Annotated in this window: 53 protein-coding genes (2 of these 53 cut by a window edge); 31 read left to right on the forward strand and 22 right to left on the reverse strand. The window is 60.0% G+C overall.

The window, feature by feature from the left end; genetic code table 11:
• From pqqF to GHN92_RS11130, 7 genes are all read left to right on the forward strand, one after another.
• A protein-coding gene (gene pqqF, locus GHN92_RS11100; RefSeq protein WP_153380153.1) for a pyrroloquinoline quinone biosynthesis protein PqqF crosses the window boundary here: on the forward strand, positions 1-362 show its final stretch. Its footprint begins 2077 nt before the window's first position; the window shows 362 of its 2439 coding nt (coding positions 2078-2439); its start codon lies beyond the left edge, outside the window; its stop codon occupies positions 360-362.
• Positions 363-514: 152 nt separating this feature from the next.
• Positions 515-589, forward strand: coding sequence for a pyrroloquinoline quinone precursor peptide PqqA (gene pqqA / locus GHN92_RS11105; RefSeq protein ID WP_003444522.1), 75 nt, complete (start codon positions 515-517; stop codon positions 587-589).
• 82 nt (positions 590-671) lie between these two features.
• Positions 672-1583 carry a pyrroloquinoline quinone biosynthesis protein PqqB gene (gene pqqB / locus GHN92_RS11110; protein WP_048361138.1) on the forward strand — a complete coding sequence of 304 codons (912 nt, stop codon included), beginning with the start codon at positions 672-674 and terminating at the stop codon, positions 1581-1583.
• Positions 1584-1661: 78 nt separating this feature from the next.
• A complete protein-coding gene (pqqC, locus tag GHN92_RS11115; RefSeq protein WP_016782463.1) occupies positions 1662-2414 on the forward strand; it encodes a pyrroloquinoline-quinone synthase PqqC in 753 nt (250 codons plus the stop codon).
• Entirely contained in the window at positions 2411-2686 is a 276-nt protein-coding gene (pqqD, locus tag GHN92_RS11120) for a pyrroloquinoline quinone biosynthesis peptide chaperone PqqD (protein ID WP_094999919.1), read from the forward strand. Before pqqC ends, pqqD begins: the two co-directional genes overlap by 4 nt.
• Positions 2679-3824, forward strand: coding sequence for a pyrroloquinoline quinone biosynthesis protein PqqE (pqqE, locus tag GHN92_RS11125; protein ID WP_153327691.1), 1146 nt, complete (start codon positions 2679-2681; stop codon positions 3822-3824). The genes pqqD and pqqE overlap by 8 nt, the downstream gene beginning before the upstream one ends.
• Positions 3790-5622 (forward strand): S9 family peptidase, encoded by a 1833-nt coding sequence (locus tag GHN92_RS11130; protein WP_153380155.1) that lies wholly within the window; start codon positions 3790-3792, stop codon positions 5620-5622. The genes pqqE and GHN92_RS11130 overlap by 35 nt, the downstream gene beginning before the upstream one ends.
• 17 nt (positions 5623-5639) lie before the next feature.
• Here the strand turns inward: GHN92_RS11130 and GHN92_RS11135 are convergent, their stop codons facing one another.
• Together GHN92_RS11135 and GHN92_RS11140 are read right to left on the reverse strand one after the other, a co-directional pair.
• Complete coding sequence (locus GHN92_RS11135; RefSeq protein WP_004419451.1) at positions 5640-5798, reverse strand: YqaE/Pmp3 family membrane protein; 159 nt, start codon at positions 5796-5798, stop codon at positions 5640-5642.
• Between the two features lie 185 nt (positions 5799-5983).
• Positions 5984-7267: an aspartate aminotransferase family protein gene (locus GHN92_RS11140; RefSeq protein ID WP_095020444.1), complete on the reverse strand. Its 1284-nt coding sequence runs from the start codon at positions 7265-7267 to the stop codon at positions 5984-5986.
• Positions 7268-7484: 217 nt separating this feature from the next.
• On the opposite strand from GHN92_RS11140, the gene GHN92_RS11145 reads away from it, so the two are divergent.
• Entirely contained in the window at positions 7485-8384 is a 900-nt protein-coding gene (locus tag GHN92_RS11145; protein ID WP_094999915.1) for a LysR family transcriptional regulator, read from the forward strand.
• A 260-nt stretch (positions 8385-8644) separates the two neighbouring features.
• On the opposite strand, the gene GHN92_RS11150 is transcribed toward GHN92_RS11145, so the two are convergent.
• From GHN92_RS11150 to bioB, 7 genes are all read right to left on the reverse strand, one after another.
• Positions 8645-10423: an acyl-CoA dehydrogenase C-terminal domain-containing protein gene (locus tag GHN92_RS11150; protein ID WP_094999914.1), complete on the reverse strand. Its 1779-nt coding sequence runs from the start codon at positions 10421-10423 to the stop codon at positions 8645-8647.
• 253 nt (positions 10424-10676) lie between these two features.
• Positions 10677-12482 (reverse strand): phenylacyl-CoA dehydrogenase, encoded by a 1806-nt coding sequence (locus GHN92_RS11155; protein ID WP_094999913.1) that lies wholly within the window; start codon positions 12480-12482, stop codon positions 10677-10679.
• Between the two features lie 265 nt (positions 12483-12747).
• Complete coding sequence (bioD, locus tag GHN92_RS11160; RefSeq protein ID WP_094999912.1) at positions 12748-13428, reverse strand: dethiobiotin synthase; 681 nt, start codon at positions 13426-13428, stop codon at positions 12748-12750.
• Positions 13425-14237, reverse strand: coding sequence for a malonyl-ACP O-methyltransferase BioC (gene bioC / locus GHN92_RS11165; RefSeq protein WP_095023265.1), 813 nt, complete (start codon positions 14235-14237; stop codon positions 13425-13427). The genes bioD and bioC overlap by 4 nt, the downstream gene beginning before the upstream one ends.
• Positions 14230-14961 carry an alpha/beta fold hydrolase gene (locus GHN92_RS11170; protein WP_094999910.1) on the reverse strand — a complete coding sequence of 244 codons (732 nt, stop codon included), beginning with the start codon at positions 14959-14961 and terminating at the stop codon, positions 14230-14232. Before GHN92_RS11170 ends, bioC begins: the two co-directional genes overlap by 8 nt.
• Complete coding sequence (gene bioF / locus GHN92_RS11175) at positions 14954-16126, reverse strand: 8-amino-7-oxononanoate synthase (RefSeq protein ID WP_153380157.1); 1173 nt, start codon at positions 16124-16126, stop codon at positions 14954-14956. The genes GHN92_RS11170 and bioF overlap by 8 nt, the downstream gene beginning before the upstream one ends.
• 134 nt (positions 16127-16260) lie before the next feature.
• Entirely contained in the window at positions 16261-17316 is a 1056-nt protein-coding gene (bioB, locus tag GHN92_RS11180; protein ID WP_153380159.1) for a biotin synthase BioB, read from the reverse strand.
• Positions 17317-17402: 86 nt separating this feature from the next.
• Between bioB and GHN92_RS11185 the strand changes: the two genes are divergently transcribed.
• From GHN92_RS11185 to rarD, 5 genes are all read left to right on the forward strand, one after another.
• A complete protein-coding gene (locus tag GHN92_RS11185) occupies positions 17403-18143 on the forward strand; it encodes a ComF family protein (RefSeq protein ID WP_130872142.1) in 741 nt (246 codons plus the stop codon).
• 57 nt (positions 18144-18200) lie between these two features.
• Positions 18201-18965, forward strand: coding sequence for a TOBE domain-containing protein (locus tag GHN92_RS11190; protein ID WP_153380161.1), 765 nt, complete (start codon positions 18201-18203; stop codon positions 18963-18965).
• Positions 18966-19146: 181 nt separating this feature from the next.
• Complete coding sequence (locus tag GHN92_RS11195) at positions 19147-21048, forward strand: PhoX family phosphatase (RefSeq protein WP_153380163.1); 1902 nt, start codon at positions 19147-19149, stop codon at positions 21046-21048.
• Positions 21049-21226: 178 nt separating this feature from the next.
• Positions 21227-22201, forward strand: coding sequence for a serine/threonine protein kinase (locus GHN92_RS11200; RefSeq protein ID WP_094999904.1), 975 nt, complete (start codon positions 21227-21229; stop codon positions 22199-22201).
• A 236-nt stretch (positions 22202-22437) separates the two neighbouring features.
• Positions 22438-23325: an EamA family transporter RarD gene (gene rarD, locus GHN92_RS11205; RefSeq protein ID WP_094999903.1), complete on the forward strand. Its 888-nt coding sequence runs from the start codon at positions 22438-22440 to the stop codon at positions 23323-23325.
• A gap of 10 nt (positions 23326-23335) precedes the next feature.
• Here rarD and GHN92_RS11210 read toward each other — a convergent pair whose 3' ends face one another.
• On the reverse strand, positions 23336-23854 hold the full coding sequence (locus tag GHN92_RS11210) for a glycine cleavage system protein R (protein ID WP_153380165.1): 519 nt from the start codon (positions 23852-23854) through the stop codon (positions 23336-23338).
• 428 nt (positions 23855-24282) lie between these two features.
• Between GHN92_RS11210 and GHN92_RS11215 the strand changes: the two genes are divergently transcribed.
• The gene (locus GHN92_RS11215) at positions 24283-26460 is read left to right on the forward strand and encodes a malate synthase G (protein ID WP_153380167.1); all 2178 of its coding nucleotides are present in this window, start codon (positions 24283-24285) and stop codon (positions 26458-26460) included.
• A 64-nt stretch (positions 26461-26524) separates the two neighbouring features.
• Here GHN92_RS11215 and GHN92_RS11220 read toward each other — a convergent pair whose 3' ends face one another.
• On the reverse strand, positions 26525-26965 hold the full coding sequence (locus tag GHN92_RS11220) for a response regulator (RefSeq protein WP_094999901.1): 441 nt from the start codon (positions 26963-26965) through the stop codon (positions 26525-26527).
• Between the two features lie 294 nt (positions 26966-27259).
• On the opposite strand from GHN92_RS11220, the gene GHN92_RS11225 reads away from it, so the two are divergent.
• The 7 genes from GHN92_RS11225 to GHN92_RS23850 all read left to right on the forward strand — a co-directional run bounded on the left by GHN92_RS11225 (position 27260) and on the right by GHN92_RS23850 (position 35551).
• Positions 27260-29194, forward strand: coding sequence for a putative nucleotidyltransferase substrate binding domain-containing protein (locus tag GHN92_RS11225; protein ID WP_094999900.1), 1935 nt, complete (start codon positions 27260-27262; stop codon positions 29192-29194).
• Positions 29191-29901 carry a PolC-type DNA polymerase III gene (locus GHN92_RS11230; RefSeq protein WP_094999899.1) on the forward strand — a complete coding sequence of 237 codons (711 nt, stop codon included), beginning with the start codon at positions 29191-29193 and terminating at the stop codon, positions 29899-29901. The genes GHN92_RS11225 and GHN92_RS11230 overlap by 4 nt, the downstream gene beginning before the upstream one ends.
• Positions 29902-30100: 199 nt before the next feature.
• On the forward strand, positions 30101-30625 hold the full coding sequence (locus GHN92_RS11235) for an RNA polymerase sigma factor (protein WP_165446525.1): 525 nt from the start codon (positions 30101-30103) through the stop codon (positions 30623-30625).
• Positions 30622-31599 carry a FecR domain-containing protein gene (locus tag GHN92_RS11240; RefSeq protein ID WP_153380169.1) on the forward strand — a complete coding sequence of 326 codons (978 nt, stop codon included), beginning with the start codon at positions 30622-30624 and terminating at the stop codon, positions 31597-31599. Before GHN92_RS11235 ends, GHN92_RS11240 begins: the two co-directional genes overlap by 4 nt.
• Positions 31600-31689: 90 nt before the next feature.
• Positions 31690-34125 carry a TonB-dependent siderophore receptor gene (locus tag GHN92_RS11245; RefSeq protein ID WP_153380171.1) on the forward strand — a complete coding sequence of 812 codons (2436 nt, stop codon included), beginning with the start codon at positions 31690-31692 and terminating at the stop codon, positions 34123-34125.
• A gap of 140 nt (positions 34126-34265) precedes the next feature.
• Complete coding sequence (locus GHN92_RS11250) at positions 34266-35378, forward strand: PepSY domain-containing protein (protein WP_150628466.1); 1113 nt, start codon at positions 34266-34268, stop codon at positions 35376-35378.
• Positions 35375-35551: a hypothetical protein gene (locus GHN92_RS23850; protein WP_178102620.1), complete on the forward strand. Its 177-nt coding sequence runs from the start codon at positions 35375-35377 to the stop codon at positions 35549-35551. The genes GHN92_RS11250 and GHN92_RS23850 overlap by 4 nt, the downstream gene beginning before the upstream one ends.
• Before the next feature lie 99 nt (positions 35552-35650).
• Here the strand turns inward: GHN92_RS23850 and fba are convergent, their stop codons facing one another.
• The 5 genes from fba to tkt form a co-directional block, all read right to left on the reverse strand.
• The gene (fba, locus tag GHN92_RS11255) at positions 35651-36715 is read right to left on the reverse strand and encodes a class II fructose-bisphosphate aldolase (protein ID WP_004419605.1); all 1065 of its coding nucleotides are present in this window, start codon (positions 36713-36715) and stop codon (positions 35651-35653) included.
• Between the two features lie 174 nt (positions 36716-36889).
• Positions 36890-37108 (reverse strand): hypothetical protein, encoded by a 219-nt coding sequence (locus GHN92_RS11260; protein ID WP_094999894.1) that lies wholly within the window; start codon positions 37106-37108, stop codon positions 36890-36892.
• A 32-nt stretch (positions 37109-37140) separates the two neighbouring features.
• Complete coding sequence (locus tag GHN92_RS11265; protein WP_094999893.1) at positions 37141-38304, reverse strand: phosphoglycerate kinase; 1164 nt, start codon at positions 38302-38304, stop codon at positions 37141-37143.
• 26 nt (positions 38305-38330) lie between these two features.
• Positions 38331-39386, reverse strand: coding sequence for an erythrose-4-phosphate dehydrogenase (epd, locus tag GHN92_RS11270; RefSeq protein WP_095019480.1), 1056 nt, complete (start codon positions 39384-39386; stop codon positions 38331-38333).
• A gap of 126 nt (positions 39387-39512) precedes the next feature.
• The gene (gene tkt, locus GHN92_RS11275; protein WP_094999891.1) at positions 39513-41510 is read right to left on the reverse strand and encodes a transketolase; all 1998 of its coding nucleotides are present in this window, start codon (positions 41508-41510) and stop codon (positions 39513-39515) included.
• Positions 41511-41770: 260 nt separating this feature from the next.
• On the opposite strand from tkt, the gene GHN92_RS11280 reads away from it, so the two are divergent.
• The 3 genes from GHN92_RS11280 (at position 41771) to GHN92_RS11290 (ending at position 44559) form a co-directional block, all read left to right on the forward strand.
• On the forward strand, positions 41771-42766 hold the full coding sequence (locus tag GHN92_RS11280) for a metalloregulator ArsR/SmtB family transcription factor (protein ID WP_094999890.1): 996 nt from the start codon (positions 41771-41773) through the stop codon (positions 42764-42766).
• A gap of 19 nt (positions 42767-42785) precedes the next feature.
• Positions 42786-43976 carry a methionine adenosyltransferase gene (metK, locus tag GHN92_RS11285; RefSeq protein ID WP_094999889.1) on the forward strand — a complete coding sequence of 397 codons (1191 nt, stop codon included), beginning with the start codon at positions 42786-42788 and terminating at the stop codon, positions 43974-43976.
• A 187-nt stretch (positions 43977-44163) separates the two neighbouring features.
• The gene (locus GHN92_RS11290; RefSeq protein ID WP_094999888.1) at positions 44164-44559 is read left to right on the forward strand and encodes a DUF1090 domain-containing protein; all 396 of its coding nucleotides are present in this window, start codon (positions 44164-44166) and stop codon (positions 44557-44559) included.
• Between the two features lie 137 nt (positions 44560-44696).
• Here GHN92_RS11290 and GHN92_RS11295 read toward each other — a convergent pair whose 3' ends face one another.
• Positions 44697-45146 carry a cytochrome c gene (locus GHN92_RS11295; protein WP_094999887.1) on the reverse strand — a complete coding sequence of 150 codons (450 nt, stop codon included), beginning with the start codon at positions 45144-45146 and terminating at the stop codon, positions 44697-44699.
• Between the two features lie 128 nt (positions 45147-45274).
• On the opposite strand from GHN92_RS11295, the gene GHN92_RS11300 reads away from it, so the two are divergent.
• Positions 45275-46429: a murein transglycosylase A gene (locus tag GHN92_RS11300; RefSeq protein ID WP_153380173.1), complete on the forward strand. Its 1155-nt coding sequence runs from the start codon at positions 45275-45277 to the stop codon at positions 46427-46429.
• Positions 46430-46564: 135 nt separating this feature from the next.
• On the opposite strand, the gene GHN92_RS11305 is transcribed toward GHN92_RS11300, so the two are convergent.
• Complete coding sequence (locus GHN92_RS11305) at positions 46565-46951, reverse strand: MAPEG family protein (RefSeq protein WP_095019477.1); 387 nt, start codon at positions 46949-46951, stop codon at positions 46565-46567.
• A gap of 13 nt (positions 46952-46964) precedes the next feature.
• Complete coding sequence (locus tag GHN92_RS11310; protein ID WP_094999884.1) at positions 46965-47798, reverse strand: DMT family transporter; 834 nt, start codon at positions 47796-47798, stop codon at positions 46965-46967.
• Positions 47799-47997: 199 nt separating this feature from the next.
• Here GHN92_RS11310 and GHN92_RS11315 point away from each other — a divergent pair, with 199 nt between their 5' ends.
• The 3 genes from GHN92_RS11315 to GHN92_RS11325 all read left to right on the forward strand — a co-directional run bounded on the left by GHN92_RS11315 (position 47998) and on the right by GHN92_RS11325 (position 51818).
• Positions 47998-49257: a sodium:proton antiporter gene (locus GHN92_RS11315; RefSeq protein WP_083369739.1), complete on the forward strand. Its 1260-nt coding sequence runs from the start codon at positions 47998-48000 to the stop codon at positions 49255-49257.
• Between the two features lie 198 nt (positions 49258-49455).
• Positions 49456-49830, forward strand: a complete 375-nt coding sequence (locus tag GHN92_RS11320; protein ID WP_094999883.1) for a hypothetical protein — start codon at positions 49456-49458, stop codon at positions 49828-49830.
• Positions 49827-51818: a pyrroloquinoline quinone-dependent dehydrogenase gene (locus GHN92_RS11325; protein ID WP_153380175.1), complete on the forward strand. Its 1992-nt coding sequence runs from the start codon at positions 49827-49829 to the stop codon at positions 51816-51818. The genes GHN92_RS11320 and GHN92_RS11325 overlap by 4 nt, the downstream gene beginning before the upstream one ends.
• A 112-nt stretch (positions 51819-51930) precedes the next feature.
• Here the strand turns inward: GHN92_RS11325 and GHN92_RS11330 are convergent, their stop codons facing one another.
• The gene (locus tag GHN92_RS11330) at positions 51931-52839 is read right to left on the reverse strand and encodes a LysR family transcriptional regulator (RefSeq protein ID WP_094999881.1); all 909 of its coding nucleotides are present in this window, start codon (positions 52837-52839) and stop codon (positions 51931-51933) included.
• Positions 52840-52946: 107 nt separating this feature from the next.
• Here GHN92_RS11330 and GHN92_RS11335 point away from each other — a divergent pair, with 107 nt between their 5' ends.
• Genes GHN92_RS11335 through GHN92_RS11345 form a run of 3 tightly spaced genes read left to right on the forward strand, consistent with a single transcriptional unit; the run spans position 52947 to position 55485 of the window.
• Positions 52947-54179: a D-amino acid dehydrogenase gene (locus tag GHN92_RS11335; protein WP_094999880.1), complete on the forward strand. Its 1233-nt coding sequence runs from the start codon at positions 52947-52949 to the stop codon at positions 54177-54179.
• 30 nt (positions 54180-54209) lie between these two features.
• A complete protein-coding gene (locus GHN92_RS11340; protein WP_094999879.1) occupies positions 54210-54560 on the forward strand; it encodes a RidA family protein in 351 nt (116 codons plus the stop codon).
• A 22-nt stretch (positions 54561-54582) separates the two neighbouring features.
• Complete coding sequence (locus tag GHN92_RS11345; RefSeq protein WP_150628471.1) at positions 54583-55485, forward strand: transporter substrate-binding domain-containing protein; 903 nt, start codon at positions 54583-54585, stop codon at positions 55483-55485.
• A gap of 575 nt (positions 55486-56060) precedes the next feature.
• Here the strand turns inward: GHN92_RS11345 and GHN92_RS11350 are convergent.
• Both GHN92_RS11350 and GHN92_RS11355 read right to left on the reverse strand, forming a co-directional pair.
• Positions 56061-56780: a 16S rRNA (uracil(1498)-N(3))-methyltransferase gene (locus tag GHN92_RS11350; protein WP_153380177.1), complete on the reverse strand. Its 720-nt coding sequence runs from the start codon at positions 56778-56780 to the stop codon at positions 56061-56063.
• A gap of 73 nt (positions 56781-56853) precedes the next feature.
• Positions 56854-57671 carry the 3' portion of an adenosylmethionine--8-amino-7-oxononanoate transaminase gene (locus GHN92_RS11355; RefSeq protein ID WP_095020460.1) on the reverse strand. The gene runs 589 nt beyond the window's last position, so the window shows 818 of its 1407 coding nt (coding positions 590-1407); its start codon lies off the right edge, out of view; its stop codon occupies positions 56854-56856.

Here is a 57671-nt window from a genome sequence, read left to right on the forward strand (position 1 = left end):
TTGGTGTGCAATCGCCCCACGCGAGCACGGCACAAATCTTTGAGCACATCCGTAACTTCCTCGTAGATTTGCCAAATCTGGTCTCGGCACTGGATGAAACATCTTTCACCCAGGCCCGCGCCGCCCTGGCACAGCAATTCTCAAGTGAGGCCCTGGGCGTGTCACAGGCCAGCGAATTGCTATGGCAAAGCAAGCTGGCAGGCCACCCGTCGGATTACCTGGCAGCCCTCTACACTGCGCTTATGGCGCTGGATCAAAACACTACACTCAAGGCTGCACTGCAAACCACACAACCTGACAGCCGCTGGTTATGTGTGGCTACCGGTCCTGTAACTGAAACGTTTTATCCAGGAAGAAGCTGATAATTACCAACCCTGCAAAGGGCTTTCTTCGACATTGGGCGTTCAAAAAGCGTCAAATTTAGTAACATAGCCACCTAAGCTTTTGAACATCTCCTTCGGGAGCTGGACTAATCAAGAGACACTACTCACCCACCCGCTGAAGGAGTCATGTTATGGCTTGGACTAAACCTGCTTACACCGACCTGCGTATTGGCTTTGAAGTCACCATGTACTTCGCTAGCCGTTGATCTGCTTCTTCACTGAGCAGAGCAACCCAACGCCTCGGTTCGCCGGGGCGTTTTTATTTCCAGATTTGCAAGAGAACACGCCATGTTTGTCCAGATTCTAGGTTCCGCCGCTGGCGGTGGTTTCCCGCAGTGGAACTGCAACTGCGTCAACTGCGCGGGTTTTCGTGATGGTTCGTTAAACGCCAAGGCACGTACCCAATCGTCGATTGCGATCTCCGACGACGGCGTGAACTGGGTACTGTGCAACACCTCGCCCGACATTCGCGCGCAACTCCAGGACTTCGCCCCGATGCAACCGGGCCGTGCCCTGCGTGATACCGGGATCAGCGCCATCATTCTGATGGACAGCCAGATCGACCACACCACCGGCCTGCTGAGCCTGCGCGAAGGCTGCCCCCACGAAGTCTGGTGCACTGACATGGTCCACGAAGACCTGAGCACCGGTTTCCCGCTGTTCACCATGCTCAAGCACTGGAATGGTGGCCTGAACTGGAACCGCATCGAGCTGGAAGGTTCGTTCACCATCCCGGCCTGCCCCAACCTGCGTTTCAGCCCGCTGCCCCTGCGCAGTGCCGCGCCGCCGTATTCGCCGCATCGCTTCGACCCGCACCCGGGCGACAATATCGGCCTGATCGTTGAAGACCTGCGCACCGGCGGTAAATTGTTCTATGCCCCAGGCCTGGGCAAGGTTGACGCGCCGTTGCTGGAAATCATGGCGGGCAGTGACTGCCTGCTGGTGGATGGCACCATGTGGGACGACGACGAAATGCAGCGCCGCGGCGTAGGCACCCGTACCGGCCGGGAAATGGGCCATCTGGCGCAAAACGGCCCCGGTGGCATGCTCGAAGTGCTTGAGCAACTGCCCGAGCAGCGCAAAGTGCTTATCCACATCAACAACACCAACCCGATTCTCGACGAAGACTCCGCCGAGCGTGCCGAACTGGTACGCCGGGGGGTTGAAGTGGCCTTTGATGGCATGAGCATCGAATTGTAAAAGCTGAATCTGTAGCAGCTGCCGAACGCAGCCTTCGGCAGCTGCTACAAAGGCATCACATTTTTTTGGAGGCACCAGATGACCCAAGCCCCACTCTCTACCGCCGAATTCGAGGCCGCCCTGCGGGCCAAAGGCGCGTATTACCACATCTACCACCCCTATCAGGTGGCAATGTACGAAGGCCGCGCGACTCGCGAGCAGATCCAGGGCTGGGTCGCCAACCGTTACTACTACCAGGTCAATATCCCGCTTAAGGATGCCGCGATCCTGGCCAACTGCCCTGACCGTGAAGTGCGCCGCGAGTGGATTCAACGCATGATCGACCACGACGGCGCGCCCGGTGAAGACGGCGGCATCGAAGCCTGGCTGCGCCTCGGTCAAGCGGTTGGCCTGGACCCGGATCAACTGCGCTCTCAAGAGCTGGTCCTGCCCGGCGTTCGTTTTGCCGTGGATGCCTACGTCAACTTCGCCCGCCGCGCTACATGGGAAGAAGCCGCCAGCAGCTCGCTGACCGAAATGTTTGCGCCGCAAATCCATCAGTCGCGCCTGGACAGCTGGCCCCAGCATTACCCGTGGATCGACCCCGCCGGCTACGAATACTTCCGCACCCGGTTGGGCCAGGCCCGACGCGACGTGGAGCACGGGCTGGCAATCACCCTGCAGCACTACACTACTTATGAAGGCCAGCAGCGCATGCTGGAAATCCTGCAGTTCAAACTCGATATCCTGTGGAGCATGCTCGATGCCATGACCATGGCCTACGAGCTGGACCGCCCGCCCTATCACAGCGTGACCAGCCAACGTGTCTGGCACAAAGGAATCACCCTATGAGCTTCGATCGCAGCAAAATCCCGACCTGGCGCACCGGCTATCGTTACCAGTACGAGCCCGCGCAAAAAGGCCATGTGTTGCTGTACCCCGAAGGCATGATCAAGCTCAATGACAGCGCGGCCCTGATCGGCGGCCTGATCGACGGCCAGCGCGACGTCGCGGCCATTATTGGCGAACTGGACAAACAGTTCCCCGGCGTACCCGAGCTCGGCGCAGATATCGAGCAATTTATGGAGGTCGCTCGTGCAGAGCACTGGATCGAACTTGCCTGACAGCCGTATCCCGCCCAAGCCTGAAGTCGGCCTGCCGCTGTGGCTGCTGGCCGAATTGACCTACCGCTGCCCGCTGCAGTGTCCGTATTGCTCCAACCCGCTGGACTTCGCCCAGCAGGGCAAAGAACTGAGCACCGAGCAGTGGATCAAGGTGTTTCGCGAGGCGCGGGAGATGGGTGCAGCGCAACTGGGGTTCTCCGGTGGCGAGCCACTGGTGCGCCAGGATCTGGCCGAGTTGATTGGCGAAGCGCGCAAGCTGGGTTTCTATACCAACTTGATCACCTCGGGCATCGGCCTGACCGAGCAAAAGATCAGCGACTTCAAAAAAGCCGGGCTGGACCATATCCAGATCAGCTTCCAGGCCAGCGACGAGCAGGTCAACAACCTGCTGGCCGGCTCGAAAAAAGCCTTCGCGCAAAAGCTCGAAATGGCCAGGGCCGTCAAGGCCCACGGCTACCCGATGGTGCTGAACTTCGTCACCCATCGGCACAACATCGACAAAATCGACCGCATCATCGAGCTGTGCATCGCCCTTGAAGCCGACTTTGTTGAGCTGGCCACCTGTCAGTTCTACGGCTGGGCCCAGCTCAACCGTGTCGGCCTGCTGCCGACCAAGGAGCAACTGGTACGGGCTGAGCGCATCACCAACGAATACCGGGCCAAACTGGAAGCAGAGGGTCACCCCTGCAAGCTGATCTTCGTGACGCCGGACTATTACGAAGAACGCCCAAAAGCCTGCATGAACGGCTGGGGCAGCATCTTTTTGACCGTCACACCTGACGGCACGGCCCTGCCGTGTCATGGTGCCCGACAAATGCCGGTCGAGTTCCCCAATGTGCGTGACCACAGCATGCAGCACATCTGGTACGACTCGTTTGGCTTCAACCGTTTTCGTGGTTATGACTGGATGCCCGAGCCCTGCCGCTCGTGCGACGAGAAAGAAAAGGACTTCGGCGGCTGCCGTTGCCAGGCCTTTATGCTCACCGGGGACGCCAGCAATGCGGACCCGGTGTGCAGCAAATCGCCCCAACACAACCTGATTCTCAAGGCGCGCGAAGAAGCCGAGCACGCCACCCAGACCATCGAACAATTGGCCTTCCGAAATGAACGAAACTCACGTCTTATCGCCAAAAGCTGAGCCCTTCAGCGCCGCACTCGCCGTAGCCGCCGGGGTTGATTTCGCAGAATTGCGAGTCGGCCCTCAAGGCCTGTTCTGGAACGAATATCGTCCACAGGATGCGGCCTCGCGCATCTGGCACTGGCGCGATGGCCAGGCCCACTGCCTGACGCCCGCCGGTTTCAGCGCACGCAGCCGGGTCTATGAGTACGGCGGTGGCGGGTTTTGCCTGAGCGATAACGCCGTGGTGTTCGTCAACGAAACCGATCAGCAGCTGTATCTGCAACCTCTGGAAGGTAGCGCCCCGCAGGCACTGACCCAGAGTGAATGCCGCTACGGCGGCGTGCAGTTTGCCGGCGGGCAGGTGCTGGCAGTCGAAGAAACCGGCGACCAACACCGACTGGTAAGCATCGACCTGGACACCCTTGAACGTCAGATCCTGGCTGAAGGTGCCGACTTCTACGGCGCACCGGCGCTGAGCCCTGACGGCCAGCGCCTGGCCTGGGTCGAATGGAGCCGCCCACACCAACCGTGGACCTCTACCCGTCTGATGCTGGCCGAAGGCCAAACCGCCGGGCGCTGGAACACCGCGCAGTGCCTGGCCGGTGATCTTGATGAGGAATCGCTGCAACAGCCGCGTTTCGACGAACATAACCGGCTCCATTGCCTGACCGACCGCGCAGGTTTCTGGCAGCCCTGGGCCGAGTCTGGCGAAGGCCTGGTACCCGCGCCCAGCGCGCGCGCCGATCACGCCCCGGCCCCTTGGCAACTGGGCACCAGCACCTTTGTGCCACTGGGAGAGCAGGCCTATCTGGCCAGTTGGACCGAGGACGGCTTCGGGCGACTGGGCATCCGCACAGCTGACGGCAACCTCGAAGACTTCACCGGTGACTACAGCCATTTTCGCAGCCTGGCATTGGATGAGGCATTTATCTACTGCATCGCAGCATCGCCGATACGCCCTTCAGCCGTGATCCGTATCTGCCGTGCCGAGCATAAGGTCGAGGTACTGGCAGGTGGCATTGCACCGCTGCCCCCCGAACGTATCAGCCGCCCGAGAACTCTGCGTTATCCCTCTGGAACGGGCCATGCCCACGGTTTTTTCTACCCGGCTATGAACGGCGAAAAAAAACCGCCCCTGCTGGTATTTATCCACGGCGGTCCGACTTCGGCCTGTTACCCGATGCTCGACCCGCGCATTCAATACTGGACCCAGCGCGGCTTTGCCGTGGCTGACCTCAACTATCGCGGCAGCACCGGCTATGGCCGTGAGTATCGTCAAGCCTTGCATTTGAATTGGGGCGTGGTGGATGTCGAAGATGCCTGCGCGGTGGTCAGTTATCTCACCGAACAAGATCTGATTGCTCCCCGCCGTGCGTTTATTCGTGGCGGCAGCGCGGGGGGTTACACCACCTTGTGCGCGCTGGCATTCCATAAAGTGTTCCGGGCGGGTGCCAGCCTGTACGGGGTCAGCGACCCAATTGCGCTGACGCGGTCCACCCACAAGTTTGAAGGTGACTACCTTGACTGGCTGATTGGCGATCCGGAGCGCGACGCTGAACGCTATGCAGCGCGCACTCCGTTGCTGTACGCCAACCAGATCAGCGTGCCGGTTATTTTCTTCCAGGGTGAGCTGGACGCTGTAGTGGTGCCGCAACAAACCCGCGACATGCTCCAGGCCCTGCAATACAACGGCATCCCGGCCCGGGCCCATTACTACCCGGACGAACGCCACGGCTTTCGCAAGGCCAGTAACCAGGCCCATGCACTGGAACAGGAATGGTTGTTTTATAGCCAGGTGATGCAGGCCGATACATAACTGTAGTCGCTGCCTGGTTACCGCTTGGCGATAATCCACACCGCATGGACGATGCCCGGGATATAGCCGCACAGGGTCAGCAGAATATTCAGCCAGAAGGCACCGGCAAAACCCACCTGCATAAACACACCCAGCGGTGGAAGCAGAATGGCAAAGATGATTTTAATAAGATCCATATGCGCAGCTCCCTGATAGTGGCGGGCCAGAAATGGCCCTGCTTCTAATCGACTCCAGGCGCAAGCCAAAGGTTCAGACTGAACTTATCCACAGACAAAAAAAACGCCCCGTACCGAAGAAATCAGGCACGGGGCGATGCGTTATACCGCGAGACGGTTCTTTAAATTCTGTGTAACGGCTGCAATCAGACGGCAACCCCGCGACGGCACTGCAATTGCGCCGTTCGAACCCGGGAAAACGCCCGGGCCAGACGCAGCAGCATTTCATCGATATTGCCCTTGCTCACACACAGGGCCGGGGTAAAACGCAGGCAGTCGGGCTGCGGGGCGCTGATCAGCAAGCCCTCATACAACGCCGCCTTAACCACAGCGTCTGCCGAGTTATCCGACAAGGTCAGACCCCAAAGCAGACCCTGGCCGCGTAATTCGCCCTGTGCATAACTATTTGCCAACCTGCCCAGCCCCTCGCGCAGGTGTTGCCCCGCGTCGCGAACCTGCTGCAGAAAGCCCTTGTCCAGCACGGTATCCAGCACCGCCAACCCCGCTGCGCTCATCAAGGCATTGCCATGATGGGTACCGCCCAGCTCGCCGGGCTCCAGGCAACAGGCCTTGCCCCGAGCCAGCAATGCGGCCACTGGTACACCGCCGCCCAGGCCCTTGCCTAACGTAATGATGTCGGCGCGAATGCCGTAATTCTGTTCTGCCAACAAGGTGCCGCAACGCCCCACGCCGGTCTGCACTTCATCCAGGATCAGCAAAATGCCCAGCTCGCGACACAAGCGCTCAACACCCTTGAGGTAGTGCTCAGTCGCAGGAATCACCCCGGCTTCGCTTTGTACCGGCTCCAGCATGATGGCCACGGTCTGCGCATCGACTGCCGCATGCAGCGCCGGCAAATCGTTGAACGGCACATTGATAAAACCCGGCAACTGCGGCTCGAAGCGGTTATCCACAGAAGCGCCGCCCGAAGCCGACATCGCGCCGAAGCTGCGACCGTGGCAGCTGCGGCTGGCCGTGATGATCCGATGGGCGCCACCGCGATGCAGCTGGCCCCATTTACGCGCCAGCTTGATCGCACCTTCATTGGCCTCAGCGCCGGTGTTGAGCAAATGCACCTGATCACTACCGGTGCTTTCACACAAGCGCTGCGCCAGGTTCAACATCCCGCGGTTTAAAAAACCTGCACCCGGGTTTAGCAACGATTGCGCCTGCTCGGTCATTGCCTTGACCAGCACCGCCGGGCTGTGGCCCAGGCTGTTGGCCGCACTGCCCTGGGTAAAATCCAGATACGCACGGCTGTCGCTGTCCCACATCCATGAGCCCTGGCCGCGCACAAACACTTGGGCTTCACGCTCAACGCAGGGCATCAGGCAGTCTCGGGACGGGTGGTTGCCAGCTTTGGATGGCGCAGAGTGGGCGGCCATTTCTTCGAGGCTGGGGGAATGGCGACGCAGGTTAAACAGGTTCATGCACGCGGACCTTGTGACCATAAACAGATTCGATTTGCAACCGCCGACGCTTCATGGGAAAGGTAAACCTCTGCTCGGGTTTATTGTCCTGCCTATGTAAAACGCCGTTGCCTATCAGCATCTCTGGCTCGATGAGCCTTGTGGAATGGGCGTAGACTAGGCGCCGGCAGGCCGTTGAGCCATTTCGTTTTTTAAGCATTTTCGATAAGTATTACTTATGGATTTCAAGCAACTGCGTTATTTCGTCGCGGTCTATGAAGAAGGCCATGTGGGCCGTGCCGCCGAGCGGCTTTGCATCTCGCAGCCAGCCCTCTCCCAGCAGATCCGTCAGCTCGAACACAACCTTGATGTGAGCCTGTTCGAGCGCAGCAGCAAGCGCCTGCTGCCTACTTTGGCAGCACACACGCTGTACAACCACGCGCTGCCCTTGCTCGACGGATTGCAGCGGGCCAAAGAGGCTCTGCACAACTTTCAGGGCCAGGCCCTGCGCACCATTGCCATCGGTGTATTGCAAACTGTGCATACCAGCCTGGTGCCGCAGATGCTGGAGCGTGTACGTCAGGCCCAACCCCATTTGGTGGTACAGATCTACGAGCTCACGGGCATAGAGATCGAACGGCGCCTGCTGAATGGTTCACTCGACATTGGCATCAGTTACCTGCCGCCACGCCAGCCTGGGCTGCACGCCATGATGCTTTACGAAGACGAACTGCAACTGGTGATACCGGCGGATCATCCGTTGCGCGAATTCAAGAAAGTGTCCTTGAGCCAGGCGGCAGAGCTGCCGATGTTGCTGCTGGGGGAGGAGTTTCAGGTGCGCCAGATCTGGCAAGCCCAGCTTGCCAATCTGGGTCGTCGCCCGCAGGTGCAGGCCGAACTCAACACCATGGCGGGGATTCTCGATAGCCTGCCCCATAGCAAGCTGGCCACAGTCTTGCCGGGGCGCTCGCGCCATCAGCACGATGACAAGGCGCTGCTGTGGAAGCCGCTGAGCGAGCCACGGGTGCCGCTGCAAGTCGGGCTGGTGTGTCGCGATGTGCAACGCCAGCAAGCCACTTTGGGACTGTTGCGCACGTTGCTTGAAGATGTGATGCAGGGCGATGAAGGGGCTTTGTAGCTGACCACCTTGTGGGAGCTGGGAAATCGAGAAAAATCTGACGCACAAAAAAGAAAACCCCGCCGAGGCGGGGTTTTGCAGACTGTTTCCCTGACATCCTTTTCACTCCGCCATCCTGGCAGAATCCTACGTGTCCGTGTTGTTGCTTTGAGCTTCCTGCTCTACGTCCATGGAAAGTAGATTACCCCTGGATCCAATCTGCCGATATGGGAGATTGTCAGCATGTAATGTAAGCAAATGCTTACAAAACACTAAACAGGTTAAAAGTGTGCTTCGTCCAGCAGGTAAAGCGACTCGCTACCCGCCTTGACCGACGCGCTCAGCGAGTGGATACGCGGCAGCAAACGGGCGAAATAGAAGCGTGCCGTGCCCAGCTTGCTGGCATAGAAGGCTTCATCGGCCTCTTTACCCAACGCGGCCCTGGCCATCAACGCCCACATGTACGCATACGTTGTGTAACCAAAAACCTGCAGGTACTCAACGGAGGCTGCGCCGATCTCGTTCGGGTTGTTTTGCGAACGGTCCAGTACCCAGGCTGTCAACTGGTCAAGTGTGTCCAAAGCCGCCGCCAGTGGCTGGGTAAACTCGTTCAGGTCGCTGTTGGCGGTGGCGATGAACTGACGGATTTCATCAGCAAACTGGCGGTAGTAAGCCCCGTGGTTGCCAACGATCTTGCGCCCCACCAGATCCAGCGCCTGGATACCGTTGGTGCCTTCGTAGATTTGCGTGATGCGCACATCACGCACCAGCTGCTCCTGGCCCCACTCGCGAATATAGCCGTGGCCGCCGAACACCTGTTGGCCATGCACGGTGGTTTCCAGGCCCAGATCAGTCAGGAAGGCCTTGGCCACCGGGGTCAGCAAGGCCACCAGGCCATCGGCGCGCTCACGGGCTGCCGGGTCTTCACTGAACTTGGCGATATCCAGCTGGTTGGCAACATAAGTAGAGAAGGCCCGACCGCCTTCGTTCGAGGCCTTCATGGTCAGCAGCATGCGTCGGACGTCGGCGTGAACGATGATCGGGTCCGCCACTTTATCCTTGGCCACTGCGCCTGTTGCAGCGCGCCCCTGCAAGCGATCGCGGGCATATTCCACGGCGTTCTGATACGAACGCTCACCCGAAGCCAGGCCCTGGATGCCAACCCCCAGACGCTCATAGTTCATCATGGTGAACATGGCGGCCAAGCCACGGTTGGGCTCTCCCACCAGGTAGCCGACAGCTTCATCGAAGTTCATCACACAGGTGGCCGAAGCCTGAATACCCATCTTGTGCTCGATAGAGCCGCAGGTCACCGGGTTGCGCTCACCCAGGCTGCCATCAGCATTGACCATGAACTTGGGCACCAGAAACAGCGAGATGCCTTTAGGCCCCGCAGGCGCGTCCGGCAATTTGGCCAGTACCAGATGGATAATGTTTTCAGTCAGGTCGTGCTCACCACCGGTGATGAAAATCTTGGTGCCGCTGACTTTGTAGGAACCATCCACCTGAGGCTCGGCTTTTGTCCGAATAATCCCCAGATCAGTACCCGCATGGGGCTCGGTCAAGCACATGGAACCCGCCCACACACCCGAGTACATATTCGGCAAATAGGTCGTTTTCAATGCTTCGCTGGCGTGCGCGTTGATCGACACACAGGCGCCGGCGGTCAACATCGGGTACAGGCCGAACGACAGGCTGGAGGAGTTGATCATCTCTTCGACCTGGGCCGATACAGCCTTGGGCATGCCCATGCCGCCGAACTGCGGGTCGCCGCCCACACCCACCCAACCGCCTTCGGCGTAGGTGCGATAGGCATCGACAAAACCGGCCGGGGTGGTCACTGCACCATTGTCCCAGTGGCAGCCTTCCTCATCACCACTGCGGCTCAGCGGCGCGATGCTTTTCGCGGTGACCTTACCCGCTTCTTCGAGAATGGCTTCAACCGTTTCAGCATCTACGGTCTCTGCCAACGCAGGCAATTGCGCCCAGAGCTTGGCGACCTCAAAGACTTCATTGAGGACGAAGCGCATATCGCGCAGGGGCGCTTTGTAGTCAGCCATGGCAAACCTCGTAATCTGTAAACGGCGATTATTAATGTAGGACCCAGTCTAGCTTAACGACGATAGCGATACATAGGGTCATGCTGTGACTAATATATATGTTTTGGTCGAGAGCATATCTGATGTGGGAGCGAGCCTGCTCGCGAGGGCTTTCGCGAGCAGGCTCGCTCCCACAGAAAGTTAAGGCGCACCAAAACTAAAAAAGCCGCCTCCCCAAAAGGAGAAGCGGCTTTGCAAGATGACCCGCCGAGGCTTAGTAGCCCAGGTCGAAGTCTTCTTCTTTCATGTCCATCAGGTTGGCAGCGCCCGACAGCATGGTGGCAACGTGCGCGCGGGTGCGCGGCAGGATGCGCTGGAAGTAGAAGCGGGCCGTTTGCAGCTTGGCTTTGTAGAACGCTTCTTCGGACGTGCCGGCCGCCAGCTTTTCAGCCGCCAGGCGCGCCATGTCAGCCCAGAAGTAGGCCAGGCAGGCATAACCGGAATACATCAGGTAGTCGACCGAGGCCGCACCCACTTCTTCACGGTCTTTCATCGCGGCCATACCGACCTTCATGGTCAGCTCGCCCCATTCCTTGTTCAGCGCAGCCAGTGGCGTGACGAACTCGTTGAGTACGTCGTTGCCTTCGTTGCTCTGGCAGAACTTGTGCACGATCTTGGTGAAGCCCTTGAGCGCCTCGCCCTGGGTCATCAGCACTTTACGGCCCAGCAGGTCGAGTGCCTGGATGCCGGTGGTGCCTTCGTACAGCATCGAAATGCGGCTGTCGCGAACGTTCTGCTCCATGCCCCACTCGGCGATAAAGCCGTGGCCGCCGTAGATTTGCACGCCGTGGTTGGCGGACTCAAAACCGACTTCAGTCATAAAGGCTTTGGCGATCGGTGTCATGAAGGCCAGCAGTGCGTCTGCTTTCTTCTTCTCTTCTTCATCAACGCCGTATTTGACGATGTCGACTTGCTTGGCGGTGAAGTACACCATCGCACGGTTGCCTTCGGCGAATGCCTTGGTGGTCAACAGCATGCGACGTACGTCCGGGTGAACGATGATCGGGTCAGCCGCCTTTTCAGGCGCCTTCGGGCCGGTCAACGAACGCATCTGCAGACGGTCACGAGCGTATTTCAGGCCGCCCTGGAAGGCGATTTCAGCGTGGGACAGGCCTTGCAGCGCGGTGCCCAGACGTGCGGTGTTCATAAAGGTGAACATGCAGTTCAGGCCTTTGTTCGGCGGGCCGATCAGGTAGCCGGTGGCGCCGTCGAAGTTCATCACGCAGGTGGCGTTACCGTGAATGCCCATTTTGTGCTCAAGCGAGCCACAGGACACGGCGTTGCGCTCACCGATGCTGCCATCGGCGTTGGCGTTGAACTTGGGCACGATAAACAGCGAAATGCCTTTGGTGCCAGCCGGTGCATCCGGCAGGCGAGCCAGTACGATGTGCACGATGTTATCGGCCATATCGTGTTCACCGGCCGAGATAAAGATCTTGGTGCCGGAAATCTTGTAGGAACCGTCAGCCTGAGGTTCAGCCTTGGTGCGCAGCAGGCCCAGGTCAGTACCGCAGTGCGATTCGGTCAGGCACATGGTGCCGGTCCATTCGCCGGTCACCAGCTTGGTCAGGTAGGTCTCTTGCTGCTCGGGGGTGCCGTGCTCGGAGATGGTGTTCATCGCACCATGGGACAGGCCAGGGTACATGCCCCACGACCAGTTGGCTGCACCGACCATTTCGCTCACGGCCAGGCCCAGCGATTCCGGCAGGCCTTGACCACCGTGCTCTACGTCGTGAGCCAGGCTCGGCCAGCCGCCTTCAACGAATTGTTTGTAGGCTTCTTTGAAGCCTGTAGGGGTTTTAACCCCGGTTTCGCTCCAGGTGCAGCCTTCGATGTCACCCACGCGGTTCAGAGGTGCCAGCACCTGCTCACAAAACTTGGCGCCTTCTTCAAGAATGGCGTCAACCATATCTGGAGTGGCGTCCTGGCAAGCCGGCAGGCTCTGATAGTGCGCTTCGTAACCGAGCAGTTCGTCACGAACGAAGCGAATATCACGCAAGGGGGCCTTGTAGTCAGGCATAGCGATAAACCTCTGCTGATGAAACCGGGGATGAACAACCGCGTGGATTTGTTATGGCGGTCAAACAGGTGTTTGAAACATACGTTTACGCCTATTTATTGTCAAGCAGCGCGAAGCCGCCGTTCGTCTTGGGTCGGATTTGTCTGATCAAGGGAGGGGATATTTTTGGGGTGGGCTTGCTCGCAATACAGCCGGTTCGGACAGTCAGGCAGACCGAGGCGAGGCCATCGCGAGCAAGCCCGCTCCCACAGATTCAAGCGGTGTATCAGTCCAGCAAATCCAGTTGCAGGTATTCAGCCACGGACTGCGCCGACGCTGATTTGAGTTTAGGCACACGCCCAAGGCAAGGCGCGGGCAATCGCTCCGCCAGGGTTGCGAGGTTTTCTTCCAGGCGTGAGGTTTTCGGGCCAATGATATTGGCGACCCAGCCAGCCAGCTGCAGGCCATCACGGGCAATCGCCTCGGCGGTCAACAGTGCATGGCTGATACAGCCCAGACGCACGCCCACCACCAGGATTACCGGCAGGTCCAGCGCCTGTGCCAACTCCGACAAACTGTCCTGACCGGACAACGGCACGCGCCAGCCGCCGGCGCCTTCAATCAGGGTGAAGTCGGCCTTTTGACCCAGAATGTGCTGCATCGGCTCCAGCAGCGAGCGCACCGTCAGTACCACCCCGGCTTCACGCGCCGCGATATGCGGGGCGATGGCCGGCTCGAACGCCACCGGGTTGACCTCGTCATAACTCAACTTGATCGAGCTCTCGGCCATCAATGCCAGTGCGTCAGCATTGCGCAATCCCTGGGGAGTGACTTCACAACCCGAGGCAACCGGCTTGCCCGCGGCCGTACTCAGCCCGGCCGTGCGCGCGGCATACAGAAAACCTGCCGCCACCGTGGTTTTGCCTACATCTGTGTCCGTACCGGTGATGAAGTACGCTGGGCTCATCGCGCTTTCTCCAGAATGCCGTAGACCACCTGATAAGTCGCCGGTAACCCCAGCGGCTGACGAAACTGCTCGTAGGCGCCAACCAGCCCCTGAACCCGCGCCCTGCCGGTCAGCCCCTCAGGACGTCCCGGGTTGAGATTATGTGCACCGAGCGCTTTTAGCTCATGGGTCAGCTGGCGTACTTGCGGGTAGTGCAGCACATGCGGCTGATTCTGCAAGCCGAGCACCTGCAGACCGCTGTCGGCGCAAAGCTGCTGATAGGCCGTGAACTCACGAAAACGATTGACGTGAGCCTGGCCGTCGACGGCCCGCCAGCTATCACGCAGCTCATTCAAGGTGCCCACGCACAAACTGGTGAAGGCCAGGACCCCACCGGGTTTGAGCACACGCTGCGCCTCATTCAGCACCGCGCGAAAATCAGCACACCATTGCAGCGCCAGGCTGGAGAAAATCAGATCACAACTGTTTGCTTGCAGCGGCAGGTTTTCGGCATCGCCAGCGATAAAATGCTGTGCCCCGCCCAAAGGCCGGGCATACGCCAGCATGCCTTGGGCGATATCCAGTGCCACCCCCTGACTATGGGTAAAGCGCTGACCCAGCACGCGGCTGAAATAACCTGTGCCACTGCCCAGATCCAGCCAGCGCTGCGGGCTCAAATCCTGCGGTAAACGGGCCATCAGCTCATGGCCAACGTCACGCTGCAATTGGGCGACGCTGTCGTAACTGGCGGCCGCACGGGAAAACGAGACAGCCACTTGACGCTTGTTCGGCAAGCTGGCCGCAAGCATCGCAATACTCAAATCATTCATCGCCCGACTCGTGTAAAAAAGCCTGAATCGCCGCCGCCAGTTCGTGCGGGGCTTCCAGTAAAAATGCATGACAGGCCTGTTCAATCAGACCCACTTCGACATCGGGTAACAGCGCCAGCACATCACTTGCCGCCTGCTCCGGAACCAGCGCATCAAGCCCCGCGAACAGGTGCAATTGCGGCCCGTTGAAACGCTGCAAGGCTGCCCGCGTATCCAGCCTGCCGAGCAATTCAAGGCCGGCCGACAAGGCATCGGGCTGAGCATTGGGTGCGCCGGCCAGCAGCAGGCTGGCAAGCGCCCGCGGCTCATCCGAGCCCTGGCTACACAGCAGGCAAAAACGTTTGAGCGTGGTATTCGGCGCATCACCAAAACCGCTCAGGAACGGCTCGAACGTGGAGACAGGCATGGCGCCTGGCCAATCCGCGCGACTGACAAAGCTCGGGTTGCTGGCCAAGGTAACCAGCCCGCAGCAGCGATCGCCGCGACGCGCAGCCAGCTCGCTGGCAAGCATCCCGCCCAGCGACCATCCACCCAGCCAGACGTTGTCGGGCAGGGTCGCGTCGAGTTCATCGAGCCAGTCGTCAAGAGCGGTGGACAGCAGCACCGGTAGCGGTTCGATTTCGACCCGCAAGTGCTCGTCCAGCCCGCGCAAGGCCTCGGCCAGAGGCTCCAGAGGTGAAACCCCCAGGCCCCAGCCCGGCAGCAAAATCAAACGATCACGCATGAGCAGGCTCCAACGTACGCCAACAGTCGTCGAGTGCCGTTAACAATAGCTGTACCTGTGCTTCTGTGTGGGCGGCCGACAGTGTCACGCGCAAACGGGCGCTGCCTGCGGGGACAGTGGGCGGGCGGATTGCAGTCACCAGCAAGCCGCGCTCGCGCAGCCTCTGCGACAGGCGAATGGCTTGGCCACTGTCACCGATCATGATCGGCTGGATCGGCGAAAAGCTGTCCATCAACTGCAGGCCAATTTGCTCGGCACCAAGGCGAAACTGAGCAATCAACTTGTTCAGATGCTCACGGCGCCAATGCTCGGTGCGCAGTAGCTCAAGGCTTTTGAGCGTCGCACAGGCCAGCGCCGGAGGCTGGCTGGTGGTGTAGATGTAAGGTCGGGCGAACTGGATCAGGCTTTCGATCAGTTCTTCGCTGCCCGCGACAAATGCACCGCTGGTGCCAAATGCCTTGCCCAGCGTTCCGACCAGTACCGGCACATCGTCAGCACTCAGGCCAAAATGTTCGGCAATCCCGCCGCCATTGGCGCCCAACGGACCAAAACCGTGGGCATCGTCTACCATCAACCAGGCACCCTTGGCCCTGGTTTCACGGGCCAGAGCGGGGAGGTCGGCCAGATCGCCGTCCATGCTGAATACGCCATCGGTGACCACCAGCGTACTGCCGCTGGCTTTTTCCAGACGCTTGGCAAGGCTACTTGCATCGTTATGCAGGTAGCGGTTGAAGCGCGCCCCGCTCAACAAACCGGCATCCAGCAGGGAGGCATGGTTGAGGCGGTCTTCCAGCACCGTATCGCCTTGCCCGACCAACGCGGTGACGGCTCCCATGTTGGCCATGTATCCGTTACTGAACAGCAGCGCACGCGGGCGACCGGTGAACTCGGCCAGAGCCTCCTCCAGTGCGTGGTGCGGGGTGCTGTGACCGATGACCAGATGCGACGCACCGCCGCCTACGCCCCAGCGCGATGCTCCCGCTTGCCAGGCTTCAATCACTTGCGGGTGACTGGCCAGGCCCAGGTAGTCGTTATTGCAGAAGGCGAGCAGAGGCTTGCCATCGACCACCACCTGCGGCCCTTGCGGGCTTTCTAGCAGCGGGCGCTGGCGATACAGGTTATCGGCGCGGCGTGCGGCCAGCCGGGAGCGTAGATCGAATGACATGCTGACTATAATCCCTTGTAGCCGCTGGCGCAGGCTGCGATGGGCAGCGAAGCGGCCCCGGCTTCGGTATTGAAAGCGAAGGTCCTGCGGACCTTATCGCAGCCTGCGGCAACGACTACAGGCCTGCACGGTGGTTAAACCACAGCGTTATAGAACTGCTCGCTGGACTTCTGATCCCTAAGCGCGTGCTCTATCGCCGCCTGATGCACCTCGTCAGCGTGATCTTTACCCTCCTCCGGCAGAATGCCCAAACGGCTGAACAGCCGCATGTCCTTGTCTGCCTGCGGATTGGCCGTGGTCAGCAGTTTGTCGCCGTAAAAGATAGAGTTGGCCCCGGCAAAGAACGCCAGCGCCTGCATTTGTTCGTTCATTGCCTCACGACCTGCCGACAGGCGTACATGGCTCAGAGGCATCATGATTCGCGCTACTGCCAGCATGCGGATGAAATCAAAGGGGTCGATGTCTTCGGCGTTCTCCATCGGCGTGCCGGCCACTTTCACCAGCATGTTGATGGGCACCGATTCCGGGTGCTCAGGCAGATTGGCCAGCTGGATCAGCAGGTTGGCGCGGTCGTCCAGCGACTCGCCCATGCCCAGGATGCCGCCGGAGCAGATTTTCATCCCGCTGTCGCGCACGTAACTCAGGGTTTGCAGGCGTTCGCTGTAGGTCCGCATGGTGATGATGCTGGTGTAGAACTCGGGCGAGGTGTCGAGGTTGTGGTTGTAGTAGTCAAGACCGGCATGGGCCAGTGCAGCGGTCTGCTCCTGATCAAGCTTGCCCAGGGTCATGCAGGTTTCCAGGCCCATGGCCTTCACCCCTTTGACCATTTCCAGCACGTAGGGCATGTCTTTGGCCGAAGGGTGCTTCCAGGCTGCGCCCATGCAAAAACGGGTGGCACCGATGTCCTTGGCCCGCTGTGCTTCTTCAAGCACCTTCTGCACCTGCATCAGCTTCTCTTTGGCCAGGCCGGTGTTGTAGTGGCCCGACTGCGGACAATATTTGCAATCTTCCGGGCAGGCCCCGGTCTTGATCGATAACAGCGTCGAAACTTGAACCCGGTTGGCATTGAAATGCTTGCGGTGAACGGTCTGCGCCTCGAAAAGCAGGTCGTTGAAAGGCTGGGTGAACATCGCCCGGACTTCGGCTAATGACCAATCATGTCGCAAGTTGGCAAGGCTGCTGGCGCTCATCGGCGTTTCTCTTGTTTATGCTTTGACTAGAACCCGAGGCAAAAACCCAGGCACGGCACGGATATCGGCATGTTTAAGGATGTGACATGAACTGTCAACCACTATGGATTCGATTGGTTTACAATTGGTTAATAAACAACCAGTCCTGTTTGTTGTGTGACGAGCGCGCCCGTACAGAGCAGGCCCTGTGCGTCGCCTGCGAACTGGAGCTGCCCTGGCTGGGTGACCGCTGCCAGCGCTGCGCTTTGCCGCTGCCCATGGCGGGGCTGGTTTGCGGCCATTGCATCAGACAGCCACCCGCCTTCGAACGTGTTCATGCACCTTGGGTGTATGGCTTTCCGATCGACAGCCTGATCGTGCGCTTCAAGCACCACAGCAAATGGCCCTACGGCCGCCTTTTGGCCGAAATTCTTGGGCAATCACTGCTTGATAGCTTCAACATGGGTGAACCTCGACCTGACGCCCTGCTGCCGGTACCCCTGTCCACCAAACGCTTGCGTGAGCGTGGCTATAACCAGGCCGGGATGCTGGGGGATTGGCTCGGCAAGCAGTTGTGCATCCCCTGCCAGCCGCACTGGCTGCTGCGTTCGCGGAACACCGCTGCGCAACAGGATCTGGACGCCAAAACCCGCAAACGCAACCTGCGCCACGCATTCAGCCTCGCGCCAGGGGTGCAGGTGAATGGCTTGCATCTGGCCCTGATCGATGACGTGCTGACCACCGGCGCCACGGCAGAAAGCCTGGCGCGCCTGTTGCTCAAGGGTGGGGCGCGGCGGGTCGATGTGTATTGCCTGGCGCGCACGCCAAAACCTGATGGGCTTGCTTGACGTCTCCCCGTGGAGCAGGCACTTTTCGGGCACTCCCCGTCTTGCGAACCTGCCTTCATGCACCTGCCTGCCCTGCTTGCCCAGCATATTGTCCACCGCCCGCAACGTATTGCCCTGTTGCAACACATCGCCGAGCAGGGCTCGATCACGGCTGCCGCCAAAAGTGCGGGCATCAGCTACAAGGCTGCGTGGGATGCCATCGATGAGCTGAACAACCTGGCGCAAACCCCCTTGGTGCAGCGCAGCATTGGCGGCAAGGGCGGAGGCGGCGCCCGGTTGTCCGTGGCCGGTGAGCGGGTGCTGCGCCTTTATCAGCGCTTGCAGGCATTACAGGCTCAGGTGCTGGACGCCGCCGAAGACGCCCGGGATCTCGACCTGCTCGGCCGCCTGATGTTGCGTACCAGCGCCCGTAACCAGTTGCACGGTACCGTGATTGCCATCCACAGGCATGGTCACAACGATCTGATTGACCTTGAGTTGCCCGGTGGCCTGACCTTGCAGGCGCAAATCACCCACGACAGCACCCAGCACCTGGAACTGGCGATCAATAGCCCGGCGGTGGCACTGATTAAAGCGGGCTGGCTGCAGTTGATCGACGTCGCACAAGTGCCCAGCCCCGAACACAATCACCTGCACGGGCAGATCCAACAGATTCTGCACCTCGCCGACGGCCCCAGTGAAGTGCGTATCAGCCTGCCTGGCGGCCAGACGCTGTGTGCGCTGACCGAACCGCAACACCTTGAAACACTTGGACTGACCGTGGGCAGTACGGCACAGGTGCAGTTTGCGCCGACGCTGGTGTTGCTGGGCACAGCGGTCTAAACCGCTGCCCTCACCCCACCCCTCTCCAGGAGGGAGAGGGAGCTGACCGCATGCGCCTTCACCCCCCCTAAACCAGTCCCCTCTCCCTATGGGTGAGGGACTTTTCAAACAAAAACTGAAACATCCCTGTCATACCCGCTGCTTATGGTGTCTGCCAAAACCGTTGCCAGACGAGCCAGCCATGAGCCTATTAGAAGAAAACCAATCCACCGACCTTGAGCAGATCATCGGCCTGAGCCGTCGGGGCTTTATCAGTGCGGGCGCCTTGTGTGGTGCGGCGATGTTCCTCGGCGGCGGCCTGCTTGGTCGCAGCGCCCTGGCGGCCGGGATCAGCGCCGCCAACAGCAACCTGCTGGGGTTCGACAGCATCAACGCAGCCACCACCGACACCATCAGCCTGCCGCCCGGCTACCGTTCCTCGGTGCTCATCAGCTGGGGTCAGCCGCTGCAGGCCAAAGGCCCGGCGTTTGACCCTTCCGGTAAAGGCACCGCCAGCGAGCAGGAAGTGCAATTTGGCGACAACAATGACGGCATGAGCCTGTTCGCCTTCCCCGATGACCCGAACCGGGCCCTCATGGCGATCAACAACGAATACACCAACTACCGCTACCTCTACCCTCACGGTGGCTCGCCCACTTCCCTTGAAGAAGTGCGCAAGGCCCTGGCCAGTGAAGGCGTGTCGGTGATCGAAATCCAGCGCAAGGGCGACAGCTGGCAGTTTGTTCAGGGCTCACCCTTTAACCGGCGCATCCACGGCAACACGCCGATCCGCCTCAGCGGTCCCGCGGCGGGCCACGAACTGCTGCGCACCCGGGCCGATGCCACCGGCAGCCGTGCCCTGGGCACGTTCCAGAACTGCGCCAACGGCAAAACCCCGTGGGGCACTTATCTGACGTGCGAAGAAAACTTCACTGATTGTTTCGGCAGCTCTGATGCCAAGCAAACCTTCGACACCGCGCAAAAGCGCTATGGTGCCGTGGCGGCCAGCAAGGATATCAACTGGCACCAACACGACCCGCGCTTCGACCTGGCACTCAACCCCAACGAACTCAACCGTCACGGCTGGGTAGTGGAAATCGACCCGTTCGACCCGCTTTCAACACCGGTCAAACGCACCGCCCTGGGCCGTTTCAAACACGAAAACGCCGCCCTGGCCGAAACCGGCGACGGTCGTGCCGTGGTCTATATGGGCGACGATGAACGCGGCGAGTTCATCTACAAATTTATCAGCCGCGACAAGATCGACCACCAGAACCCCAAGGCCAATCGCGACCTGCTCGACCACGGCACGCTTTATGTGGCGCGCTTTGACAATGGCGACAGCAACCCTGATCGCCCCAAGGGCCAGGGCCAGTGGCTTGAACTGAGTCACGGCAAAAACGGCATTGATGCCGACCATGGTTTCGCCAGCCAGGCCGATACCCTGATCCATGCCCGCCTGGCAGGCAGCACAGTCGGCGCCACGCGCATGGACCGCCCGGAATGGATAGTGGTCAGCCCCAAAGACGGCCAGGTTTATTGCACCCTGACCAACAACGTCAAACGTGGCGAGGATGGACAACCGGCTGGCGGACCCAACCCGCGTGAGAAAAACGTCTACGGACAAATCCTGCGCTGGAACGCCCATAAGGGTGATCACGGCTCGGACACCTTTGACTGGGACCTGTTCGTGGTGGCCGGCAACCCGGCAGTGCACGGCAAAACGGCCAAAGGTGGCTCGGCCAACATTACCCCGCAAAACATGTTCAACAGCCCCGACGGCCTGGGTTTCGACGACGCAGGGCGCTTGTGGATCCTCACCGACGGCGACGCCAGCAACAGCGGCGACTTTGCCGGCATGGGCAATAACCAGATGCTCTGCGCCGACCCGGCCAGCGGTGAAATCCGCCGCTTCATGGTCGGGCCGATTGGCTGTGAAGTCACCGGCATCAGCTTCTCGCCCGACCACAAAACCCTGTTCGTTGGTATTCAGCACCCCGGCGAAAACGGCGGATCCACCTTCCCCGAGCATCTGCCCAACGGCAAACCGCGTTCTTCGGTCATGGCCATCAGCCGTGAAGACGGCGGTATCGTCGGCGCCTGACCCTTTCGGTGTGGGAGCGGGCTTGCTCGCGATCGGCTTGGTGCGATTTAACTGACAGACCGCAGCGCCTGCATCGTGAGCAAGCCCGCTCCCACAGCGGATTAAGTCGCCTTCCGGGCCCCGGTCTGCGCTAACATGCATGGCCGGACGCGGCAGCCTGCTGCGCGCAGGAGTCAGCATGTCTCATCCGTTTGCAACACTTACCCCTGATCTGGTGCTCGACGCTGTCGAGAGCATCGGTTTCCTGAGCGATGCCCGCGTGTTGGCGCTCAACAGCTACGAAAACCGCGTGTATCAGGTCGGTATCGAAGACTCGCAGCCGCTGATCGCCAAGTTCTATCGCCCTCAGCGCTGGACCAACGAAGCGATCCTCGAAGAGCACCGCTTCACCTTCGAACTGGCCGACTGCGAAGTCCCGGTCGTGGCCCCGATGATTCACAACGGCCAAAGCCTGTTCGAGCACCAGGGCTTTCGCTTTACCTTGTTCCCACGCCGTGGTGGCCGTGCGCCAGAGCCGGGAAACCTCGACCAGCTGTATCGTCTCGGGCAACTGCTCGGCCGCCTGCATGCCGTAGGCGCAACCAAGCCGTTCGAACACCGCGAAGCACTGGGCGTGAAAAACTTCGGTCACGACTCACTGACCACCCTGCTCGAAGGCAACTTCATACCGCGCAGCTTGCTCCCGGCCTACGAGTCCGTCGCCCGCGACCTGCTCAAGCGCGTTGAAGACGTCTACGCCGCCACCCCGCACACCAACATCCGCATGCATGGTGATTGCCACCCCGGCAACATGATGTGCCGCGACGAAGTGTTCCATATCGTCGACCTCGATGACTGCCGCATGGGCCCTGCGGTGCAGGATTTGTGGATGATGCTCGCCGGTGATCGCCAGGAATGCCTGGGCCAGCTGTCAGAGTTGATGGACGGCTACAGCGAATTTCATGACTTCAACCCCCGCGAACTAGCGTTGATCGAGCCGCTGCGCGCTTTGCGCCTGATGCACTACAGTGCCTGGCTGGCGCGACGCTGGGACGACCCGGCCTTCCCCCACAGCTTCCCGTGGTTTGGTACCGAACGCTACTGGGGCGACCAGATCCTGGCATTGCGTGAACAGCTTTCAGCACTCAATGAGGAGCCGCTGAAACTGTTCTGACGCCATGTATGTGGCTCTTGCAGGAGCGGGCTTGCTCGCGATTGGGTCGATGCGGTTTAACTGTCAGACCGCAGCGCCCGCATCGCGAGCAAGCCCGCTCCCACAGAAAATCCGGGACCGCTGCTGGTGCAAAAACAACTGTCTGCCTTGCAAATCTCCTGCACGACACGCCTGCAAAACCTGCTTACAATCCTGACTTCTTCCGTGTCTGTTAGTTGCCTAAGCAAGGATTCTGCATGCAAGCCGCCAACCCGCGCCGCGGGTATATTTTAGGCCTCACGGCCTATGTCATCTGGGGCATCTTCCCGCTCTACTTCAAACTGCTGGCCAGCGTCCCGGCGGCCGAAATCATCGTCAACCGGGTGCTCTGGTCGGCCTTGTTCGGCTCGTTGCTGCTGCTGGTGTGGAAGCACCCCGGCTGGTGGCAGGAACTGCGCGACAACCCCAAACGCCTGGGCGTGCTGACCATCAGCGGCCTGCTGATTGCCGCCAACTGGCTGACCTATGTATGGGCCGTAAATAACGACCGCATGGTCGAAGCCAGCCTGGGCTATTACATCAACCCGCTGGTAAACGTATTGCTCGGCATGTTGCTGCTGGGCGAACGCCTGCGCCGCTTGCAGTGGATTGCCGTAGGCCTGGCAGCTGCGGGCGTGGCACAACAAGTGTGGCAAGTGGGTAGCCTGCCGTGGGTATCGCTGGTGCTGGCGCTGACGTTTGGCTTTTACGGGCTGATTCGCAAGCAAGCACCGGTCAAGGCGCTGCCGGGGTTGGTGGTAGAAACCTGGATCCTGGTCCCGGTTGCCATCGGCTGGCTGTTGCTGCATCCGGAAGCCAACAGCGCCCACGTTGACTTCTGGAGTACCTCAGAGGCCTGGCTGCTGGTATTTGCCGGCCCGGCCACGCTGATACCCCTGGTCAGTTTCAACGCCGCCGCACGACATCTGCCCTACACGACCCTGGGCTTTATGCAGTACATCGCGCCGACGCTGGTGCTGATCCTGGCGGTCTGGGTGTATGGCGAACACCTGTCCGAAAGCACCTTGATCGCCTTTGCGTTTATCTGGGCCGGGCTGGTGGTGTACAGCCTCGATGCCTGGTTCAGCCTGCGCCAGCGCAGCTGAACCGGCGTAGTTACTCTTCGGTGCTGAACTTGAGGTCTACCAGCAGTTCATCGGCCAGGGTTTCCAGACGCTTTTGCAGCACGTCGAGCGACAAGATCAGGGCCACAGCCAGAATGGCCTCGGCATGAAACAGCGGCTCGTTGCTCATGGGCGCGGGCCGCACATCGGTCACCAGCCGCTCCAGGCTCACCCCCTGCTCCGTCAGCACCCGGGTGATATCGCGCACAATGCCGGGGCGGTCGTTGCCCACCAGCTCCATGGCGATGGGCTTCCAGGTGCAGGACTGCTCGATCCCGCTTTCGGCGATCAATACCCGAATCCCTTCCTTGCCCAACCGCTGCAGCGCATCGACCAGCTCATCGTGGGCTTCGGCAGGCACGCCGACACGCAGGATCCCGGCAAATTGCCCGGCCATACGCGACATGCGACTCTCCAGCCAGTTACCTCCATGCTCGGCGATGCACTGGGCAATACGCTCGACCTGCCCGGCCTTGTCCTGGGCAAAGACAGTGATAACAAGATGATTCATGGCGGGACTCTCTTATTAGGGGGTCGATTGAGTATAGGCAACACCCTTCCCTGTGGGAGCGGGCTTGCTCGCGATGGTCTCGCCACGGTTTGCCTGACAGACCGCGTCGCCCGAATCGCGAGCAAGCCTGCTCCCACAGATGCCTTCAAAATCACAAATTGTGTACTGTTTTTAGAATTATCTGGAACAACCTGCCTGTTTCTTGAGAACATCCCGTTCTTCTGAGTGACCGTTCGCGTAAAAATGGTCGCAGAACGACGTGATCAGTCTGATTTTCACATCTGCAATTGATCATGTAGTATGCCTCGGCGACCACTACATAAATTGCAACATGGTCTGCCAAAGCGTCTGCAATCCCCGTACAAACCCGCTCTGGCGGTGTTTTGAGAAGCGCTCCAGGCTTTAAATAAAAATGAGTGAGGCAAGCAATGACTGAACACGTTCACGTCGGTGGCCTGCAGGTCGCCAAAGTCCTGTTCGACTTCGTCAACAACGAAGCTATCCCCGGTACCGGCCTCACCGCCGATCAGTTCTGGGCCGGTGCCGACAAGGTCATCAACGACCTGGCACCCAAGAACAAAGCACTGCTCGCCAAACGCGATGATTTGCAGGCGCGCATCGACGCCTGGCACCAGGCGCAGGCCGGCAAGGCCCATGACGCCGTGGCTTATAAGGCCTTCCTCCAGGATATCGGGTATCTGCTGCCAGAAGCTGCGGATTTCCAGGCAACGACGCAAAACGTCGATGACGAAATCGCCCGCATGGCCGGCCCGCAATTGGTGGTGCCGGTGATGAATGCGCGCTTTGCCCTCAACGCCTCTAACGCCCGTTGGGGCTCGCTGTACGACGCGCTTTACGGCACCGACGCCATCAGCGAAGCCGACGGCGCCGAAAAGGGCAAAGGCTACAACAAGGTTCGCGGCGACAAGGTCATCGCCTTCGCCCGCGCCTTTCTCGACGAAGCTGCACCTCTGGCCAGCGGCTCCCACGTTGATTCCAGCGGCTACGCCATTGTTGACGGCGCCTTGCAGGTCACCCTCAAGGGCGGCGCCAGCACCGGCCTGCGCGACACCGCGCAGTTGATCGGTTACCACGGCACGGCCGCAGCGCCGACGGCCGTGCTGCTCAAGCACAACGGCCTGCATTTCGAAATCCAGGTCGACGCGGCCAGCCCCGTCGGCCAGACCGATGCTGCAGGCGTCAAAGACGTGCTGATGGAAGCCGCCCTGACCACCATCATGGACTGCGAAGACTCGGTCGCTGCGGTCGATGCCGATGACAAGGTGGTGATCTACCGCAACTGGCTCGGCCTGATGAAGGGTGACCTCAGCGAGCAAGTATCCAAGGGCGGCCAGACCTTTACCCGCACCATGAACCCGGATCGCGAGTACACCGCGCCAAACGGCGGCACCGTCAGCCTCCACGGCCGCTCGCTGTTGTTCGTGCGCAACGTCGGCCACCTGATGACCATCGATGCGATCCTCGACAAAGACGGCAACGAAGTGCCCGAAGGCATCCTCGACGGCCTGCTCACCAGCCTGGCGGCTATCCACAGCCTCAATGGCCAGACCACGCGCAGCAACAGCCGCACCGGCTCGGTGTATATCGTCAAGCCGAAGATGCACGGGGCTGAAGAAGCCGCGTTCACCAACGAGCTGTTCGGCCGCATCGAAGACGTGCTCAAGCTGCCACGCAACACGCTCAAGGTCGGAATCATGGACGAAGAGCGCCGTACCACGATCAACCTCAAGGCCTGCATCAAGGCCGCCAGCGAGCGAGTGGTGTTTATCAACACCGGCTTCCTGGACCGTACCGGCGACGAGATTCACACGTCGATGGAAGCCGGCCCGGTCGTACGCAAGGCCGACATGAAAGCCCAGAAGTGGATTTCGGCCTACGAAAACAACAACGTCGATGTCGGCTTGAGCACTGGCCTGCAAGGTCGTGCACAAATCGGTAAAGGCATGTGGGCCATGCCCGATCTGATGGCCGCCATGCTGGAGCAGAAAATCGCTCACCCGCTGGCCGGCGCCAACACTGCCTGGGTGCCGTCACCGACCGCCGCCGCCCTGCACGCGCTGCATTACCACAAGGTTGACGTGTTCGCCCGTCAGGCCGAACTGGCCAAGCGCGCTCCGGCTTCGGTGGACGACATCCTGACCATCCCGCTGGCGGTGAACCCGCAGTGGACCCCGGAACAGATCCAGAACGAACTGGACAACAACTCCCAGGGCATCCTGGGCTACGTTGTGCGCTGGATCGACCAGGGCGTGGGGTGCTCCAAGGTGCCGGACATCAACGACATCGGCCTGATGGAAGACCGTGCCACGCTGCGTATCTCCAGCCAGCACATCGCCAACTGGCTGCGTCACGGCATCGTCAACGAAGAGCAGGTCATGGCAAGCCTCAAGCGCATGGCACCGGTGGTTGACCGCCAGAACGCCAACGACGCGCTGTACCGTCCGTTGGCGCCGGACTTCGACAGCAATATCGCCTTCCAGGCAGCGGTCGAGCTGGTCATCGAAGGCACCAAACAGCCTAACGGCTACACCGAGCCGGTACTGCACCGTCGTCGGCGCGAGTTCAAGGCCAGAAACGGCCTGTAACCCGCAGCAATAAAAAAAGCCCCGATCATTCGGGGCTTTTTTTTGACACGGTGGGAGACCAACCTTACATCCCCAACTCCTCACGGATCAGCTTGAGCAACCTGTCGGTATCAATCGGCTTGAGCAAAAAGTCCACCACGCTCAAATGCATGGCATCGATGGCATCCCGTACATTCGCATCCCCCGACATGATGATAACCGGCAAGGCCGCCCGCTCGGATTCACGCACTTTGCGGATCAGATGCAAGCCATCGTGGGGCAGCATGCGCAAATCGGTGAGCATCAGGTTGATCGGCTGGCCCGATGCCAATAGCGCCAGCGCTTCTTCTTCATTGCTGGCCTGGAGGCACTCAATGGCATTGAGTTCAAGAAACTCCGCCAACAACTCCCGAGCCAAAACATCATCTTCGACAATCAACACACATGACGAGACCGAAGCAGGTGTCTGCATGACCTCTTGTAAGGCCTCTCTTTCGGCGTCAGTCAAAATGTCGTGTTCGGTCATAGGCTTCTCGGAAGCTGACTTGCAGGCGAAATATCCTAATAGCGTAGTCGGTTATCCATTACTGGGTGTAAATGTGCGCTCACATTCCGGTATTTCCAAGCCTGCCAGCACAAGAAATATCTGAAACCAATGTGCGATGTTTTTAAAACAGCAGCACAACGCTGCCCCATAGACTTACGTCCAATGGGCACCCGCGCGCAGACCACCGAGCATGAGGGATAGAAATACACCTTGGGGCGATGCCCTGTCCGGTCATAACAACAACGGCTCACAACCAACGACGCGGTATCAGTAATGAGTAAATCGGATGCGTTTCTCCAGGCAGGGAAAACCGCGGTGTTGCAGAACATTCACGGCACCATGCAATTCTTGCAGCGATTCCCGCCCTTCAACCAAATGGAAAACACTCACCTGGCGTACCTGGTCGAGCAGTGCCAACTGCGCTTCTATGCCCCGGGCGAAAGCATCATCCGACCCACCGACGGGCCGGTGGAGCACTTCTATATCGTCAAGCAGGGCCGAGTGGTGGGCGAGCGCACCCACGCCGGTCGCGAAGAAGCCCAGACCACCTTCGAGATCACCGCCGGCGAATGCTTCCCCCTGGCCGCGCTGCTGGGCGAGCGCGCCACCCGCACCGAACACCGGGCCGCCGAAGATACGTTCTGCCTGCAACTGAACAAAACCGCGTTTATCAAACTGTTTGGCCTGTCCGACGAATTTCGCGACTTTGCCTTGCGCGGCGTCAGCAGCCTGCTGGACAAGGTCAATCAGCAGGTGCAGCAAAAAGCCGCTGAAACCCTCGGCACCCAGTACTCGCTCAACACCCGCCTGGGTGAACTGGCCATGCGTCATCCCGTGACCTGCGCGCCTCAGGTTGCACTGCGTGAAGCCGTGCGTCTGATGCACGAACAGCAGGTGGGCAGCATTGTGGTGGTCGACGAGTTCAAGGCCCCGCTGGGGATTTTCACCCTGCGCGACCTGCGTCAGGTCGTTGCCAATGGCATTGAGGATTTCGACCAGGCCATCGACCTGCACATGACCCCCGGGCCGTTCTACCTGAGCCCCGATCACAGCGCTTTCGACGCTGCAATCGCCATGACCCAGCGGCATATTGCCCACGTGTGCCTGGTTAAAGATCAACGCCTGTGTGGGGTTGTTTCCGAGCGTGACCTGTTTTCGCTGCAACGGGTCGACCTGGTGCATCTGGCACGTACCATTCGCCATGCTCCACGGCTGGAAACCCTGATCAGCCTGCGCGGCGAAATCGGCCAGCTGGTTGAGCGCATGCTGGCCCACGGCGCATCTTCCACGCAAATCACCCATATCATCACCCAACTGAACGATCACACCGTCTGCCGGGTGATTGAACTGGTGCTGGCCGACAAGGGTGACCCCGGCGTGCCGTTTACCTGGCTGTGTTTTGGCAGCGAAGGACGGAGCGAACAAACCCTGCACACCGACCAGGACAACGGCATCCTGTTCGAGGCCAGGGACGCTGCCGAGGCCGCCGACATTCGCCAGCGCCTGCTGCCCATCGCCCAGCAGATCAACCAGCACCTGGCGGCCTGCGGCTTTACCCTGTGCAAGGGCAATATCATGGCCGGCAACCCCGACCTGTGCTTGTCCCGTACCGAATGGGCGCGGCGCTTTGCGGCGTTTATTCGTGAAGCCACCCCGGAAAACCTGCTGGCCTCCACCATCTACTTCGACCTGCGCGTGGTCTGGGGCGATGAACAGGGCTGCGCGCAACTACGTCGCGGCATCCTTGAGCAAGTGGCCGACAACCGCCTGTTCCAGCGCATGATGGCCGACAACGCCCTGCGTCACCGGCCACCGGTGGGGCGCTTTCGCGAGTTTGTGCTGGAGCGCAAAGGCAGTGACAAGGCCACCCTCGACCTCAAGGTGCAGGGCCTTACGCCCTTTGTCGACGGGGCTCGCTTGCTGGCACTGGCCAACGGTGTAGAAGCCAACAATACCCTTGAGCGCTTGCGCCAACTGGTTGCTCTCGACGTGATCGAACCGCTGGACGGCGGTGCCTACGAAGAGGCTTACCACTTTATCCAGCAAACCCGCATGCAGCAGCACCAGTTGCAAACCCGGGAAAATCGCCCGTACTCCAATCGCGTCGACCCGGACAACCTCAACCAGCTGGATCGCCGTATCCTGCGTGAAGCCCTGCGCCAGGCCCAGCGCCTGCAAAGCAGCCTGGCCCTGCGGTATCAGCTATGAGCCTGTTGTCCTGGCTGTTACCCCGCAAAAAACCGCTGCTAAGCCTTGAGCAACAGCAACGCCTGCTGCAATTGCCGTCCGCCACCGCCTTGAGCAATGTGCCATTGCGCAGTCAGCGTTGGGTGGTGGTAGACCTGGAAACCAGCGGTCTTAATCTCAACCGCGATCAAGTGTTGTCGATTGGCGCAGTAGTGATTGAAGACGGCGCCATTGACTTGAGCCAGGCCTTTGAGCGCACCCTGCTGCGCCCCGACCACCCCCTGAGCCCCAGCATGCTGCTGCATGAACTGGGACCTGCCGCCATTGCCGCCGGCAGCGACCCGGTGGATGCGCTGCTGGATTTCATGGACTTTGTCGGCGATAGCCCGGTACTGGCCTTCCATGCACCATTTGACCAGCACATGCTCACCCGAGCCCTCAAGGACAGCCTGGGCTATCGGTTGCAGCATCCGTTTATGGATGTGGCCGCACTGGCACCGATGCTCTGCCCGCAGTTCAACCCGCGCCAGGCAGGGCTTGATCACTGGATCAACCACTTCAACCTGCAGGTTGAAGACCGTCACAACGCCAGTGCAGACGCGCTGGCCACGGCCGAGCTGGCACTGATCCTGTTCAGCCGTGCCAGCGTCCAGGGCATCGACAGCCCCCTGGCCTTGCAACAGCGGCTTAACCAGTGGCAGCGACGCAAGCAGATTCACGGCTTTTAATCTGTGGGAGGGGTCTTGCTCGCGATTCATGCGACGCGGCTCATCAGGCGAAACGCGGCGATCCCATCGCGTGCAAGCCCGCTCCCACAATAACGACCCTCCCCCGCTTATATGTCATCCGATGAGCGTCAATTGCGTAGGATCACTCCCTCTGCCACAATCGCGAATAATTATCGTTAGTTAAAACTTGCAGTCGGTGATGCTCTTGTCGTCAGTCCAAACCCCCCACAGTGAGCTGGTTGGAGCGCTTTATCGCGACCATCGCGGCTGGCTGCTGGCGTGGTTACGGCGCAACGTGGCCTGCCCGCAGCGGGCAGAGGACCTCAGCCAGGACACTTTTGTACGCCTGCTTGGCCGTACCGAACTGCAAGCCCCGCGCGAACCCCGGGCCTTTCTGGCGGCCATCGCCAAAGGCCTGCTGTTCGACTATTTTCGCCGCGCCGCCCTGGAGCAGGCCTGGCTCAACGAGTTGATGCTGATCCCCGAAGCCGAGCACCCCTCGCCCGAGGCCCAGCAGTTGATCCTCGAAGACCTGCGAGCCATCGACCGCATGTTGGCCAAACTGTCGAGCAAGTCGCGTGCGGCCTTCCTGCACAGTCGGCTCGACGGCATGACCCACGGCGAAATCGCCGAACGCCTGGGCGTGTCGGTGCCCCGTGTACGTCAATACCTGGCCCAGGGCATCCGCCAGTGCTACATCGCCCTGTATGGTGAGCCGACATGAGCCAGGCCAACGGCAAACCTGTCTCGGTCCAGGTGCTGGACGCCGCCATCGCCTGGCAACTGTGCCTGGATTGCGGCAACGGCAGCGCCGTGGAACAGGCCGAGTTCGCCAAGTGGTACAGCGCCAGCGAAGAACACGCCCGGGCCTGGTTACAACTGGGCATGCTCGACCAGCGCTTCAGCAATACCGGCATCCCGGCACGCAACGCCCTGCTCAATGCGCGCAATGGCGTGCAGCAGCAGGCGCGCAAGATCGGCAGCGGCCTGGCGAGTATCGCCCTGGTGTGCGGGCTGGCCCTGTTTGCCGGCAAGAACTACTTGCCCATCGATTACTGGATGGCCGACCAGCGCACTGCCACCGGTGAACAGCGCCAGATGCGCCTGGCCGACGGCACGTTGCTCAACCTCAATACCCACAGTGCAGTTGATGTACGTTTTGACAACAGCACCCGGCGCATCATCCTGCAAGAAGGCGAGATCATGGTCGAAACCGGCCACGGCGACCCTCGCCCGTTTATCGTACAAACCCGCGATGGCAGCTTGCTGGCCCTTGGCACCCGGTTCATGGTCAAACGCGAAGACGACGGCACGCGCCTGAGCGTGCTGCAATCGCGTGTCCAGGCCCATCCAGAAGATAGCGTCGAACAGACCATCTACAGCGAAGGGCAGCAAGTGCTGATGCACCGCGACCGTCTGGGCCAGATGTATGCAGTGAGTCCCGGGGCCGACGCCTGGACACGGGGCATGCTGGTACTGGACAACGTGCGCCTGGGCGACATGGTTGGCGAACTCAACCGCTATCACCGTGGCCACCTGGGTGTAGCCCCCGAAGTGGCCGACCTGCGCATCACCGGCAGCTTCCCGCTGAACAACGTCGAACTGGCGCTCAACGCCCTGTTGCCGACCTTGCCGGTGCAAATCGAACAGCGCACCCCGTGGTGGGTCACTGTCAGCGCCAGGCCTGCGGCGAACTGAATCTAAATTATTTTCAATAAGCCCTATCACTTTTCAAATCTCGTGCGGCAGATAGGCATTGAGAAACATTTCCATTCAGGAACCCGCCGAATGTCCCGCACCCTCGACACGTTTTTGCGCCCCAGCCTGTTGGCTGTTGCCATTGCCCTTGGCGCTCCGCTGGCCAGCACCACGCTGATTGCCGCCGAACAGGCATCCTCTGCGCGCAGCTACAACCTGCCCGCCGGCCCATTGGCGGCCACCCTGAACCAGATCGCCAGCCAGGCTGGCATCACCCTGGCCATCGACTCGTCCTTGCTGGCGGGCAAAACCTCGGCACCGGTCAACGGCACATTTGAAGCCACGACTGCGTTGCGTGAGGCGTTGCAGGGGAGCGGCTTGCAGCTGGTGCCCGGCTCGGCTGGCAGCTTTACTCTGATCGAGATTCCCCAGGGCGCATTGGCTCTAGGAGCAACGACCATCTCCGCCCAGGGCAGCTACGAAAGCGCCTGGGGTCCGGTGGACGGCTACCTCGCCCAGCGCACGGCGTCGGGTACCAAAACCGATACCTCTTTGGCTGAAGCCCCGCGCTCCATCTCCGTGGCCACCCGTAGCCAAATGCAGGACCGGGCGGTGCAGAACCTGGATGATGCAGTACGTTACATGCCCGGCGTTACGGCCAGCAGCTATGGCAGCGACAGCCGCTCGGAGTGGCTGAAGGTACGCGGCTTCGAACCCACCCAGTTTCTCGACGGCCTACCGCTGCCCAAGGGCTCCTACACCATGCCCAAGCTGGAAACCTGGGACCTGGAGCGCGTAGCCCTGCTGCGTGGCCCAGCGTCATCGGTCTACGGCCAGACACCTGCCGGGGGTTTGCTGGACATGGTCAGCCGTCGCCCGCAGGACACCCCCAGCCATGAAGTGCAGGTCCAGGTCGGCAGCTACCAGCGCAAGCAGATCAGCTTCGACAGCACTGGCCCGATCGATGATGAAGGCCGCTTTTTGTACCGTATCAGCGGCCTGGTACGCGACAGCAACACCGCCATCGATCACAACGAAGACAAGCGCTATAACCTCGCGCCCAGTCTGACCTGGAACATCGACCCGGACACCAAACTGACGTTCCTCAGCCAGTTCAATCGTGACGACACCGGTATCACAAGTCAGTTCTTGCCGATCCAGGGCACTAAGGTTGACTCACCGGCGGGCAGTGTGAAGTATCACGAAAACCTGGGTGATCCGAAGTGGGAGTTCTACGACAAGACCTACTACGCACTCGGTTACGCCTTCGAACACCGCTTTGACGATGTGTGGCAGTTCCGTCAGAACTTGCGCTACACCAAAAGCGACCTGTCATTTCAGGGCATCACTGCAGGCGGTTACTACGGCTCCGTTGCCGACGACGGTACCGTGCAGCGCGGCGCCAATATCGTGAACGAAGACATCAGCCAGTTCGCCGTGGATAACAACTTCCAGGCAGACTTCAATACGGGCGCCCTCAAGCACACGGTACTGATCGGCCTCGATCACCAACGCGTCAATACCAACTACAAGTGGCAATACGGCGCAGCCCCGGCCAGCAACATCATCAACCCGATCTACGGGCAGGATTTCAGCAACGTCAAATACACCGCTTACAACGACTACAACCAGAAAACCCGTGACACCGGCCTCTACCTGCAAGACCAGATGGCGCTGGATAACTGGCGTTTGACCTTGGGCGGACGCCAGGACTGGCTGCACACCGACACCACGTTCTACAACGAGAACAATGCGCGCGACAAACGTGACGACAGCGCCTTCACCGGCAATGCCGCGCTGAGCTATGTGTTCGATTCCGGCTTCACGCTTTATGTGTCCTATGCCGAATCGTTCCAGGCCGAGCCGGGTGGTTTTGGCGGCAAGGCGTTCAAACCCGGTACTGGCAAGCAATACGAAGTGGGCCTCAAGTACCAGCCACCCGGCACCGAGATGCTGTTCACCGCTGCTGTGTATGACCTGACCCGTAAAAACATCGTGCTCAGCGACACCCTGGGTGTAAGCCGGCCACTGGGTGAAGCCAACGTGCGCGGCGTGGAGCTGGAGGCCGTGGGTAACGTCAACGAGAACCTTAAACTGACCGCTGCCTACACCTATGCCAACACCAAGATGACCAAGGTCTCCGACCCGCTGGACAAGAACCGTCCACTGCCCCTGACGCCTGAACATCAAGCCTCGATCTGGGCGGACTACACCTGGCACAAAGGCGTGCTGGATGGCTTCGGCGTCGGCTTTGGTGCCCGCTACATTGGTGAGACCGACAACATCGCAATCGGCAGCATGGCTTATGTGCCCGACGCTTCTTATGGCCACACCGACGCTTATACCGTCTACGACGCCGCGGTGCATTACGACTTGGGCAAGGTCAGCAAAACGCTCAAGGGCGCCACGGTTTCTGTGAACGCCAACAACGTATTCGACAAGGAATACCTGTCGACCTGCGACGGTTTCTATTGCTACTACGGCGACCGCCGTAACGTCATGGCCAGCGTCAACTACAAGTGGTAACCCGCTAAGGGCTGCACCACCTCCCCCCTGTGGGAGCGGGCTTGCCCGCGATGCAGACAACTCGGTGCAACTGAAAAAACGAGTTGATGCCATCGCGAGCAAGCCCGCTCCCACAGAGGGTTTACGCATTCAGGATTTTCATGAAAAGCAAAACCATCCGCCGCTGGTCCTTTATCCACACCTGGACCAGCCTGATTTGCACTGCGTTCTTGCTGATGCTGGCACTGACCGGCCTGCCGTTGATTTTTCATCATGAAATCGACCATCTGCTAGGCGATGCTCCGCAGGTCAAAACCCTGCCCGCCGACACCCCGACCCTTGACCTGCAACAACTGGTGCGCGCCGCCGAAGCTCATCGCCCGGGCGAGGTCATGCAGTATTTTGGCTGGGAAGAGGACGAACCCAATGCAGTCCTGAGCATCATGGCGCCCACCGCCGGCACCGAACCCAATTCGTCCCACACCTTTATGCTCGATGCGCGCACCGGCGAAGCCATAGAGGTGCCGTCAGCCAATGGCGGACTCATGATGGTCATGCTGCGCCTGCATGTGGACATGTTCGCCGGGCTGCCCGGCAAGCTGCTACTCGCGTTTATGGGCCTGCTGTTTGTATTGGCCATCATCTCCGGCACAGTGCTGTACCTGCCTTTTATGCGCCGCCATGAATTCGCTACCGTGCGCACCGACAAATCCAAACGCCTGCGCTGGCTCGACCTGCACAACCTGATTGGCGCCGTGACCCTGACTTGGGCCCTGGTGGTAGGGGTGACCGGCGTTATCAGTGCCTGTGCTGACCTGATCATTGCCGCATGGCGCAATGACAGCCTCAGCGCCATGATCGAACCCTACCGCGATGCTCCGCCACTGACCCGTCTTGCCCCGGCCAGCCAGTTGCTGGAGATCGCAGCCAAAGCCGCGCCCGGCATGCGCCCGGACTTTATCGCCTTCCCCGGTACACGGTTCTCCAGCGAGCACCATTACGCGGTCTTTATGAAAGGCAGCACGCACCTGACTTCTCACCTGCTGACCCCGGTATTGATCGATGCCAGTACCCTGGAGGTCACCGCAGTGGCCGGGCGCCCGTGGTACATGGACGCTATGGGCATGTCCCAACCGCTGCACTTCGGCGATTACGGCGGCATGCCGATGAAAATCCTCTGGGCGGCTCTCGACGTACTGACCATTGTGGTGCTCGGCAGCGGACTCTACCTGTGGTGGGTGCGCCGCCGAGCGGCCAGGGAGAACGCACGATGAGGCCCCGTCAGTCGAACTTCTGGAAAGTGTTTTCCATCCCGCTGGCGATTGGCCTGGTCAGCGTGATGGGCTTGTTCAGTGCGCTATTGGGTGACGAGGCGTGGGATGTGTTGAGCTGGATTGGCTTGGGTATTCCTGTGTGGATCAGTGTGCGCGGGTTGCTCAAGCACTGAGCCAGACCGCTGCCCTCACCCTCTCCCTCTGGGAGAGGGCTGCAACTGACACCCACAAAAAAGCCCGCATCGCTGCGGGCTTTTTTGTACGCGCCGGTCTTAGTTGACCTTGGCGTTCAGCTCACCTTTGAGGTAACGCTGGTACATGGCTTCGAGGGAGATCGGCTTGATCTTCGAAGCATTACCGGCAGTACCGAAGGCTTCGTAACGGGCAATACACACGTCACGCATGGCCGTTACAGTGGCGCCGAAGAACTTGCGCGGGTCAAACTCGCTCGGGTTGGTTGCCATCAGGCGACGCATCGCGCCAGTCGATGCCAGACGCAGGTCGGTGTCGATGTTGACCTTGCGCACGCCGTGCTTGATGCCTTCAACGATTTCTTCTACCGGCACACCGTAGGTTTCTTTGATGTCGCCGCCGAACTCGTTGATGATCGCCAGCCACTCTTGTGGAACAGAGGACGAACCGTGCATCACCAGGTGAGTGTTCGGAATGCGCTTGTGGATCTCTTTGATACGGTCGATTGCCAGTACGTCGCCAGTCGGTGGCTTGGTGAACTTGTAAGCGCCGTGGGAAGTACCGATGGCAATTGCCAGGGCATCTACCTGGGTGCGCTTGACGAAGTCAGCCGCTTCTTCCGGGTCGGTCAGCATCTGGCTGTGATCCAGAACGCCTTCTGCACCGATGCCGTCTTCTTCGCCAGCCATACCGGTTTCCAGCGAACCCAGGCAGCCCAGCTCGCCTTCAACCGATACGCCGCAAGCGTGCGCCAGGGCAACGGTTTGCTGAGTCACGCGAACGTTGTAGTCGTAGTCGGTCGGGGTCTTGCCGTCTTCACCCAGCGAGCCGTCCATCATCACCGAGCTGAAGCCCAGCTGGATCGAGCGCTGGCATACGTCAGGGCTGGTGCCGTGGTCCTGGTGCATGCACACCGGGATATGCGGGAATTCTTCGATTGCAGCCAGGATCAGGTGACGCAGGAAAGGAGCACCCGCGTACTTGCGCGCACCGGCCGAGGCCTGAACGATCACCGGGGAGTCGGTCTTGTCAGCGGCTTCCATAATGGCGCGCATCTGCTCAAGGTTGTTTACGTTGAAGGCTGGAACGCCGTAGCCGAATTCGGCGGCGTGGTCCAACATCTGGCGCATGCTGATAAGTGCCATTGTGTGTGTCTCTCCCGGACAAGGGTCGTTAATCGTGCAAGCCTGCCGTAGCGGCGGCTGCTATTCAAGTTATTGCAGATCGGGGGTTTGCCCCGATATGGCCAATGCGATTTAGCTGAAACGTTACAGCTTCAGCTATAGCTATGCGGCCCATTGGGTGGGCCGCATTTCAAATCATGGGCACCCGCGCTCTTGTGAAGGCTTGGGCGACTCGTATTTTTCCAGCGCCTCGGGCCCTGAGCGTTTATTGACCAGCGGCACGCTTTGCGCCTGCCAGTCAGCCTGGTAACAACCACTCTCTTCAGGGGTTGCAGCCTCGGGCACCGACTCGCTCGAGCCGGCGCAACCGGCCAAAAAGCCCGCGATCATCAACAGCGGTAACAACTTGACCATGTCCATGCTTCCTTTCAGGGCCTGAAACACCTTCAGGCTTTGGCGCGGCTTTCCAGGATTTCAACGGCAGGCAGTACCTTGCCTTCGACGAACTCCAGGAATGCACCACCGCCGGTGGAGATGTAGGAGATTTGATCAGCAATGCCGTATTTGTCGATCGCCGCCAGAGTGTCGCCGCCACCCGCAATCGAGAACGCTGCGCTGTCGGCAATGGCCCGGGCCAGAACCTTGGTGCCGTTGCCGAACTGGTCGAACTCGAACACGCCAACCGGACCGTTCCACAGGATAGTCTTCGAAGACTTGAGCAGCTCGGCGAAATGCGCAGCAGTTTGCGGGCCGATATCCAGAATCATGTCGTCAGCAGCCACGTCGGCAATCAGCTTGACGGTGGCAGCGGCACTTTCAGCGAACTCCTTGGCCACGACTACGTCGGTAGGCAGGGGCACGTTGACCTTGGCAGCGATGGCGCGAGCGGTTTCCAGCAGGTCGGGCTCGTACAGCGACTTGCCCACCGGGTGACCGGCAGCGGCCAGGAAAGTGTTGGCGATACCGCCACCCACGATCAGCAGATCGCAGATCTGGCTCAGGCTGTTGAGCACTTCAAGCTTGGTCGACACCTTGGAGCCGGCAACAATGGCCGCCATTGGCTTGGCCGGGGCGCCCAGGGCCTTGCCCAGTGCTTCCAGTTCAGCAGCCAGCAGAGGGCCTGCCGCAGCAACCTTGGCAAACTTGGCCACGCCGTGGGTCGAACCTTCGGCGCGGTGAGCGGTGCCGAAAGCGTCCATCACAAACACGTCGCACAGTGCTGCGTATTGCTTGGCCAGTTCGTCGGCGTTTTTCTTTTCGCCCTTGTTGAAGCGCACGTTCTCGAACAGCACGATGTCGCCGGCTTTGACGTCGACACCATTGAGGTAATCGCTGACCAGCGGCACTTCACGGCCCAGGGCCTTGCTCAGGTACTCGGCTACAGGCTTGAGGCTGTTTTCAGCCGAGAACTCGCCTTCGGTCGGACGTCCCAGGTGCGAGCAGACCATAACCGCCGCGCCTTTTTCCAACGCCAGCTTGATGGTCGGCAGCGAAGCGAGGATACGCGCATCGCTGGTGACTACACCGTCCTTGACTGGGACGTTGAGGTCTTCGCGGATCAGTACGCGTTTACCTTGCAGATCGAGGTCGGTCATCTTCAACACGGTCATGGGTCGCAATTCCTGAGTTTCTAATGTTAGAGAACGGATTTTGGGTGGGTAACGTGCAAGTAGTGCTCTGCCACATCGATCATTCGATTGGCAAAACCCCATTCGTTGTCGAACCAGGCCAGCAGGTTCACCAGCCGGGGGCCGGAAACGCGGGTTTGGCTGGCATCGACAATGGCCGAATGAGGGTCATGATTGAAATCACAGCTGGCGTGCGGCAGCTCGGTGTAGGCCAGCAAGCCTTTGAGCGGGCCGCTGGTGGCAGCCTCGCGCAGCAGGCGGTTCACTTCTGCGGCATCGGTATCCCGGGCCGTGGTCAGGGTGATGTCCAGGCACGACACGTTCAAGGTCGGCACCCGTACTGCTTTGGCCTGAATTCGGCCGGCAAGTTCCGGCAACAGGCGCTCAATGCCTTTGGCCAGGCCGGTCGATACCGGAATCACCGACTGAAAGGCCGAGCGAGTACGTCGCAGGTCTTCATGATGGTAGGCATCGATGACCGGCTGATCGTTCATCGCCGAGTGAATCGTGGTGATCGACACGTACTCCAGGCCCAGCGCCTGATCCAGCAGACGCAACAGCGGTACGCCGCAATTGGTGGTGCAGGAAGCGTTGGACACCAGGCGCTCTTCGCCCGTCAGGCTGTGCTGGTTGACGCCGTAGACAATGGTGGCGTCGACATCGGCGTCGCTGGCCATCGGTTGCGAAAAAAGTACGCCGGGAGCCCCGGCATCCAGAAAGCGCTGGCCGTCGGCACGGGTGTTGTAGACACCGGAGCATTCCAGCACCAGGTCAATGCCCAGCGCGGCCCAGTCGATCCCTTCGGGGGTGGCACTGCGGAACACTTTCACGCAGTCGCCATTGATATGCAGGCAGTCGCCTTCGATCCGTATCTCGCCGGGAAACCGGCCATGGGTGGAGTCGAAGCGCGTCAAATATTCGAGACTGGCCATATCGGCCAAATCATTGAGTGCAACAATTTCAAACCCGGCAGAAGCCCCTCGCTCGAACAACGCACGCAAGACACAACGACCAATCCGGCCGTAGCCGTTGAGTGCAACTTTGTAGGGACGCGGTTGAGGCATGGGGTTCTCGATTACCAAGGTGAATCCTTCACCACTACTATTTCGCGAGCAGGCTCGCTGCCACAGGGATCTACATAGCCCATGTGGGAGCGAGCCTGCTCGCGAATAAGGCAGCCACTTTGTTACTTAGTCTTCCAGCAGCTCGTCAGCCTGACCCAGGATGTTTTCCAGGGTGAAGCCGAACTCCTCGAACAAGGCAGGCGCAGGCGCCGACTCGCCGTAGGTGGTCATGCCGATCACGCGGCCTTCCAGGCCCACGTACTTGTACCAGTAGTCAGCGTGGGAGGCTTCGATGGCGATACGGGCGCTCACCTGCAGCGGCAGAACCGACTGCTTGTAGCCCGCATCTTGAGCTTCGTACACGCTGGTGCATGGCATCGACACCACACGAACCTTGCGGCCCTGTTCGGTCAGTTTTTCCCAGGCCTGAACAGCCAGGCCCACTTCGGAACCGGCCGAGATCAGGATCAGCTCAGGCTCGCCTGCGCAGTCCTTGAGCACGTAGCCACCACGGTTGATATCGGCAATCTGGCCGGCATCACGGGTCTGGTGGTTGAGGTTCTGACGCGAGAAGATCAACGCGGACGGGCCATCGTTGCGCTCCAGGGCGTATTTCCAGGCAGCTGCGGATTCCACCGCATCGGCCGGGCGCCAGGTGTCCAGGTTCGGCGTGGTACGCAGGCTGGTCAGCTGTTCGATCGGCTGGTGAGTCGGGCCGTCTTCGCCCAGACCGATGGAGTCGTGGGTGAACACATAGATCACGCGCTGTTTCATCAGGGCCGACATGCGGATGGCGTTGCGGGCGTATTCCATGAACATCAGGAAGGTTGCACCGTAAGGCACCAGGCCGCCGTGCAGGGCAACGCCGTTCATGATGGCGCTCATGCCGAACTCACGTACACCGTAGTACACGTAGTTGCCGCTGGCGTCTTCAGCCGAAACACCTTTGCAACCTTTCCACAGGGTCAGGTTGGAGCCGGCCAGGTCAGCGGAGCCGCCCAGCAGCTCAGGCAGCAACGGGCCGAAGGCATTCAGCGCGTTCTGGCTGGCTTTACGGCTGGCGATGGTTTCGCCTTTGGCCGCGACTTCAGCGATGTAGGCGTTGGCCTTGGCATCGAAGTCAGCTGGCAGCTTGCCGCTCAGGCGACGGGACAGCTCGGCGGCCAGCTCAGGGAACTCGGCAGCGTAGGCAGCGAAGCGCTTGTCCCACTCGGACTCAACCGCAGCACCGACTTCCTTGGCATCCCATTCGGCGTAGATATCAGCCGGGATTTCAAATGGACCGTGGTTCCAGTTCAGGGCCTTGCGGGTCAGGGCGATTTCATCGTTGCCCAGTGGAGCACCGTGGCAGTCTTCCTTGCCCTGCTTGTTCGGCGAACCGAAACCGATGGTGGTCTTGCAGCAGATCAGCGTTGGCTGGTCGCTTTTGCGTGCGGTTTCGATCGCGGTCTTGATTTCTTCCGGGTCGTGACCGTCAACGTTACGGATCACTTGCCAGTTGTAGGCTTCGAAACGCTTTGGCGTGTCGTCGGTAAACCAGCCTTCAACTTCGCCATCGATGGAGATGCCGTTGTCATCGTAGAAAGCGATCAGTTTGCTCAGGCCCAGGGTGCCGGCCAGCGAGCCAACTTCGTGGGAAATGCCTTCCATCATGCAGCCATCACCCAGGAACACGTAGGTGTGGTGATCGACAACGTTATGGCCAGGACGGTTGAACTGCGCGCCCATGACTTTTTCGGCCAGGGCAAAGCCCACAGCGTTGGCCAGGCCCTGACCCAACGGGCCAGTGGTGGTTTCAACGCCCGGCGTGTAGCCCAGCTCCGGGTGGCCCGGGGTGCGGCTGTGCAGCTGGCGGAAGTTTTTCAGGTCGTCGATCGACAGGTCATAGCCGGTCAGGTGCAACAACGAGTAGATCAGCATCGAACCGTGGCCGTTGGACAGCACGAAGCGGTCACGGTCAGCGAACGAAGGATTGCTCGGGTTGTGCTTCAGATAATCGCGCCACAGTACTTCGGCGATATCCGCCATACCCATAGGGGCACCTGGATGACCGCTGTTGGCTTTTTGCACGGCATCCATGCTGAGTGCACGAATGGCGTTGGCACGCTCACGACGGCTGGGCATCGCTGTTCTCCTGGGTATTGGAAGTTAAATCGAAACGGAAAAAAGGCGAGCATTTTCCCTCACCCACCCCCTCGGGGCAATGACAGATAGTCAGCTGAAACGTTTTTCCTTTGTTCAGGCAGGCAATCTGTTAAGGATCGGACATTTCATTTCGTTAATAAGCACATTCCACCCGACAAACGTGCCATTTATCGACCAATATCAAAAAGTTTTGATATTGAACTTGCGGGGGCTTGAGCGGGTAACTAGACTGCGGCCCCATGAACTTACGCGTGCCTTCAATCCGCCATGACGATTGCGACGAGCTCTCCGCCCTGTGCAAGGCTGGAGGCGATCCGCTGCGACTCAATGTGCTGCGCGCGTTGGCCAATGATTCGTTTGGTGTGCTGGAACTGACACAGATCTTCGCCACCGGGCAGTCCGGCATGAGCCACCACCTCAAGGTGCTGTCCCAGGCACGGCTGGTTGCAACCCGGCGCGAAGGCAACGCGATTTTTTATCGCCGCGCCCTGCCCCATACCGAACAACTGGGCGGCAAATTGCATGCAGCACTGCTGGAAGAGGTCGATAACCTGGCCTTGCCCGCCGATGTACAGGCGCGCATCAGCGCCGTACACGGCCAACGTGCAGCCGCCAGTCAGGACTTTTTCTCACGCATAGCCGAGAAATTTCGCGCTCAACAGGATTTGATCGCCGGCTTGCCGCAATACCGTGACAGTGTTTTAACCCTGCTCGACAAACTGAGCTTCGGCCCGGGGGCCACAGCCCTGGAAGTCGGCCCCGGCGATGGCAGCTTCTTGCCCGACCTGGCTCGTCGTTTCCATCAGGTCACGGCGCTGGACAACAGCCCGGTGATGCTGGAGCTGGCCCGCCAGTTGTGTGAACGCGAGTCACTGAACAACGTCAGCCTGATCCTGGCCGACGCGCTGCATGAAGCACCGATCCAGGTCGATTGCGTGGTCGTGAACATGGTCTTGCACCATTTCGCTGCACCGGCCGAAGCACTCAGGCAACTGGCGACCTTGCTGCAACCGGGCGGTAGCCTGCTGGTAACAGAGTTGTGCAGCCATAATCAGGCGTGGGCCCGCGAGGCTTGCGGTGATTTATGGCTGGGTTTTGAACAAGATGATCTGGCCCGTTGGGCCACCGCTGCGGGACTCGTTCCCGGGGAAAGCCTCTATGTAGGCTTACGTAATGGTTTCCAGCTTCAGGTCCGCCACTTTCAGCGGCCAGCTGGCGACACTCACCATCGGTAAATATTAGGAAACCGTCGAGATGAGCGAATACTCCCTTTTCACCTCCGAGTCCGTGTCTGAAGGGCATCCGGACAAAATCGCCGACCAGATTTCTGACGCGGTGCTGGACGCCATCATTGCTGAAGACAAGTTCGCCCGTGTGGCGTGCGAGACTCTGGTGAAAACCGGCGTAGCAATCATCGCCGGCGAAGTCACCACTTCGGCCTGGGTTGACCTGGAGCAGATCGTTCGTGACGTGATCACCGACATCGGTTACACCAGCTCCGACGTCGGCTTCGACGGTGCTACCTGCGGCGTGATGAACATCATCGGCAAGCAGTCTCCTGACATCAACCAGGGTGTAGACCGCGCCAAGCCTGAAGATCAGGGCGCCGGCGACCAGGGCCTGATGTTCGGCTACGCCAGCAACGAAACCGACGTGCTGATGCCGGCACCGATCACCTTCTCTCACCAGTTGGTACAGCGCCAGGCAGAAGCCCGCAAATCCGGCCTGCTGCCGTGGCTGCGCCCGGACGCCAAGTCCCAGGTCACTTGCCGTTACGAAGGCGGCAAGGTTGTGGCCATCGACGCCATCGTGCTGTCGACCCAGCACAACCCGGAAGTGTCGAACAAAGACCTGCGCGAAGGCGTGATGGAGCTGATCGTCAAGCACGTGCTGCCTGCTGATCTGTTGCACAAAGACACCCAGTTCCACATCAACCCTACTGGCCAGTTCATCATCGGTGGCCCGGTTGGCGACTGCGGCCTGACCGGTCGCAAGATCATCGTTGACACCTACGGCGGCATGGCCCGTCACGGCGGCGGCGCGTTCTCGGGTAAAGATCCATCCAAGGTTGACCGTTCGGCGGCCTACGCCGGTCGTTACGTGGCCAAGAACATCGTGGCTGCCGGCCTGGCTGAGCGTTGCGAGATCCAGGTTTCCTACGCAATCGGCGTCGCCCAACCGACTTCGATTTCGTTGAATACTTTCGGCACTGGCAAAATTTCCGACGACAAGATCATCAAGCTGGTGCGTGAGGTGTTCGACTTGCGTCCATACGCCATCACCAAGATGCTTGATCTGCTGCACCCGATGTACCAGGAAACTGCAGCATACGGTCACTTCGGCCGTATCCCGCAGACCAAAACGGTTGGCGACGATACCTTCACCACGTTCACGTGGGAGCGTACCGACCGCGCTGAAGAACTGCGTACTGCCGCTGGTTTGTAAGTAAGCCTGCTGCACCAAAAGCCCCGGACAGGCGACTGTTCGGGGCTTTTTGCTGCTGGCGGGCATCGCGCAACGGATTGCTTGCGTACGGATGCTGCTAACATCCACGGTTTCGAACCGCCGAACGACGCTTGTGCAGCGTTCTTTCGACCTTATTTAATTGTCATCTTTGGTCATGGAGCTATTTATGAAATTACTTTCACCGCTCGCCCTGTTTACTGTCTGCGGCCTGTTGGCTGCCCCGCTGATGGCCGCCGACACAGCGCCTGAACTGACCGGCTGTGCTGCCAAGAAGCAGGCCATCACCTTGCAACTTGAGCAAGCGCGTGCCCACGGCAACAGCAACCAGGTAGCAGGCCTGGAAAAAGCCCTGAGCGAAGTTGAAGCCCATTGCACCGACGCGGGCCTGCGCAAGGAACGCGAAAACAAGGTGCTGGAAGCCAAGCACGAAGTCAGCAAGCGCCAGGCAGATCTGGACAAGGCCATGAAGAAAGGCGACCCGGAAAAAATCGACAAGCGCAAAAACAAGCTGGCCGAATCGCGCAAAGAGTTGCAGGAAGCGCTGGATCAGCTGGACAAGTAATTCGCCCTGTGGGAGCGGGCTCGTTGTGGGAGCGGGCTTGCTCGCGATGGGATCGCTGCGGTCTGCCTGACAGATCGCGTCGCCTGCATCGCGAGCAAGCCCGCTCCCACAGCAGGTGGGTACCGGCTCAACTTTACTCAGTGATTCCTGAATGCCTTGTGGCACGCACTGCAGGTGTCTTCGACCTTCTGCACCGCAGGCATCAGGTTACTGGCCTTGTAGGGTTGCACCTGGCTGGCGATAACCAGCTCACCCGTAGCAGCCTCCAACTGCCGCGCCAACTCCTGAAAACGTGCCTGCTTTTGCCAGACGTCATCAGTAGCGCTGGTTTGATCGCTCTCCTTTACTTGAGGGAAATGCTTCCACGGCTCGTAAGCCAACGCATCCAACTTGATAGCGCCTGCGGTAAAGCGCGGACCATCGAACGGAATTCGACCCCGCAACATTCCGCCCAGATCTTCACTGGTCTTTAGCATTTGCTTGAAAATCGCTTTACGCTGGCCTAGCGGCGAATCGGGATCAACCCCGCCACACGCCGTCAGCGTCAGGCAGGCCAGCACTACAACAGTCAATCGTTTAAGAATCATGGTGGCTTCAGGTCACGGAAATCGGCCGCCAGTATCCTCGTGTCACCCGTAAAGACCAATACCCTTATTAAATATACGGGTTGCCTTGAAGGCCATCAGACCTCGGCAGCCGTTAAGGAACAGCGTCAATGAACATATTTTTCAAACCACTGGCCTGGGCGCTGCCCGTTGTCATGCTCCTGGCCGGGTGCAACGGCACCGACAAGGATGCGGACAAAAATGCCGCAAAACCTGAACCTCACACGACCTACAGCAAAGCCGACTGGAGTGCGCTGCCGGAAGTGACAGGCAATGACCTGCAAAGCGGCTTCGCTTCATGGCGCAGCGCCTGCACCCGTCTCAAGGCCGACGCCAACTGGGGTCCGGTATGCAGCGACGCTGCGGCCCTGCCTGCCAGCCCCAGCGTGGCTGAAATCAGCAATTTCCTGCGAACCCACCTCGACGTCTACAGCTTGCGTTCGGCCGAAGGCAGCAGCGACGGCCTGATCACCGGTTACTACGAACCCGTTTACCCGGGCAGCCTCAAGCCCACCCAGGCGGCCAATGTACCGATCTACGGCGTACCGTCTGATCTGATCGTGGTCAACCTGGACAGCATTTACCCCGAGCTCAAAGGCAAACGCCTGCGCGGTCGCCTCGATGGCCGTGTACTCAAGCCTTATGACACAGCCGAAACCATCAACAGCAACGGCCTGAATGCTCCGGTGCTGGCGTGGCTGACCGATCCGATGGATCTGCAATTCCTGCAGATCCAGGGCTCTGGGCGGGTCCAGCTCGACAATGGCCGTCAACTGCGCATTGGCTATGCCGACCAGAACGGCCACCCGTACAAACCGATTGGCCGCTGGCTGGTCGAGCAAGGCGAGCTGAAAAAAGAAGACGTGACCATGGGCACCATTCACGCCTGGGCCATGGCCAACCCGCAACGCGTCCACGAGATGCTGGCCAGCAACCCGAGCTACGTGTTCTTCACTCAGAACCCCGACAGCAATGAAGGCCCGCGCGGCTCGCTGAACGTGCCGCTGACGGCCGGTTACAGCGTGGCCGTGGACCGCAAGGTAATCCCGCTGGGCAGCCTGTTGTGGTTATCGACCACCCAGGCCGACGGCCAGCCCATCGTGCGCCCGGTTGCCGCCCAGGACACCGGCGGCGCCATTGCCGGCGAAGTGCGGGCCGACTTCTTTGTCGGTACGGGCCCCGAGGCAGGGCAAATTGCAGGTGACATGAAACAGAAGGGCAATATCTGGCTGCTGTGGCCTAAAGGGGCGGCGTTGCCGTTGTAATAGCACCTGCAAGCAATAGAGACAGACTTTTGTGGGAGCGGGCTTGCCCGCGATGCAGACGATGCGGTTAGCCTGAAGCACCGCGCTGATGCAATCGCGAGCAAGCCCGCTCCCACAGGCAGTGTGGTGATTGCGTTACATCGACACAAAAAAGAAGCTGACCACCAGCCCCATGCCGATAAACCACACGATGGAACGCAGCATCGCCCAGTCAGCCAGGTAGCAGATGATGTAGAGCATGCGACTGGTAATAAACAGCACCGCCAGCACGTCAATGGTCACCGGCTGGGCGTTGCCGACGATATCGGCAATGATCACCGCCGCGGCAAACGCCGGGGTCACTTCAAAGCTGTTGAGCTGGGCACTGTGGGCACGCTTGGCAAACCCTTGCAGGCCGTCAAGAAACGTACGCGGATCATGGTTTTGCCTGGGCCCGAACTTGCCGTCACTGAACTTGGCAAAGGCGGTACACACATAGGTCAAACAGAAGGCAATCAGCACACACCAGAAAGCAACCGTCATTGGAATTTCCTTTTTAGAGTTTCATCACGAGCATGCCGATCAGCACCAGCCCACAGGCTAAGAGCCTCGGTCCGCCGAAAGGTTCTTTGAGGTAACGCATACCGAACAGCACCACCAGAATCACACTGACTTCACGCAGCGCCGCCGCCTCGGCAATCGAGCCCAGTTGCATGGCCCACAGCACCAGCGCATAGCTGGCCAGCACGCAAACCCCCACCGCCACGCCCAATCGCCATTGTGTACGCCAGAACAGCGCAAACGCGGCACGCTTGCGGGTAACCGCCAGCAACGGAAACGGCCAGGCGCTGAGCAGCGTGACCCACACCAGGTAATCCAGCGGGTGCGACCAGCGGCGGATTGCCTGGCCATCCAGGAAGGTATAGCAACCGATACACAGGCCGATCAGCGCCACGACCGGCAGCATCGACCAGGGCAGACGATCACCGCCACCGCCCTGCCACAACAGGCAGGCCATGCCGCACGGGATCAGCAAAATACCGATAATCTGCTGCCCGGTCAGCACTTCTCCGGCAAAGGTCAGGGTCAGCGCCAGCACCACCAGCGGCGAAAGCCCGCGCATCAGCGGGTACACCAGACCCAGATCCCCCACCCGATACGCGCGGATCAGCAGCACCCGATACACCAGCTCGAAAAATACCGACGCCAGGATCCACGGCCAGATATCCGCCGGTGGCCATTGCGCAAACCCCACCAGCGCCGCCACCACCACCAGCGCCACCGTGTCCATGCAGGCGATCACCAGCAAGCGCTCACCGCTGAACTTGATCAGGGTGTTCCAGATCGCGTGCAATACCGCCGCGACCAACACCAACACCGTTGCCAGCACCGCAGACTCCTTATTGTTATCAACCTGCGACTGCCGCAAGCGCCACCATGCAACCTCAGTGCAGCATTGTGGTCAATGACCTCGCACTTCGCGTCCGTTTGCCACACCCCCGGGATGTGCCCCTGACGCCCGTTTTTGCATCCAAACATGACCCGAACCCATCGGATTTCCATTCACTCTCGCCACCACAGGATCCCGGATGCTTGAGCTTGTTGCTGCGTTTATCTGCCTGACCTCACTACTGACTTATGTGAACTTCCGCTTTATCGGCCTGCCGCCGACGATTGGCGTGATGGTCACCGCCCTGATGTTTTCCCTGCTGTTGCAAGGCTTGAGCTTTCTCGGTTACCCCGGGCTGGAAGAGCGCGTGCAAGAGCTGATCGGCCAGATCGACTTCGGCGACCTGCTGATGAACTGGATGCTGTCGTTCCTGCTGTTTGCCGGCGCCCTGCATGTGAATTTCAACGACGTGCGCAGCTATCGCTGGCCCATTGGTTTGCTGGCCACGGTCGGCGTATTGATCGCCACTACGGTGATCGGCAGCCTGGCGTACTGGATTTTCGGCCTCTTCGGCTGGCATATCAGCTTCCTGTACTGCCTGCTGTTCGGTGCACTGATCTCCCCCACCGATCCGATTGCCGTGCTCGGCGTGCTGCGTACGGCCAATGCCTCCAAGCCACTGAAAACCACCATCGTCGGTGAGTCGCTGTTCAATGACGGCACCGCCGTTGTGGTGTTCACCGTGCTGTTGGGCATCGTGCAACTGGGCGAAACACCTAGCCTGAGCGCCACGGCCATGCTGTTCGCCCACGAAGCTATTGGCGGCGTGGTGTTCGGCGGCCTGATCGGTTACCTGGTGTACCGCATGATCAAGAGCATCGAGCAATACCAGATCGAAGTGATGCTGACCCTGGCCCTGGTGATTGGCGGCTCGGCCATGGCCAGTGAGCTGCATGTATCGGCGCCGATTGCGATGGTGGTCGCCGGTTTGATCATCGGCAACCTGGGCCGCAACAAGGCCATGAACGAGATGACCCGTCGCTACATGGACGGTTTTTGGGAGCTGCTGGATGACATGCTCAATGCGCTGCTGTTTGCGCTGATCGGCATGGAACTGTTGCTGCTGCCGTTCTCGTGGCTGCATTTGCTGGCTGCCAGCGGTTTGGCCGTGGCCATTTTGCTGTCGCGCCTGCTGACTGTGGCCCCGGCCATTGTCTTGCTGCGCCGCTGGCGCACCGTGCCGCGCGGCACGATCCGCATCCTCACCTGGGGCGGCTTGCGCGGTGGTGTTTCGGTGGCGCTGGCCCTGGCCTTGCCGCTGGGCCCGGAGCGCGACCTGATCCTGAGTATCACTTATATCGTGGTGCTGTCCTCGATCCTGTTCCAGGGCCTGACTATCGGCAAACTGGTCAAGCATGTGACCAAGGATGCGCCGGTGGAGGCTGAGCAGGCGCACTGACACTCACATTTCCTGTGGGAGCGGGCTTGCCCGCGATGGCATCTACTCGGTCTGTCAAAGAGACCGAGCCGCCTGTATCGCGAGCAAGCCCGCTCCCACAAAGATTGCTGCCGCTTGCATCCTCCCGGCGATTTCCTCCGCCTTGGCTACACTCACTTTCCGTGATGCCCTCGGGCATGAATCGCTAAGGAGAAAGGGATGAGTACTTCTGCAGCCTACGCACCGCCCAGGCGCCAACTGGGTGCCCATATCATGATCATCGCGGCTCTGGCTGCCCTGGCCATTACGGCAGGGCGGTTCTTTATGCCATTGTCCGGTGTGACGGGTTCCGGCGGGGCAATGACCACTATGTTTGCCGAACTGGTGCTGTTTGTCCTGGGCGTACTGCTGCTCAAGACCGGGGCAGGAGGCTTGCGCAACTTCGTCCTGTTTCTGGGCTGGGCCGGTGCGATAGGCACCATTTTTGCCGCCAGCCTGCTGCATGGTTGGTGGACAGTGATTGCCCTGCTGGTCTACGCCGTGGGTGTTGTCATTGAAACCTTTGGCCCCAAGCCAGCAAGGAGCGCGATATGAACGGGATCAAGAAGCACATTTTGACAGCACCGGCGCTGTGCCTGCTCGCCGGGGTATCCAACGCTTACGCCCAGGACACCTACACCGTACCGCCACCGTTGCTGGCACCGTCGAACATCTCTGCCGAAGACGCCAGAATCCCGATCCCCAGCGGCAAGGAATGGGACAGCTTCCACGGCCAGCTCAGCTCGCAGAAGTACTCGCCCCTCACCCAGATCAACAAGGACAACGTCGGTAAACTGACCAAAGTCTGGCAGTACTTCACCGGCGACATGTCCACCGGCACCGGCAAAATTCCGCCGTCGGTGTGGTCCGCCACGCCCATTTTCGCCAATGACACACTCTACGTCGGCACGCCGCTCTACCGGATCATCGCCCTTGAGCCCGAGACCGGCAAAGAGAAGTGGACCTACGACACCAAATCGCCCCTGGTGGCCGAAACCCAGCCCGCGCTTAAATCACGCGGTGTGGCCTACTGGCAGGAAAAAAACCCGCAAGCCGGCGTGGCCTGCCAGAAGGTCGTGTACCTGGGCAATATGACCGCACAGCTGTACGCGGTGGATGCCGATACCGGCAAACCCTGCGCAGGCTTCGGTAAAAATGGCGTGGTGGACGTCAACCAGTGGAACAAGGTCAACGCCAAGTGGCCACTTTCCCAGCTGCAACCCCCCACCGTTATTGGCGACAAGCTGATCGTGGGCTGGGCCGGCAAAGACTGGGAATACGAAGTTGAATCACCGGGCTCGCTGTTTGCCCTCAATGCCCGCACCGGTGAGCTGGAATGGGAATTCAAGCCGATCCCGGATGAAGAAGCTGGCAAAACCGGTACCGCCAACATCTGGACCGCGATGTCTTATGACCCGGCTCTGGGCTTGCTGTACATCCCCGTGTCCTCACCGTCACCCAACTACTGGGGCGGCAACCGGACCAAACCGATTCCTCTGGGAACCTCCACCACTGCGCTGGATATCAATACCGGCAAGGTCGTCTGGTCTCGTCAGTGGGTTCACCATGACTTGTGGGACTACGACATCAACTCGGCGCCAACGCTGATGGATATCACCGTCGACGGCAAGCCTGTCGCCGCGCTGGTGCAAGCGACCAAGATGGGTTTCCTGTTCACTGTTGACCGCCGTACCGGTGAAGACGTGTGGCCGATCGAAGAGCGCCCGGTGCCCAAAGGCGACGCCGACGGCGAAGTCTACTCACCGACCCAACCGTTCCCGACCAAACCTGCGCCGCTGCTGGATCAGTCGAAAAAACCAGCCATCTGGAAAATCGCCGATATCGTCGGTTTCGGCCAGTGCAGCAAAATGTGGGATGGCCTGGAATACAACGGCATGTACTCACCGCCTTCGACCAAAGGCAATGGCGTCCTGGCTTACCCGGACAGCGCCGGTGGCGTGCAATGGGGCGGTGTCGCGTTTGACCCGGTGAGTCAGGTGGCGATCGTCAACACCTCCCACATCGTGCAGATGATCAAGCTGTGGGATCGCGCTTCCTACGACAAACAGCCTAAAGACTCCGGCAACGAAAACGGCTTCTACCCACAGATCGGCGCGCCTTACGGCATGAGTTTGCTGAACGCGCAAAACTGGGCAGGCATGCCGTGCTGGGCACCGCCTTTCGGTGAAATCGTGGCAATCAACATGAACACCGGTGACGTGAAATGGCGTCGGCCGATGGGTGCCGTGCAGCAGTGGGGCTGGTACATGCCTGAAAGCATGGGCTCACCGACCATTGGTGGCCCGGCAGTAACGGCCGGTGGCGTGGTGTTTATCGGTGCCTCGATGGATGCCAAGGTGCGCGCCTACTCCCTGGATGACGGCAAGGAATTGTGGTCGGATATCGTCATGGCCCCTGCCGTGGCCAACCCCGCGATCTATGAATACAAGGGCCGTCAGTATGTGGCGTTTGTAGCGGGGGGCAACTCGATCTTGAAAGATCAGGTAGGTGATCAGGTGGTGGTGTACGCCTTGCCGAAGTAACCCCCACCCTGTGGGAGCGGGCTTGCTCGCGATGGTAGCGCCGTGGTCACTCAGACAAATCGCGCGGCCATTATCGCGAGCAAGCCCGCTCCCACACTGTTAAATCGCGTTATCAACCCGCCAACCGCTGCAACTGTTCGCTGGCACGCTCTGCGAACAGTTGCAGCAACCCTTCCAGCGTATGTACCGGGGCCTCATCGGCCCGGGTCAGCGCATACAGCGTAATCGGTAGTGCGGGGCTCAGAGGCCGGATCACGGTACTCGCCCGCGACGCTCCCAGCGCCGTAAACGGATCGATCACCGCCAACCCGGCCCCCGCCTCCACCATCGCCCGCGCCAGTGAATAGGTTTGTACCGCAATGCTGATACGTGGCGGCGGCTCAACCGATTGCAGGTAGCTGTCCAGCCGTGCAAACAACGGATCGGCACTGCTCAGGCCGATCAAAGGCGCATCCGCCAGTTCATCCAGCGCCAGTGGCACACCTTCACTTGCATCAGGCCAGAACCCCCGCGGAGCCAGTGCCACCAATACGCCGTGGGCCAACGCCTGGGCCTTGAGGCCCGGGTGGTCGGGCTGTTTGAAGGTCAGGGCTACGTCCAGTTCGCGCATCAACAGGTTCTGGATCAATTCACGTGTATGAGCACTGACCAGTTCACAGTTGATGTCCGGATATCGGTGCTTCCACTCGCTGATCACGGGCGGCAGTAGTGCCAACGCCAAGGCTGGCGTACTGCCAATGCGCAAACGATGCCCCGGCGTACGCCGCAGGCTTTGCGCCAGACGCTGCACCCCTTGCAGGCTCTCGGTCACCTTGTCGACCTCGCGCTCCAGCAATAGCGCTTCCGGGGTGGGCTGCAATTTGCCGCGTACCCGCAGAAACAACGGGAACCCCAGCCGCTGCTCAGCGTGTTGCAGCACCTTGCTCACCGCAGGCTGCGACACATGCAGCAACTGCGCCGCCGCACTGACAGAACCGGTTTGGCGAATCGCCTGAAACACTTCGATATGACGCAAGCGCATGGCAGTAGTCCATAACCTTTGTTTATGGGATGACCATCTTTATTCATTGTTCGCCGCCTGTCACCTGCCCCTAATCTGAAGCCCGAACAACAAGGGTGAGGACTGACATGGCACAGCGAGTTTGCATCATCGGCGGGGGCGTAATCGGGCTGGCTACAGCGTATGCCCTGGTGCGCGACGGCTTTGAAGTGACGGTGATCGAGGCCCGCCCGACCTTGGGCAGCCAGACCAGCTTTGCCAATGGTGGCCAGCTCTCCTACCGCTATGTAGCACCGCTGGCCGATGCCGGCGTGCCGTGGCAAGCGATGGGCTGGATGTTGCGCGGCGACTCGCCCCTCAAGCTGCGCCCGCGCATGGACCCGGCCCAATGGCGCTGGCTGGCCTCGTTTGTGGCTGCCTGCCGTGGCTCGGTGAACCAGCGCAATGGCGCGCATTTGCTGCGCCTGGCATTGCTCAGCCAGGCCACGCTGCAGCAGTGGCGCGAAGAAGATCAGCTCGACGGCTTCGCCTGGCAGCGCAACGGCAAGCTGGTGGCGTTCCGTGAGCGCGGCAACTTTGAAAAGGCCCGGAAAAAAGTTATCCACAGCTCATTTCAACAAGCACTGACTGCCGGCGAATGCGCCAGCCTGGAACCCGGGCTGCAAGGCTCGGCATTCGTCGGCGGTATTTATACCCCAAGCGAAGAGGTCGGGGATTGCCACGGGTTCTGTCAGCAACTGGCCGCCCGCTTGCAGGCCAGTGGCCGTTGCACCTTTATGCTGGGCAAGACCGTCACCCGGCTTCGCCACGCCAACGGGGCGGTACAGGCAGTGGAAATGGGCGACGAGGTTCTGGCCGTGGACCAACTGGTGCTCGCCGCCGGGCACAACAGCCCGGCCCTGCGCCTGCCGGGGCTGCACCTGCCGTTGTACCCGCTCAAGGGTTACAGCCTTACGCTGGCCCTGACCGACCCGCAAAAGGCACCACAAGTGAGCATTACCGACTACGACCGCAAAATTGTCTACGCGCGTATCGGCGAGCAACTGCGCATCGCCGCGATGGTCGATATCGTCGGCTTCGACCCTGCCCCGGACCCCAAACGCCTGGCGCAAATGCGTCAACTGGCCAGCAGCACTTTCCCGGATGCGGGCAACTATCAAACCGCCATCGAATGGGCTGGCATGCGCCCTGCAACCCCCAGCGGCGTACCCATCCTGGGTGCCAGCGGTTATCGCAACCTGTGGCTCAACCTGGGCCACGGCGCCCTGGGCTTCACCCTGGCCTGCGGCAGCGGGCGCTTGCTCAGCGAGCTGATTGCACAACGCAAAACCTCCATTGACATGCAAGGCCTGGCCGCCTGAGTGCGCCATCCCGTCCACAAGGAAAGCCCTATGACCATTCAACGCATCAACAGCAATGACCGTTTGAGCGCCGCCGCGACGTTTGAAGCCCTGGTGTTTCTGTCGGGACAGGTGCCTACGCAAAGCGAGGACATTACGGCGCAAACGCAAGAAGTGTTGAGCAAGATCGACGCCCTGTTGGCCGAAGCTGGCAGCGATAAAGACCACATCGTTAACGCCACCCTTTACCTGCAAAACATCCAGCGCGACTTTGCGGCCATGAATGCCGTGTGGTCAGCCTGGCTGTCGGCAGGCAAGGCGCCCACCCGCACCACCCTGCAGGCGGAGCTGGCACGGCCTGAGGTATTGGTGGAAATCAGCGTGATTGCAGTTCGTCATTAATCTGTGTGAGGGGAAAACAACAATGAACAAATTTGCCTTGATCAGTTGCACGCTGGGCCTGTTAATCAGCCATGCCGTACAAGCCAACGAAGCCCCGTTGCAGGGCACACTGAAAAAAATCGCCGACTCGGGAAGTATTACCCTGGGTTATCGCGATGCATCGGTGCCGTTCTCCTATGTCGGCGATAACAGCGGCAAGCCCATGGGCTATTCGGTGGAGCTGGCCAATAAAATCGTCGAGCGCATCCAGCAGCAAGTGGGCAGTAAACCGCTGAAGGTCAAATACAACCTGGTGACCTCGCAAACCCGCATCCCGCTGGTGCAGAACGGCACCGTAGACCTGGAATGCGGCTCAACCGGCGTGACCGCCGAACGGCAAAAACAGGTGGCATTTTCCTATGGGTTTATTTACGTCAAAGGCCAACTGCTGACCGCCAAGGACAGCGGCATCAAGGGCTTTGATGATTTGCGCGACAAAAACGTGGTGACAACGGCAGGCACCACCAACGAACGCTTTATCAAAAGCTACAGCGCCGACCACAAAATGGGCATGAACGTGATCAGTGCCAAAGATCATGGTGAAGCCTTCAAGATGCTCGAAACCGGCCGCGCCGTTGCGTTTTATATGGACGATGCGCTGCTCTACGGCGAACGTGCCAAAGCTCGTGATCCGCACAAATGGGTGGTTGTAGGGGATGAGCAATCCCGTGAAATCTACAGCTGCATGGTGCGCAAGGACGACCCGCAGTTCCTGGCGGTGGTGAACAAGACCCTGGCCGACCTGTATCAGTCCGGGGAAATCACCAGCATTTACCAGCGCTGGTTCGAACAACCGATCCCGCCCAACGGCCTGAACCTGGAGTTCCCGATGACCGCCGAGCTAAAACAGATCATCGCCAAGCCGGTGAGTGATCCGGTGGAGTAAGGGCGTCAAAAAAAGTCTTCCGTTACACCCTCACCTTCACACCAGCTGCCCCAAGACGCGCCTGCTGCACTCAGGCGCGTGCTGCTTCAGTGCGTTGCCAGCGTATCCAGCGACTTGTCGACATAACCCTTGGCCAGCTCCACCAAGTGCATGACCGACAACACCAAAACGAACGGGTGGCAGCCGTACGCAGGTTAGTAGACCGGTGAGCTCGGAAACCGGCGCGCCCGAGGGCGCCCTGCGTACGGCCACCATAAAGCGGGGCCGAAAAAAAACGCCTCACTAAGGTGGCGCCTTGCGCCTTGCTCATCTACCAGGCTACTAAACCCGACCGCTGATTTGCAGCGATGGGCCGAGACTATTCCCCGATTTGAACAGGCGCAAGCGAGCGGAATCTTCTCGGATGATTCACGAGAATGAAAGCGAAACGTCGTACGAAACGACTGAAATTGAAGGCCACACCTTTGTGGGAGCGGGCTTGCTCGCGATGGGATCGACGCGATTATCTAGACCTACCGCGGCGCTTGCATCGCGAGCAAGCCCGCTCCCACAAAAGCAAAAAAGCAGGCCCTGACTTAGAAATCACCCCACAACTGCTGCGCCACGGCCAGGGCTACAACCGGCGCAGTTTCGGTACGCAGCACCCGTGGGCCAAGGCGTGCAGGTTGGTAGCCGGCGGCCTGGGCCAGGTCGATTTCGTTATCGGTCAGGCCGCCTTCGGGGCCGATCAAAAACGCCAGGCGCGAAGGTTTCGCGTGGCTGGCCAAAGGTTCTGACACCGGGTGCAGCACCAGCTTGAGGTCGGCTTCAGTGGTTTTGATCCAGTCGCTGAGCAATAGCGGCGGATGGATAACGGGCACCCGCGAACGGCCGCATTGCTCACAGGCGCTGATCGCCACCTGCCGCCAGTGGGCCAGACGTTTGTCGGCGCGTTCGTCCTTGAGCCGCACTTCGCAGCGCTCGCTCATGATCGGGGTGATTTCAGTCACGCCCAGCTCGGTGGCCTTTTGAATCGCCCAGTCCATACGCTCGCCACGGGACAGGCCCTGACCGAGGTGAATGGCCAATGGCGATTCAACTTGCCCTGCGAAGGTTTCGTCCAGCAGCACGCGTACGCGCTTTTTGCCGACTTCCAGCAAGCGTCCCAGAAACTCCTGGCCCGAGCCGTCGAACACTTGCAAGGCATCGCCCTCGGCCATACGCAGCACGCGGCCAATGTAATGCGCCTGAGCCTCAGGCAATTCATGCTCACCAAGGCTCAAAGGAGCGTCGATAAAAAAGCGGGACAATCTCATTTAAATTCTCTGAAAATTCGGGTGCTAATGTGGGAGCAGGCCCGCTCCCACAGGAGATACAGTACGGCCCGGTTTAACCCGGGTCACGGAAGTCCGGGTGAAAATTCGATGGCACGGCCACGCTGATGTCGCTGCGGGTCGCGATATCGATCCCTTCACTGGCCACTTCAGCCAAAAAGTCGATCTGCTCGGGGGTGATCACGTAAGGCGGCAAGAAATACACCACGCTACCCAGTGGGCGCAACAACGCACCCCGCTCCAGGGCGTGCTGGAAGACTTTAAGCCCCCGACGCTCCTGCCACGGGTAAGCGGTTTTGCTGGCCTTGTCCTGAACCATTTCAATGGCCAGCACCATACCGGTCTGACGCACTTCCGAGACATGAGGATGATCAACCAGATGGGCAGTCGCCAGGGCCATACGTTGAGCCAGGGCCTTGTTATTCTCGATGACGTTGTCTTCTTCGAAGATATCCAGCGTCGCCAACGCTGCGGCACAGGCCAGCGGATTACCCGTATAGCTGTGGGAATGCAGGAAGGCGCGCAGGGTCGGGTAATCGTCGTAGAACGCGCTGTACACCTCATCCGTGGTCATGCAGGCCGCCAACGGCAAATAGCCACCGGTCAACGCTTTGGACAGACACAGGAAGTCCGGCGTGATACCCGCCTGTTCGCAGGCGAACATGGTGCCGGTGCGGCCAAAGCCCACGGCAATTTCATCAAGGATCAAGTGCACCCCGTAACGGTCACAGGCCTCGCGCAGCAGTGTGAGGTACACCGGGTGGTACATGCGCATGCCACCCGCGCCCTGAATCAACGGCTCGACGATAACCGCAGCCACGGTTTGATGATTTTCGGCGAGAGTCTGCTCCATCGCCAAAAACATCGTGCGCG

Source organism: Pseudomonas sp. FSL R10-2964 (genome assembly GCF_009600035.1).
GTDB lineage: Bacteria > Pseudomonadota > Gammaproteobacteria > Pseudomonadales > Pseudomonadaceae > Aquipseudomonas > Aquipseudomonas bubulae.

Bases quoted from the DNA above. Each gene is read 5' to 3' on its own strand.
- pqqB (WP_048361138.1), top strand. From the start codon at position 672: ATGTTTGTCCAGATTCTAGGTTCCGCCGCTGGCGGTGGTTTCCCGCAG.
- pqqC (WP_016782463.1), top strand. From the start codon at position 1,662: ATGACCCAAGCCCCACTCTCTACCGCCGAATTCGAGGCCGCCCTGCGG.
- pqqD (WP_094999919.1), top strand. From the start codon at position 2,411: ATGAGCTTCGATCGCAGCAAAATCCCGACCTGGCGCACCGGCTATCGT.
- GHN92_RS11130 (WP_153380155.1), top strand. From the start codon at position 3,790: ATGAACGAAACTCACGTCTTATCGCCAAAAGCTGAGCCCTTCAGCGCC.
- GHN92_RS11135 (WP_004419451.1), bottom strand. From the start codon at position 5,798: ATGGATCTTATTAAAATCATCTTTGCCATTCTGCTTCCACCGCTGGGT.
- GHN92_RS11140 (WP_095020444.1), bottom strand. From the start codon at position 7,267: ATGAACCTGTTTAACCTGCGTCGCCATTCCCCCAGCCTCGAAGAAATG.
- GHN92_RS11145 (WP_094999915.1), top strand. From the start codon at position 7,485: ATGGATTTCAAGCAACTGCGTTATTTCGTCGCGGTCTATGAAGAAGGC.
- GHN92_RS11150 (WP_094999914.1), bottom strand. From the start codon at position 10,423: ATGGCTGACTACAAAGCGCCCCTGCGCGATATGCGCTTCGTCCTCAAT.
- GHN92_RS11155 (WP_094999913.1), bottom strand. From the start codon at position 12,482: ATGCCTGACTACAAGGCCCCCTTGCGTGATATTCGCTTCGTTCGTGAC.
- bioD (WP_094999912.1), bottom strand. From the start codon at position 13,428: ATGAGCCCAGCGTACTTCATCACCGGTACGGACACAGATGTAGGCAAA.
- bioC (WP_095023265.1), bottom strand. From the start codon at position 14,237: ATGAATGATTTGAGTATTGCGATGCTTGCGGCCAGCTTGCCGAACAAG.
- GHN92_RS11170 (WP_094999910.1), bottom strand. From the start codon at position 14,961: ATGCGTGATCGTTTGATTTTGCTGCCGGGCTGGGGCCTGGGGGTTTCA.
- bioF (WP_153380157.1), bottom strand. From the start codon at position 16,126: ATGTCATTCGATCTACGCTCCCGGCTGGCCGCACGCCGCGCCGATAAC.
- bioB (WP_153380159.1), bottom strand. From the start codon at position 17,316: ATGAGCGCCAGCAGCCTTGCCAACTTGCGACATGATTGGTCATTAGCC.
- GHN92_RS11185 (WP_130872142.1), top strand. From the start codon at position 17,403: ATGAACTGTCAACCACTATGGATTCGATTGGTTTACAATTGGTTAATA.
- GHN92_RS11190 (WP_153380161.1), top strand. From the start codon at position 18,201: ATGCACCTGCCTGCCCTGCTTGCCCAGCATATTGTCCACCGCCCGCAA.
- GHN92_RS11195 (WP_153380163.1), top strand. From the start codon at position 19,147: ATGAGCCTATTAGAAGAAAACCAATCCACCGACCTTGAGCAGATCATC.
- GHN92_RS11200 (WP_094999904.1), top strand. From the start codon at position 21,227: ATGTCTCATCCGTTTGCAACACTTACCCCTGATCTGGTGCTCGACGCT.
- rarD (WP_094999903.1), top strand. From the start codon at position 22,438: ATGCAAGCCGCCAACCCGCGCCGCGGGTATATTTTAGGCCTCACGGCC.
- GHN92_RS11210 (WP_153380165.1), bottom strand. From the start codon at position 23,854: ATGAATCATCTTGTTATCACTGTCTTTGCCCAGGACAAGGCCGGGCAG.
- GHN92_RS11215 (WP_153380167.1), top strand. From the start codon at position 24,283: ATGACTGAACACGTTCACGTCGGTGGCCTGCAGGTCGCCAAAGTCCTG.
- GHN92_RS11220 (WP_094999901.1), bottom strand. From the start codon at position 26,965: ATGACCGAACACGACATTTTGACTGACGCCGAAAGAGAGGCCTTACAA.
- GHN92_RS11225 (WP_094999900.1), top strand. From the start codon at position 27,260: ATGAGTAAATCGGATGCGTTTCTCCAGGCAGGGAAAACCGCGGTGTTG.
- GHN92_RS11230 (WP_094999899.1), top strand. From the start codon at position 29,191: ATGAGCCTGTTGTCCTGGCTGTTACCCCGCAAAAAACCGCTGCTAAGC.
- GHN92_RS11235 (WP_165446525.1), top strand. From the start codon at position 30,101: ATGCTCTTGTCGTCAGTCCAAACCCCCCACAGTGAGCTGGTTGGAGCG.
- GHN92_RS11240 (WP_153380169.1), top strand. From the start codon at position 30,622: ATGAGCCAGGCCAACGGCAAACCTGTCTCGGTCCAGGTGCTGGACGCC.
- GHN92_RS11245 (WP_153380171.1), top strand. From the start codon at position 31,690: ATGTCCCGCACCCTCGACACGTTTTTGCGCCCCAGCCTGTTGGCTGTT.
- GHN92_RS11250 (WP_150628466.1), top strand. From the start codon at position 34,266: ATGAAAAGCAAAACCATCCGCCGCTGGTCCTTTATCCACACCTGGACC.
- GHN92_RS23850 (WP_178102620.1), top strand. From the start codon at position 35,375: ATGAGGCCCCGTCAGTCGAACTTCTGGAAAGTGTTTTCCATCCCGCTG.
- fba (WP_004419605.1), bottom strand. From the start codon at position 36,715: ATGGCACTTATCAGCATGCGCCAGATGTTGGACCACGCCGCCGAATTC.
- GHN92_RS11260 (WP_094999894.1), bottom strand. From the start codon at position 37,108: ATGGTCAAGTTGTTACCGCTGTTGATGATCGCGGGCTTTTTGGCCGGT.
- GHN92_RS11265 (WP_094999893.1), bottom strand. From the start codon at position 38,304: ATGACCGTGTTGAAGATGACCGACCTCGATCTGCAAGGTAAACGCGTA.
- epd (WP_095019480.1), bottom strand. From the start codon at position 39,386: ATGCCTCAACCGCGTCCCTACAAAGTTGCACTCAACGGCTACGGCCGG.
- tkt (WP_094999891.1), bottom strand. From the start codon at position 41,510: ATGCCCAGCCGTCGTGAGCGTGCCAACGCCATTCGTGCACTCAGCATG.
- GHN92_RS11280 (WP_094999890.1), top strand. From the start codon at position 41,771: ATGAACTTACGCGTGCCTTCAATCCGCCATGACGATTGCGACGAGCTC.
- metK (WP_094999889.1), top strand. From the start codon at position 42,786: ATGAGCGAATACTCCCTTTTCACCTCCGAGTCCGTGTCTGAAGGGCAT.
- GHN92_RS11290 (WP_094999888.1), top strand. From the start codon at position 44,164: ATGAAATTACTTTCACCGCTCGCCCTGTTTACTGTCTGCGGCCTGTTG.
- GHN92_RS11295 (WP_094999887.1), bottom strand. From the start codon at position 45,146: ATGATTCTTAAACGATTGACTGTTGTAGTGCTGGCCTGCCTGACGCTG.
- GHN92_RS11300 (WP_153380173.1), top strand. From the start codon at position 45,275: ATGAACATATTTTTCAAACCACTGGCCTGGGCGCTGCCCGTTGTCATG.
- GHN92_RS11305 (WP_095019477.1), bottom strand. From the start codon at position 46,951: ATGACGGTTGCTTTCTGGTGTGTGCTGATTGCCTTCTGTTTGACCTAT.
- GHN92_RS11315 (WP_083369739.1), top strand. From the start codon at position 47,998: ATGCTTGAGCTTGTTGCTGCGTTTATCTGCCTGACCTCACTACTGACT.
- GHN92_RS11320 (WP_094999883.1), top strand. From the start codon at position 49,456: ATGAGTACTTCTGCAGCCTACGCACCGCCCAGGCGCCAACTGGGTGCC.
- GHN92_RS11325 (WP_153380175.1), top strand. From the start codon at position 49,827: ATGAACGGGATCAAGAAGCACATTTTGACAGCACCGGCGCTGTGCCTG.
- GHN92_RS11330 (WP_094999881.1), bottom strand. From the start codon at position 52,839: ATGCGCTTGCGTCATATCGAAGTGTTTCAGGCGATTCGCCAAACCGGT.
- GHN92_RS11335 (WP_094999880.1), top strand. From the start codon at position 52,947: ATGGCACAGCGAGTTTGCATCATCGGCGGGGGCGTAATCGGGCTGGCT.
- GHN92_RS11340 (WP_094999879.1), top strand. From the start codon at position 54,210: ATGACCATTCAACGCATCAACAGCAATGACCGTTTGAGCGCCGCCGCG.
- GHN92_RS11345 (WP_150628471.1), top strand. From the start codon at position 54,583: ATGAACAAATTTGCCTTGATCAGTTGCACGCTGGGCCTGTTAATCAGC.
- GHN92_RS11350 (WP_153380177.1), bottom strand. From the start codon at position 56,780: ATGAGATTGTCCCGCTTTTTTATCGACGCTCCTTTGAGCCTTGGTGAG.